General features: G+C 45.3%; 46 protein-coding genes, 2 tRNA genes, 1 other RNA gene and 4 pseudogenes (2 of these 53 running past the window's edge). 16 read left to right on the top strand and 37 right to left on the bottom strand.

Annotated elements, in window-relative coordinates:
- From GWP40_RS06760 to GWP40_RS06745, 4 genes are all read right to left on the bottom strand, one after another.
- Positions 1-565, bottom strand: the 5' portion of a protein-coding gene (locus GWP40_RS06760; protein WP_212564712.1) for a Maf family protein. 20 nt of this gene lie to the left of the window's left edge; the window shows 565 of its 585 coding nt (coding positions 1-565); the start codon lies at positions 563-565; its stop codon lies beyond the left edge, outside the window.
- A gap of 234 nt (positions 566-799) precedes the next feature.
- Positions 800-2,527, bottom strand: coding sequence for a proline--tRNA ligase (locus GWP40_RS06755; RefSeq protein ID WP_212564711.1), 1,728 nt, complete (start codon positions 2,525-2,527; stop codon positions 800-802).
- A 356-nt stretch (positions 2,528-2,883) separates the two neighbouring features.
- Positions 2,884-3,264, bottom strand: a complete 381-nt coding sequence (locus tag GWP40_RS06750; RefSeq protein ID WP_212564710.1) for a NusG domain II-containing protein — start codon at positions 3,262-3,264, stop codon at positions 2,884-2,886.
- A complete protein-coding gene (locus tag GWP40_RS06745) occupies positions 3,261-4,166 on the bottom strand; it encodes a patatin-like phospholipase family protein (RefSeq protein WP_212564709.1) in 906 nt (301 codons plus the stop codon). Before GWP40_RS06745 ends, GWP40_RS06750 begins: the two co-directional genes overlap by 4 nt.
- A 139-nt stretch (positions 4,167-4,305) precedes the next feature.
- Here GWP40_RS06745 and GWP40_RS06740 point away from each other — a divergent pair, with 139 nt between their 5' ends.
- From GWP40_RS06740 to GWP40_RS06710, 7 genes are read left to right on the top strand one after another with little or no spacing between them, the layout of a single operon-like run.
- Entirely contained in the window at positions 4,306-4,779 is a 474-nt protein-coding gene (locus tag GWP40_RS06740; RefSeq protein WP_212564708.1) for a chemotaxis protein CheW, read from the top strand.
- Position 4,780: 1 nt separating this feature from the next.
- A complete protein-coding gene (locus GWP40_RS06735; protein ID WP_212564707.1) occupies positions 4,781-5,803 on the top strand; it encodes a DegT/DnrJ/EryC1/StrS family aminotransferase in 1,023 nt (340 codons plus the stop codon).
- A 9-nt stretch (positions 5,804-5,812) separates the two neighbouring features.
- Positions 5,813-6,664, top strand: a complete 852-nt coding sequence (locus GWP40_RS06730; protein WP_212564706.1) for an NAD(+)/NADH kinase — start codon at positions 5,813-5,815, stop codon at positions 6,662-6,664.
- Positions 6,665-6,685: 21 nt separating this feature from the next.
- Positions 6,686-8,377, top strand: coding sequence for a DNA repair protein RecN (gene recN / locus GWP40_RS06725; RefSeq protein WP_212564705.1), 1,692 nt, complete (start codon positions 6,686-6,688; stop codon positions 8,375-8,377).
- A gap of 6 nt (positions 8,378-8,383) precedes the next feature.
- Entirely contained in the window at positions 8,384-9,184 is an 801-nt protein-coding gene (locus GWP40_RS06720) for a hypothetical protein (RefSeq protein ID WP_212564704.1), read from the top strand.
- A gap of 16 nt (positions 9,185-9,200) precedes the next feature.
- Entirely contained in the window at positions 9,201-10,394 is a 1,194-nt protein-coding gene (locus GWP40_RS06715) for an HD domain-containing protein (RefSeq protein WP_212564703.1), read from the top strand.
- A gap of 57 nt (positions 10,395-10,451) precedes the next feature.
- On the top strand, positions 10,452-10,778 hold the full coding sequence (locus GWP40_RS06710) for a DsrE family protein (protein ID WP_212564702.1): 327 nt from the start codon (positions 10,452-10,454) through the stop codon (positions 10,776-10,778).
- 5 nt (positions 10,779-10,783) lie between these two features.
- On the opposite strand, the gene GWP40_RS06705 is transcribed toward GWP40_RS06710, so the two are convergent.
- From GWP40_RS06705 to GWP40_RS06675, 7 genes and pseudogenes are all read right to left on the bottom strand, one after another.
- On the bottom strand, positions 10,784-11,518 hold the full coding sequence (locus GWP40_RS06705) for a pseudouridine synthase (RefSeq protein WP_212566566.1): 735 nt from the start codon (positions 11,516-11,518) through the stop codon (positions 10,784-10,786).
- 136 nt (positions 11,519-11,654) lie between these two features.
- Entirely contained in the window at positions 11,655-12,188 is a 534-nt protein-coding gene (gene scpB / locus GWP40_RS06700) for an SMC-Scp complex subunit ScpB (protein ID WP_006189743.1), read from the bottom strand.
- Between the two features lies 1 nt (position 12,189).
- Positions 12,190-12,967: pseudogene (locus tag GWP40_RS06695) on the bottom strand (segregation and condensation protein A).
- Positions 12,968-13,236: 269 nt separating this feature from the next.
- A complete protein-coding gene (locus GWP40_RS06690; RefSeq protein ID WP_212564701.1) occupies positions 13,237-14,976 on the bottom strand; it encodes a leucine-rich repeat protein in 1,740 nt (579 codons plus the stop codon).
- 288 nt (positions 14,977-15,264) lie between these two features.
- Positions 15,265-16,983, bottom strand: a complete 1,719-nt coding sequence (locus tag GWP40_RS06685) for an ABC transporter ATP-binding protein (RefSeq protein ID WP_212564700.1) — start codon at positions 16,981-16,983, stop codon at positions 15,265-15,267.
- Between the two features lie 165 nt (positions 16,984-17,148).
- Entirely contained in the window at positions 17,149-18,885 is a 1,737-nt protein-coding gene (locus GWP40_RS06680; protein WP_212564699.1) for an ABC transporter ATP-binding protein, read from the bottom strand.
- A 395-nt stretch (positions 18,886-19,280) separates the two neighbouring features.
- Positions 19,281-19,934, bottom strand: a complete 654-nt coding sequence (locus GWP40_RS06675) for a TetR/AcrR family transcriptional regulator (RefSeq protein WP_212566565.1) — start codon at positions 19,932-19,934, stop codon at positions 19,281-19,283.
- Between the two features lie 871 nt (positions 19,935-20,805).
- On the opposite strand from GWP40_RS06675, the gene GWP40_RS06670 reads away from it, so the two are divergent.
- Both GWP40_RS06670 and GWP40_RS06665 read left to right on the top strand, forming a co-directional pair.
- Positions 20,806-21,414 carry a LemA family protein gene (locus GWP40_RS06670; RefSeq protein WP_212564698.1) on the top strand — a complete coding sequence of 203 codons (609 nt, stop codon included), beginning with the start codon at positions 20,806-20,808 and terminating at the stop codon, positions 21,412-21,414.
- Positions 21,415-21,441: 27 nt separating this feature from the next.
- Entirely contained in the window at positions 21,442-22,080 is a 639-nt protein-coding gene (locus tag GWP40_RS06665; protein WP_230974301.1) for a TPM domain-containing protein, read from the top strand.
- Between the two features lie 244 nt (positions 22,081-22,324).
- Here the strand turns inward: GWP40_RS06665 and hydA are convergent, their stop codons facing one another.
- From hydA to GWP40_RS06650, 3 genes are all read right to left on the bottom strand, one after another.
- Positions 22,325-23,728 (bottom strand): dihydropyrimidinase, encoded by a 1,404-nt coding sequence (gene hydA, locus GWP40_RS06660; protein WP_212564697.1) that lies wholly within the window; start codon positions 23,726-23,728, stop codon positions 22,325-22,327.
- A gap of 98 nt (positions 23,729-23,826) precedes the next feature.
- On the bottom strand, positions 23,827-25,119 hold the full coding sequence (locus GWP40_RS06655) for an L-cysteine desulfidase family protein (protein WP_212564696.1): 1,293 nt from the start codon (positions 25,117-25,119) through the stop codon (positions 23,827-23,829).
- 3 nt (positions 25,120-25,122) lie between these two features.
- On the bottom strand, positions 25,123-26,310 hold the full coding sequence (locus GWP40_RS06650; protein ID WP_212564695.1) for a dicarboxylate/amino acid:cation symporter: 1,188 nt from the start codon (positions 26,308-26,310) through the stop codon (positions 25,123-25,125).
- A gap of 520 nt (positions 26,311-26,830) precedes the next feature.
- Here GWP40_RS06650 and GWP40_RS06645 point away from each other — a divergent pair.
- Positions 26,831-28,484 (top strand): annotated as a pseudogene (locus GWP40_RS06645) (nucleoside kinase).
- A 104-nt stretch (positions 28,485-28,588) separates the two neighbouring features.
- On the opposite strand, the gene rodA reads toward GWP40_RS06645, so the two are convergent.
- The 14 genes and pseudogenes from rodA to GWP40_RS06575 all read right to left on the bottom strand — a co-directional run bounded on the left by rodA (position 28,589) and on the right by GWP40_RS06575 (position 42,634).
- On the bottom strand, positions 28,589-29,890 hold the full coding sequence (gene rodA / locus GWP40_RS06640) for a rod shape-determining protein RodA (RefSeq protein ID WP_212564694.1): 1,302 nt from the start codon (positions 29,888-29,890) through the stop codon (positions 28,589-28,591).
- Positions 29,887-31,741, bottom strand: a pseudogene (gene mrdA / locus GWP40_RS06635) (penicillin-binding protein 2). Before mrdA ends, rodA begins: the two are co-directional and overlap by 4 nt.
- A 5-nt stretch (positions 31,742-31,746) precedes the next feature.
- Complete coding sequence (mreD, locus tag GWP40_RS06630) at positions 31,747-32,247, bottom strand: rod shape-determining protein MreD (RefSeq protein WP_212564693.1); 501 nt, start codon at positions 32,245-32,247, stop codon at positions 31,747-31,749.
- Entirely contained in the window at positions 32,244-33,107 is an 864-nt protein-coding gene (gene mreC / locus GWP40_RS06625) for a rod shape-determining protein MreC (protein ID WP_212564692.1), read from the bottom strand. Before mreC ends, mreD begins: the two co-directional genes overlap by 4 nt.
- A gap of 4 nt (positions 33,108-33,111) precedes the next feature.
- Positions 33,112-34,146, bottom strand: a complete 1,035-nt coding sequence (locus tag GWP40_RS06620) for a rod shape-determining protein (protein WP_016524105.1) — start codon at positions 34,144-34,146, stop codon at positions 33,112-33,114.
- Between the two features lie 21 nt (positions 34,147-34,167).
- Positions 34,168-35,100 carry a tetratricopeptide repeat protein gene (locus GWP40_RS06615; protein WP_212564691.1) on the bottom strand — a complete coding sequence of 311 codons (933 nt, stop codon included), beginning with the start codon at positions 35,098-35,100 and terminating at the stop codon, positions 34,168-34,170.
- 46 nt (positions 35,101-35,146) lie between these two features.
- Positions 35,147-35,492: RNase P RNA component class A (gene rnpB / locus GWP40_RS06610), an RNA gene on the bottom strand.
- A 12-nt stretch (positions 35,493-35,504) separates the two neighbouring features.
- On the bottom strand, positions 35,505-36,329 hold the full coding sequence (locus tag GWP40_RS06605) for a zinc ribbon domain-containing protein (protein ID WP_212564690.1): 825 nt from the start codon (positions 36,327-36,329) through the stop codon (positions 35,505-35,507).
- A 26-nt stretch (positions 36,330-36,355) separates the two neighbouring features.
- The gene (gene rpoD, locus GWP40_RS06600) at positions 36,356-38,179 is read right to left on the bottom strand and encodes an RNA polymerase sigma factor RpoD (protein WP_212564689.1); all 1,824 of its coding nucleotides are present in this window, start codon (positions 38,177-38,179) and stop codon (positions 36,356-36,358) included.
- Positions 38,180-39,967 (bottom strand): DNA primase, encoded by a 1,788-nt coding sequence (dnaG, locus tag GWP40_RS06595; RefSeq protein WP_212564688.1) that lies wholly within the window; start codon positions 39,965-39,967, stop codon positions 38,180-38,182.
- 5 nt (positions 39,968-39,972) lie between these two features.
- Complete coding sequence (gene mltG / locus GWP40_RS06590; RefSeq protein ID WP_230974299.1) at positions 39,973-40,992, bottom strand: endolytic transglycosylase MltG; 1,020 nt, start codon at positions 40,990-40,992, stop codon at positions 39,973-39,975.
- A gap of 14 nt (positions 40,993-41,006) precedes the next feature.
- Positions 41,007-41,186, bottom strand: coding sequence for a hypothetical protein (locus GWP40_RS06585; protein ID WP_016524111.1), 180 nt, complete (start codon positions 41,184-41,186; stop codon positions 41,007-41,009).
- A pseudogene (locus GWP40_RS06580) lies at positions 41,183-42,149 on the bottom strand (MBL fold metallo-hydrolase). Before GWP40_RS06580 ends, GWP40_RS06585 begins: the two are co-directional and overlap by 4 nt.
- A gap of 8 nt (positions 42,150-42,157) precedes the next feature.
- Positions 42,158-42,634 (bottom strand): YkgJ family cysteine cluster protein, encoded by a 477-nt coding sequence (locus tag GWP40_RS06575; RefSeq protein ID WP_212564686.1) that lies wholly within the window; start codon positions 42,632-42,634, stop codon positions 42,158-42,160.
- 155 nt (positions 42,635-42,789) lie between these two features.
- Between GWP40_RS06575 and GWP40_RS06570 the strand changes: the two genes are divergently transcribed.
- From GWP40_RS06570 to GWP40_RS06550, 5 genes are all read left to right on the top strand, one after another.
- A complete protein-coding gene (locus tag GWP40_RS06570) occupies positions 42,790-43,668 on the top strand; it encodes a hypothetical protein (RefSeq protein WP_212564685.1) in 879 nt (292 codons plus the stop codon).
- A 1-nt stretch (position 43,669) separates the two neighbouring features.
- On the top strand, positions 43,670-45,940 hold the full coding sequence (locus tag GWP40_RS06565) for a glycoside hydrolase family 2 protein (RefSeq protein ID WP_212564684.1): 2,271 nt from the start codon (positions 43,670-43,672) through the stop codon (positions 45,938-45,940).
- A 90-nt stretch (positions 45,941-46,030) separates the two neighbouring features.
- Positions 46,031-46,103: transfer RNA gene (locus GWP40_RS06560), tRNA-Met, on the top strand.
- Positions 46,104-46,391: 288 nt separating this feature from the next.
- The gene (locus tag GWP40_RS06555) at positions 46,392-47,450 is read left to right on the top strand and encodes a phospho-N-acetylmuramoyl-pentapeptide-transferase (protein WP_212564683.1); all 1,059 of its coding nucleotides are present in this window, start codon (positions 46,392-46,394) and stop codon (positions 47,448-47,450) included.
- Positions 47,451-47,509: 59 nt separating this feature from the next.
- Positions 47,510-48,226 (top strand): tRNA threonylcarbamoyladenosine dehydratase, encoded by a 717-nt coding sequence (locus GWP40_RS06550; RefSeq protein WP_212566563.1) that lies wholly within the window; start codon positions 47,510-47,512, stop codon positions 48,224-48,226.
- Positions 48,227-48,298: 72 nt separating this feature from the next.
- Here GWP40_RS06550 and GWP40_RS06545 read toward each other — a convergent pair whose 3' ends face one another.
- The 3 genes from GWP40_RS06545 to GWP40_RS12780 form a co-directional block, all read right to left on the bottom strand.
- Positions 48,299-49,606, bottom strand: coding sequence for an OmpA family protein (locus GWP40_RS06545; RefSeq protein WP_212564682.1), 1,308 nt, complete (start codon positions 49,604-49,606; stop codon positions 48,299-48,301).
- A gap of 579 nt (positions 49,607-50,185) precedes the next feature.
- On the bottom strand, positions 50,186-51,031 hold the full coding sequence (locus GWP40_RS12785) for a hypothetical protein (RefSeq protein WP_230974297.1): 846 nt from the start codon (positions 51,029-51,031) through the stop codon (positions 50,186-50,188).
- A complete protein-coding gene (locus GWP40_RS12780; protein WP_230974296.1) occupies positions 50,989-52,362 on the bottom strand; it encodes a hypothetical protein in 1,374 nt (457 codons plus the stop codon). The genes GWP40_RS12785 and GWP40_RS12780 overlap by 43 nt, the downstream gene beginning before the upstream one ends.
- 284 nt (positions 52,363-52,646) lie before the next feature.
- Between GWP40_RS12780 and GWP40_RS06535 the strand changes: the two genes are divergently transcribed.
- Positions 52,647-52,719 (top strand) — tRNA-Pro (locus tag GWP40_RS06535).
- 127 nt (positions 52,720-52,846) lie between these two features.
- On the opposite strand, the gene GWP40_RS06530 is transcribed toward GWP40_RS06535, so the two are convergent.
- The 6 genes from GWP40_RS06530 to GWP40_RS12775 form a co-directional block, all read right to left on the bottom strand.
- The gene (locus tag GWP40_RS06530; RefSeq protein WP_212564681.1) at positions 52,847-54,367 is read right to left on the bottom strand and encodes a MiaB/RimO family radical SAM methylthiotransferase; all 1,521 of its coding nucleotides are present in this window, start codon (positions 54,365-54,367) and stop codon (positions 52,847-52,849) included.
- Positions 54,360-55,478: a helix-turn-helix domain-containing protein gene (locus tag GWP40_RS06525; protein ID WP_212564680.1), complete on the bottom strand. Its 1,119-nt coding sequence runs from the start codon at positions 55,476-55,478 to the stop codon at positions 54,360-54,362. Before GWP40_RS06525 ends, GWP40_RS06530 begins: the two co-directional genes overlap by 8 nt.
- 17 nt (positions 55,479-55,495) lie before the next feature.
- Positions 55,496-56,182: a LolA family protein gene (locus GWP40_RS06520; RefSeq protein ID WP_212564679.1), complete on the bottom strand. Its 687-nt coding sequence runs from the start codon at positions 56,180-56,182 to the stop codon at positions 55,496-55,498.
- 119 nt (positions 56,183-56,301) lie between these two features.
- A complete protein-coding gene (locus GWP40_RS06515) occupies positions 56,302-56,838 on the bottom strand; it encodes a GNAT family N-acetyltransferase (protein ID WP_212564678.1) in 537 nt (178 codons plus the stop codon).
- Positions 56,839-56,840: 2 nt separating this feature from the next.
- Positions 56,841-57,635: a hypothetical protein gene (locus GWP40_RS06510; RefSeq protein ID WP_212564677.1), complete on the bottom strand. Its 795-nt coding sequence runs from the start codon at positions 57,633-57,635 to the stop codon at positions 56,841-56,843.
- A gap of 4 nt (positions 57,636-57,639) precedes the next feature.
- Positions 57,640-57,671: the 3' portion of a DMT family transporter gene (locus tag GWP40_RS12775; protein ID WP_230974295.1), read on the bottom strand. It continues 388 nt past the right edge of the window; only the last 32 of its 420 coding nucleotides appear in the window; the start codon falls outside the window, past its right edge; the stop codon is at positions 57,640-57,642.

The raw sequence follows: 57,671 nt of genomic DNA, 5'->3' as shown, positions 1-57,671 counted from the left end.
GCTCAGTCAAAATATCATATAACTCATAAATAGGCAAGCCTACGATTCCGCTGTACGAACCTTCTATTTTTGTAATAAAACACGCCGCCGTTCCCTGTATGCGGTAGCCTCCGGCAGCGCCTTGCCACTCTCCCGTACTGAGATACCAATCGATTTCGGCCTCCGACAACGCCTTAAAAAACACCTGCGAACTGCTGATTCGGGTTGAAATGTGCTGTAATTTTTCGTCGTAGCAACAAATCGCCGTGATAACCTTATGCGCAGTATTGGAATACGATTGCAGCATCTTGCGGGCATCGTCAATATTGGCGGGTTTTCCCATCGGCGTACCGTTAGAAAAAATGAGCGTGTCGGCAGAGATAATCCACGGCGTATTGATTTTGAGCGGAGAGCGAAGCAGCGCCTCTGCCTTCCGCAATGCAATCTGCTCTACCGCTTTTTCGGGAGAAAGATCAAGGGCGACAACTTCATCAGCCTCCGACGGGATACTGATAAATGGTATATTCAAATGTTTTAAAATATCCTGCCGTTGAGGCGATTTGGATGCAAGGATAATGGGTTCCATTCCTAACAGTATACGAGAGGAATCGTAAAAAAACAAGCAAGATCAGAAACAGTACCCTTAGTATAATACTGTTTATTATACATCTGTACGAACGAAATATTATCCGTAACGCCTGCAAAAAACCCTACATGAGGTAGAAAGTAAAAACTTACCCCGACGTTAAGGCCGAGTCCCAATAAACCAATGAGGCTGTCTCTTATCTCAATTCGTTTAGATATGAGAGACACCGCATGCCTACTGCATTAATTCACGCTGCACACGTTGCACAACATAATCGACAATGCCTTCAAGCGGTATGTTCATCGACTCTTTATTCGAACGGAACTTAAATTCAATATTAGGCAGTTTCTTATCGCTGATAACAAGCCGGATAGGCAAGCCGATTAAATCCATATCCTTGAACTTAACCCCCGGCCGTTCTACACGGTCATCCAGCAATACCTCAATCCCACGAGCTGTGAGTTCATCGTGCAGCCGGTCAGCAGTGGCTTTCATTGTTCCTTCATACTGTATCGGTACGATGCCGACATGATACGGGGCAACGCTCATCGGCCAGATAATTCCGTTATCGTCGTGATGCTCTTCGATAATCGATGCCAGAGCACGGTCGATGCCGATACCGTAGCAACCCATTAAAGGATATTGCTGTTGACCGCTTTCGTCAAGGTAAGTCATATTCATACTCTTGGTGTATTTTGTACCGAGTTTGAAAATGTGTCCAAGCTCATTGCCTTTTTTGCTGTAAAACGGCGTTTTGCACAAGGGGCAAAGATCGCCGGCTTTTACAATGCGGACATCACATACCAAAGCAGGAGTAAAATCCCGTTTCGGTTCAACATGAATATAGTGCATATCTTTTTCCAATGCACCTGCGACGGCATCGTGCATCATCATGACGCTTTCGTCAGCCAATACGGGAGCCTTGGTTAAACCGACAGGACCGGCAAAACCGACTACGGTACCCGTAATATCTTCCACATCCGCATTGGATGCAAGTTCAACCTCCGCCGCTTTAAGCGCAGCCGTCAATTTTGCTTCGTTCACTTCCAAATCGCCGCGGATACACACTGCGACAAACTCAGAGTCGATAACCTCGGAATCCTTTACATGATAGATCAACGTTTTGATAAAGGCCTTCGGTGAAGTATGCAAGAAAGCAACTAATTCCTCTATTGTGCGGGCATCGGGCGTCGGCAGTTTAGTACATTTTTCCGACGTTTCGGGAAGTTCGGTGTAGGGATCGGGTGCACAGGCTGCCTTTTCTTCGTTTGCCGAATAGCGGCACTGCGGACAAAGGATGAGCGTGTCATCCCCGATTGCGGATTCAACCATAAATTCCTCGGAGCCGCTGCCGCCCATAGAACCGGAATCCGCCCGCACCCGAATAATGCTTAGGCCGAAGCGGCGGAAAATCTTTTCGTATGCTTCGCCGAATGTACGGTAGGTTTTATCCAGACATTCAGCATTCGTGTGGAAGGAATACGCATCTTTCATCGTAAACTCACGGGCACGCATTAATCCGTAACGGGGACGAATTTCATCACGATACTTAGTATTGATATGATACACCGAAAGCGGATAATCCTTGTACGAACCGAGCTCGTACCGCATAAGGGCGGTAAACGATTCTTCATTTGTAGGGCTGACAACGAGGTCTTGACCGAGCCGGTTCTTCATCCGTAACAGGCCGTCCCCCATCGTGTACCAACGCTTGGATTCCTGCCAAATTTCCCCCGGAGCGACAACCGAAGCCTTACACTCCAAACATCCGGTAGCGTCGATTTCCTCCCGTACGATATTTTCAACCTTCCTAAATACCCGTAAACCGAGCGGCAGATAATTAAACAGCCCGTTGCCCAATCTGCGGATCATTCCGGCGCGTAATAATAATTGATGACTGATAACAACTGCTTCCGCAGGCGTTTCCCGTAATGTGGGAATAAAAGTTTGAGATCTTTTCACACTATGCCTCACTCAGGGTAATCGCATCAGCCTTTTTTCGGGATATTCCCGCAGAAGAATGGAGGTTTATCAACCAGAATTTCGCCGCTTTGCGTCTCAAATGGTTGTCCAACCTCCATTCTTCTGCGATATGTGCCTATGTGTCTGATGCGATTGCCCTTCTTCTAATAAAAAATAACCGGTACGAAATTTTAGAAAATTTCGTACAAAAAGGAAGTCAACCGCTTGAAATATTTCCGATCCGGTTGCCCTGATGCCTCACTATCTTAAACTAAGTTGAGAGCATATAGATTTTTTTTTTTTATGTAAAGAGAGTAGGTATACAGTAATCAACCAACCACATTCGGAAATAGTTCTTAATTCTGCGGTAGGACTATATCCTCCGGAGCACTCCCCTCAATATGCAAAAAAACCCTGTTTGGCATACAAGCATTCCAGTCGCCCACATTTTTGAGTGCTGCGGCCTTTACACAGGTTTTATTGGGACACGGAGAATCGGAAATAAAAGCAGTATTGTTTTCTATACGGACGGTCGTATTGCCGATTGCACCGGGTACAACTACCGTGCGCGTTTCGGTAAGCGGATATATCCATTTACCGCTCGGGGTTTCGATCACCAGCCGCTGTGCACGATTCTCTCCGGTATAGAGAAGAAAACCTGCCCATAAAGAAACCGTAATAATGGAAGCAAAAATAAAATAATCAAGAACACGCAAACGTCGGAAAATAGGAATCATACGCTGTACTCTTTTTTTGTTTTTCGAGTTAAAAGCGCTCGTTGTATCTTGCCGTTAATACCTTCTGCAAAAAAGGCTTGCAGCAAATCTTTGTTATCCATTGTTTTTTGATATCCGAACGCAATCTGTTTTTTGGGGTCTGAAAAATCACGGGAAGACCGAGTGCTTGTCAAATTGATAAACGCAGTAGGGTATTCATTCGGCTGCAGCGCAATATGAGCAGTAGTACAGGTAAGCGTCCTCATCAGTACTGCAACCGAAGTATCCAATTCTGAGGCGGCAACCGGTTCAAAGGAGCCGAAAGTAAGCGCAAGAATATTTTTATACCCCTGCTCACGGGCAATCCAAACGGGGGTATTGTCCATCACACAAGCATCTATCAACATTTCATTCTGCCGCTTAACAGGAGTAAAGAGTCCGGGATAAGAAGAACTCGCCCTCATTGCATCCGCTAATAGTCCTGAATTGAATACAACTTCTTTTCCGCTGCAAAGGTCAAAGGCATTGCAAAAAAAAGGAATAGTACAGTCATCAAAAGATTTACAACCGGAGAGTTCCAAAAAGAATTTATGCGCTTTTTCTCCCGAATCCGCTCCCGTGCCGGAAAGCATACGGGTAATCAACGTACCATAGTGAATAATCTGATTAAGGGCGTGTTTAAAAAGCGGAATATGCACACCGCCTCCGCCGACATATCGGTTGACATCAAAGGATTCTTCAAAAACGGCTTCCATTTCACGTACCGTTTTTCCGCTTGCATATAAGCCGCCGATAATCGAACCCATCGAACAGCCGACAATACAGTCCGGCTTAGGGAGATTCAATTCTTCAAGCGCCTTAAAAAAGCCGATATACGCAAGCCCTGCGGCTCCGCCTCCTGATAACACAAGTGCCCATTTCATAGTAACTGATAGTATACAAAAAAATACGATATACGCCTATAGCGCATTTACCACCTGCTTGAAGAAAGTTATAAATTATAGTATCTTCTATTTATTGATTATTGACGTTCGGCGTTATCAATTTTAGCGGAGGATAGATATGGCGATTACTGACGCGCAGTTTCAATTGGTTACCTTTCAGCTCGGCGAAGAGCTTTACGGTGTTGATATAATGGATGTAAAAGAGATAGTAAAGATTCAAGAAGTTCGGCAGATCCCGAATGCACCGTATTACGTCGAAGGTTTTTTCCATTTGCGGAATGAAATTATACCGATTATCAGTTTGCATAAACGGTTCCATCTTAAAAAGGCGGATTTTGACGGCGACGATGAATATTTAGGAGGATTTATCATCCTTAAAATCGGAAAATATAAGATCGGTATTGTAATTGATCGCATCGCACGTGTTATTATGGTACGGCAAGAAGATGTTCAGCCGCCGCCTCAGATGATTACCGGTATCGGTACCGAATATATCAACGGGGTTATCCGCCAAGACTCAGGGTATCTCATCCTCTTGGATATCCGCAGATTGTTTAATCCGAAAGAATTACAGAAGCTCACTTCCTTCTAGTATGTCGATACCCGTTTATAGCTCTACCATCCGCCGCTCGGAAATGGATGCCGTACTCACCTGCATGGTTGAAGAAAAAATCGGTCCGGGTGAGATGAATCAAAAACTCATTAAATTGGTACGCGAACTCTACGCGGTCGATGGTGCTATTGCTTTACGCAGTCCGGCGATGGCATTAGTCTATGCGCTGAAGATGTTCGACCTTCCTGAGAAAGCGGGCGTACTATTATCGGCGCTCGCTCCTTCGTGGCAGTATCTCGAAGTAGCGCGAAACGGATTTACACCGATTGTCTTGGATGTCGATCCCTTGACCGGCTTGGTTACGCTCGAAGCGATTGAAGAAGGGATCAAGCAAGGCGGTAGAGTGCTGGTACTGCACGAAACGCTCGGCAATGTACCCGATATGGAAGCGTTTACCGCCCTTTCAATTCCGATTATCGAAGATATCTCCCAAAGCGCCGGCGCCCTGTATGGGGAAAAACGGGCGGGAACATTCGGCTCGTTTGCAATACTGGGGCTTGAAGAACGGGATATTTTAACGGGCGGCGGCGGCGGTATCCTGATTGCCGTAGAACGGCGTAATGCCTCCGTGTTAAAGAACATGGCAGAAACCATTCCGATAACCGATTTTTTACCCGACATCAATGCATCCCTCGCCTTTGTGCAGCTTAAAAATATGGAAAAAAATCTCCTACTTCGTGACGAAATGAGGGAGTTGTATCTCCGTGCGCTTTTACAGACAAGGCATAAGCCGCTCGTATTCTCCGAAAGAGTAAAAAATCCCGTCTATTCCTTTCCGGTAATTCTGGAAAGCGGCTTTAAAGATGTAAAACAGTACGTTAACCGCAAGGACATTGACATAGAGCTCGCCTTTACCAATTCTATTGCGGACTTTTTAAAAGAAGAAAATAAAAGCATCAATGCGGCGTCGCTGTTGCTGCGAACCGTGCTCTTTCCGCTCTATCCTCGGCTCGGGCTCAATAATGCGGCAAAAATTGCAAAGGTATTGGGGACACTTCCGTAACGGACACGTATGCAAAAGAACGCCATTATCATCCTGACAACCTATAAACCGCACGCAGCGGAGATATCCAAGGAACTCTTGGGCTTTTTGCAAGAAAACGGGATTCAAGCTGATATCTACGAATATGACGGCTTACCACCGGCAAAACCGATACGGAAGCGGTATGATTTTGCCGTCAGCCTCGGAGGGGACGGTACGGTGTTGTTTGCGGCACGGTACTGTGCACCGAAAAAAATACCGGTATTTCCCATTAACCTCGGTGAATTCGGCTTTATCGCAGGCGTTGAACCGGCGCATTGGAAACAAGCGCTTGGAGAATACCTTGCAGGAAATGCGGAACACCACGAGCGGCTCATGCTTTCTACCGCCGTGTATCGTAACGGCGAATGTGTCGGCTCCTTTGATGCGCTCAACGATGTCGTTGTTTCAGGCGGCGGCATTGCAAAGCTGATCAACCTCGCGCTTTCCTTTAACGGTATCTCTTTCGGCATATATCGGGCGGACGGCGTTATCGTGTCGAGTCCGACCGGTTCTACCGCATATTCGGCAGCCTCCGGCGGACCTATTATGGATCCGACGGTTGCCGCCTTTGTTCTTACGCCCATCGCGGCATTTTCCCTGTCAAACCGGCCGGTCGTACTGCCTGCTTCCGGTACAATGCGTATTGAGGTTTTGCATAATCGTCAAAAAGATGTTATTGTATCCATAGACGGACAGGAGTTGTTTCCGCTCTGCGAAGGCGACAAAATCGAAATTCAAATGTCGCGCCACCGGTTAAAACTTATCGGATGTTCGCCGGAAGCGTTTTATACGGCGCTCCGGTCAAAATTAGCGTGGTCGGGAAGTCCGTTGCAGGAATAACACTGCGGCGCGGAGGTTGATGTGCTCGAAACCATTTCGGTAAAAAATATTGCGCTTATCGACGAGCTTTCGCTCGATTTTAACGCTCATTTGAATGTGCTATCGGGAGAAACCGGTGCGGGAAAATCCATTTTGATCGGAGCGCTCAGCTTTTTGCTCGGCGGGAAGGTTACCGCAGATATTATCCGCACGGGCGCTGCCGAAGCGGCGGTGTCCGGTACGTTCTACCTTGCAAACGCCCATCCCGAAGCCGCCGCATGGCTTGACGAACGAGGCATCGAGCCTGAAAACAACCGGATATTATTACGGCGCACACTGAAAGAAAACGGCCGCGGCGGTATTTGGATTCAAGACACGCAAGTTTCCCGCGCCGAGCTTGAAACCTTTACATCCTTTTTGGTTGATATTCACGGTCAGCACGACCATCAATCCCTTTTTAAAACAGCGGAACACCGCCGCTTCTTGGATTCCTATGCAGGTATCCTCGATGAGGTGCATACATTCAGCCTCCTTTATACCCGCCTCGCCGAAATAAAAGCAAAACTGGAAACGATAGGGCATTCCGAAAAAGAGCGTACCGAACGGGTAGACTATCTTGCATTCGTCATCGACGAAATCGACAACGCCCGGTTACAGCCGGAAGAAGACGATGCGCTTGAAGCGGAAGAAACAAAGCTCTGCCAGTATGAAAAACTGTATGAACAGGTCGAGACGCTGCAAAACCTGTGTACGCAGGAACAAGGCATTGTGCCGCAGCTTAAAAAACTACAGCATATCTCTGACAGCGTTGCCGCTATCGACCCCGCCGTTCACGAATATGCCGAACGGATAGAAAACGCCTACTACGAAATGCAGGACATCGGCGAATTTTTCAGCTCCTATCTTTCAAAACTGGTATTTGATCCCGACCGGCTGGAACAGGTGCAGGAGCGGCTGTCTCTTATCAATAAGCTCAAGAAAAAATACGGCGCAAGCATCAAGGATATCCTCGCCTATCGAGACTCCGCACAAGCTGAACTGGATTCTCTCGGCGAAAGCGAGCAAGATAAAACCGCTCTGGAGAAGGAAGTCCCCGCGCTTGAAGCAAAATTATTTGCAGCCGGTACCGCCTTGTCCCAAAAACGGAAAGCCGCCGCAGCGGAGCTTCAACAAAAAATTCAAACTACCCTCACCAACCTCGGTATGCCCAAGGTGGTATTTACCGTGCAGGTTACCGCAGCCGAACCGAACGGAAACAAGCAGACAGCAGGGCTTTACGGGTTCGATTCGGTAGAATTTTTAATCAGTACCAATCCGGGAGAGCCGGTCAAGCCGCTCAACAAAATAGCGTCGGGAGGTGAACTCTCGCGTGTCATGCTGGCGCTCAAAACCGTTCTAACCGCTGCCGACGAAGCGGACACCCTTGTGTTTGACGAAATAGATACCGGCATCGGCGGTGAGGTTGCCCGCACCGTCGCGGAGCATCTGAAAGAATTAGCCGGTAATAAGCAAATACTCTGTATTACACACCTTGCAGTTATTGCCGCCGCTGCCGATACTCATATTAAGATACTGAAGATACAATCCGAACATACAAGCCGCACATCTGCCAAAACAATAGACGGAGAAACTCGTGTTGAAGAAATTGCACGGATGCTTGCAGGCGATGAGGTCAGTACCGCTTCACGTATTCACGCAAAAGAGTTATTATCAAGGTATGGAAATATAGGATAACACGATATGGATAATCCACAGCAAGGTACAAACATATACGAAGAACAACTCCGTTACTATCAAGAGGAAATCAATCAAATACTCAAACAGGAAAAAGCGATGGCAGAGCTTACCGCAAAAGATCCTGAAGGCAGTATGTATAAAAAAATCATGCTTGCCGATGAACTGATATATATGGTAACACTCTATTTGGCAATGTATCAAATAGCGGTTTCCTTTTTGAATCGGAAAAACGAAACCCTGCTCAACGAAGCGCGGAAGGCCTTATATAAGGTCATTATCAATCTTGAAGAGATTGTTTCAAACTTTATCGATGCTCCTTTTTCCGACTATGAGGAGAAAGTACGAAAGATCGAACACGTACCTCAAAAACAACGGTTTTATTTAATCAGAAAATTGGGCTTGGCGATAGACCTCGTCATTCGAGCATACAGCGATAATACCAAATGGAAATGGTCATTTGTGGAACTCCAAGGGCGGTACGCAACGGTTGCTAAAAATATCCTCGATTTAAAGGACACTGCGGAGACGGGGTTTGATCCTCGCTCACCTGATTACGAAAGCACGATGTTCCATCTAAAATTAGTAAAAAAACTGCTCTTACAGGCAGCCGATCAATACCGCGCACGCTACGAAACAGCAACTTCCAGTATAGAGGATTTCAGGATTGCTATTCAGTATTTGGAAGCTACGCGGCGTATACACATTTTGCTCAATGAGCGAAGCGCAGCGGAAGAAGTAAAACGGCAAATCGGAATATGGTCTGAGAAGATGGAAAAAGATTTACAGCGGCGGAAAAAAGTATAGACAAAAGAGAAATAAAATGTTTAGCAAAGAAATTGTATGTAAACTTTTTGAAGCGTTTTCCATTCAGCGGTGGAACGATTTAGTCCGCCCCTTCGATATCGTCGAAATGGATAAGACAGCGGAAAAAATGTTTCTCAGCTTTATCATCGGCAAATATGAAGAAAAAAATGGGAAAGCGGTCAATTGGCTGCCCATCATTAATAATTCCTTCTTTGAGCTGCTACGCCGAATTGCGCTCTGCGATATGAAGTCGCCGGTACAGCGCATTATCCGCTCGGAATATCCCGAAGAATATAAAAAACTGAACCGCTGGGTACTCGATAAATACAAGACGATTATCACCGATCCGCAGTTTCTTGATGAATTTGCAGCCTACCTTTTTGATCCGGTTGACCCTACGGATATAAGTTTTCGGGTACTGCGCGCTGCACATAAGTATTCGGCAATGCGCGAGCTAGATATGATCCGCATGGTGAACGAACCTTTCCGGCTGACTGAAATCGATAAATGCTTGGAGACCGATATTGCCGATTTTATGGACTTAAAGGGCGTACAGCTTTTGACAACGCGGCAACAACCGTACTATTTTATTACGGAAATTGAAAAACTGCGCTTCCAAACCCGTTGGAATCAAACGCCGCGGGTTCCGGCGACGACGGTACTCGGGCATTCGTACTTTGTTGCCGCGCTGGTTTTCTTAATGAGCCGCACGCTTAAGCTACCGCAACATCGGCTTTCGATTAACTTTTTTGCAGCGCTCTTCCACGACTTGCCGGAAGCGGTTACCCGCGATATTATCTCTCCGGTAAAGCAAGCGACCGATCGCCTACCCGAAGTGGTTAAGCATATTGAAGATGAAATTGTCGCAAAGGAATTACTCCCGCTGATGGACGACTTTTACCGCGAAGAGGTACTGTATTTTATTCAAGATGAATTTGAGAACCGCATTAAACTGGACGGTGCTGTTCGCTGCGTAACAAGCGAAGAGCTGAACACAACGTACTCGGCGCCTCGGTTTCGCGGGATCGACGGTAAACTGATCCGCGCGGCGGATCACATCGCGGCCTTCGTAGAAGCCGACAGTTCCATCCACTTCGGCATCCGCTCCGAGCAGCTGGAAGAAGGCAGGGCAAACATCCTGCAGCACTACGGCAAAAACACCGTTATCAACGGCTTTTCCCTAGAAAGCTTTTTTGAATCGTACCGTTAAAGAAAGGGTATGATACAAACCGTTAGGCTTGATATTTTTAGAGGATCCCTTATAGCTATGCACTATAAAGTTTTATTCAGAATAGAAAAGATTCGGTTGATCGCTAAATTGCAAAATAAATTAGTCAATTACCGAAATTATTGCAAAGAAACCGGCGATACGGCGGAAATTGAAATCGTGTTTGCCGGAGATGTTGTGCAATATTTTAAGAATCTTGAAAATGATTTTACGGACTGCGGTTGCGACATAGCTCTGTGCCATAATGCCTTAGCGGGGCAGGGGATGGACGACATACAGTATAAAAATATCAGAACCGTACGTGCCGGAATCGGAGAAATCATCAAACGGAAAGCGGAAGGCTTTATCGAGTATACGATTGAGTAAAAAAATTATTCTGTGTACTTTCGCTCCTCGTTTTGACTCTCCGCTGCGAGGTTTAGCAGCGCCTGCCGTTCTTTTGCGGTAAGGTCGCGGAACTCTCCTGCTTTCAGGGTTCCCAGCTCGAGGTTCCCGATGCGAACCCGCACCAGCCGCTTTATCGTACAGTTAAAGGAATCCAGCACGCGGCGGATTTCTCTATTTTTCCCTTCGACAAGTACAATCCGCAGCTTACGGCGGTTCACGGCAGCGGCTGAACGGCATTTGTAAAAAATGCCGTCAACGCGGATACCGCGTTCAAAGCGGGTGAGCAGCTCCGGCGGAAAGTCCTGCGTGGTTTCGATGACATATTCCTTTTCGATCTGCGCTGACGGGTGTTCTATCTTTGCGGCAAAATCCCCGTCGTTGGTAAAGAGGATTGCCCCGCTCGAAAACATATCGAGCCTGCCGATGTTGTAGAGCCGTTCGCTGTAGGTTTCTTTTAAAAGATCTGCGGCAGTGGGGCGTCCTTTCTCGTCGGAGAGCGTGCAGACAAAGCCCGCCGGTTTGTTCAAAAGTACGTAGCATTTGCGCGCTTCGGGATGCACCGGCTTTCCGTCAAGGAGTACCGTATCACCTGTGCGAACCTTGCTGCCCATGTCGGTAACAAGCGTTCCGTTTACGGAAACGCGCCCCTCCGCGATAATCTTTTCGCAAGCCCGCCGCGACGCAACCCCCGCATGGGCAAGATAGACTTGCAGCCGCATCTCCTGCTTGTCGCTTTTTCCGTTATCTTTAGTAGTTGTACCGCTGTTGAAATATTCGGTTCGCTTGCCGCTGTTTTCGTCGTCTTTGTTAAGAGTGCCGTTATCGAAAGGTCGAGAGCTGTGAGAAAAATGATTGTTATCGCGCAAGTTCGAACCGCTCCTGTTCAGTCTCATCCATCTTTGGTAAGTCCGCAATGCTGTTTAAACCGAATACTTTTAAAAATTCCTTAGTCGTGCCGAATTGCACCGGTTTTCCGGGAATGTCTTTTTTCCCCACTTCTTTAATCAGCTCTTTTTCTACCAAAAGCCTAATCATCGTGTCGGCGGAAACCCCGCGGATTGCTTCGATTTCGGCACGGGTTATCGGCTGAGAATAGGCGATAATCGACAGCGTTTCCATCGCAGCGCGCGAAAGCCGGTTTTCGTTCTTTTTGCCGTAGCGGTCTTTCAGCGCATCCCAAAATTCTTTTTTAGGCGTGATAATCCAGCCGCCCATCATCTGTGTAATTTCGATACCGCTCGAACCTTCCGAATATGAATCTTTCAGATTTTTAATACATTCTTTTACGACATCGACCGATAAGCCGGCAATTTTACTGATTGCAGCGTCGTCAAGCGGCTCTCCTTCCAAATAGAGGATTGCCTCTACGAGGGCTGTTTCTTTTTCCATTTTATACTCCATCATCATTGCGGGCAGCTTCCCACGGGCGTATTTTTATATCGCCGAACATCCTGTTTTGCCAGATACTTGCCATCCTGAATTTGACCGCCTCAAGCAGCGCCATAAAAGCGCAAATGACATCCAGCAGATTTCCTTTCCGTACAATCAAATCGGTAAAGAGGCATTCACCCTTTTCTTCCAAAAAATTCATTCATCAGCGTCAGCTTTTCATTTACGGACACCTCTTCGTACAGGTCAAGAATTTGTTCCGAGTTATAATTAGACATCAGTTTTGAGAACGTCCGTAAAAGCTCCCACGTATCAACCCGCTCCCACAGGTTTTCTTCGGTAAAGGGAAGCGCGTGCTGTATTTTCTTGCGCTCAAAAAACCATTCGGCCTCGCTTTCTTTTTCTTCCATTAAAACCGACAGTTTTTTGAATTTCTGATACTCAATCAGCTTGTTGACCAATTCCATACGCGGGTCTTCGATATCCTCATCGTCCGGATCAACCTCGACGGGAAGGAGCATCTTGCTTTTAATGTAGACAAGGTGCGCCGCGAGTTCATAAAACTCGGTTAAGCTGTCCAGATTGAGGCTTACCGCATAATCGAGATATTCAAGGTACTGTTCGGTTATGTCCCCGATGGGGATATCGTAGATATTGATCTCATTTTTCTTAATTAAAAAGAGCAGAAGGTCGAGCGGCCCTTCAAAATCATTGACTTTAAACGCAGTTAGCGCCTCGTTGTTCTGTTCTTCGTGCTTTTCATCTTCGCCAGTTATCATGGGGGTTATTATATCGAAGAACGGGACTTTTGAAAATATGCATACCGTCTACGGCGTTGCTGCACAAAAATAAATGCTCAACGTACAACAAGTACGTCTCCGCTTTATTTTTGTTCGTGCCTTGTATCCGGTACCCCTATTTTCAAAAGGCTTACGGAAACAAAATATACGGCGCATCTACGCCAAAACTATACATCCGTGTATAGTTTTGGCGAATGCTCTGCGCCGGGGTTGTTGATTTTGTAAATCTAAGATAGCAAAGAAATAAATTAATACCGTTCAATCCGCCCTTCGGGGTAATTGACAGCTTTGACCTTTGTTACGATATTATCGAACTCAGCTCCTTGCGGTATCCTTATCTTTTTGCAACAAGTTTCGCTATGATCTTTATGACCAAAAGCATTGTTGCCTATTGTAGTAAGCTCATTACCTACAATTGTGATCACACTTGCAGTACAGCCTAGAAAAGCTTCCTCACCAATTGTTTTGAGACCACGAGGAAGCTTTACTGCTTCCAAGTTTGAATATCCTCGAAAGGCGTAATCCTCTATTTCGATAACGGAATCAAGAATATTCGCCTCTTTTAGCGCGGGGGCTGCCCACACCAGTTTTTTCTTATCCTTGCTGTAGATGATATTTTCTTCGGCATGATAGATGGTATTGTCAGCATGTACCGTGAATGTAGCCAGTTTAGGGCACTCTGTAAACGCCGTTTTATCAATCTTAGTAACTTTTGCAGGAATGTCTATGGCTTTGAGTTCTGTACAGCCGCTAAAAGCATTTTCACGGATCTCTTCCAGCTTCTCCGGTAAAATGACATTTGAGAGCTCTGCAGCTCCTGCAAAAGCATTCGAATCGATTACGGTAATATTTTCAGGAATAATAATTGAGCCTTTTGGGGCTTTTCCATGCGGATATGCATCAAGTGTTTTACCGTCAGCTGCAATGTTAAAGCTCTTATAATTGGTAACGGCATAGACTGTTGTATCTTTGGTAAAGGTATACGTTGTATCCAGTTTTTCACCGTTTCTATCGTTGAGCCGCCATTCGTAGATTTCATAGTCTGCTGCCGGCCAGTCATCTTTTAAGATAGCCTTTGCTTTTGCTTGTGCTTCCACGTCTGCCCATGTTGCATCCTTGTTTACTTCGATAGTGCCCAACGTATCTTCCTTTATGCGCTCGTCTCCCTCTACAGTAATCCTTAGCTTTCTCCACTGTGCAGTGTATGTCTTACCGTTAGCTTCTAAGGTGAAAGTTGCTGGAAGTTCCGGATCCCACCCCGCAAATATGACATCTGCTTTTGTCGGGTCAGTTATAGAAATAGGCGCCCCAAAACGTCCCGTCAAGGTATTTCCCGATGGAAGGGGCGGTACAAAACTGCCTCCATCCAAGTCGAAAGTAAGTGTGATATTCTTCCGGTCATACTTAATCTCTACAACGGTTGTATTGTCAGCCGCAATTTTCTTCTGATCAAAGGACTGTGCAGTAAAACCCTGATAGGAATTTGCAGTAGCTTTTGTATCTGTGCCGACATCTCCGTGCAGTGTTTGATCATCTTGTGTGTTGTGCGTGTAGTTATCATCGTTGACATTTTGCAGTAAATGATGCACGTAATATTTTTTTCCCGGTTTTTTTGCCGACACTGCAAAAACAACACTATCATTGTTAAATACCGTTTCGTCCGTTACGGCAGTTCCGCTCGCATTGTTGAGCTTCCAGCCGCTCAGCTCATAATCATCATGACAGCTTATTTCGATTGTGCTCTTTATTGCAGCCCATTTGCTGCCTCTTGCAACTGTTAATGATTTTGTTTCCGGTTTTTTGACGGTGATATACTGGTCTCCTTCTACTTTGATGGTAATGACGTTGCTACCACTGTGACCTCTACAGCTTAAAAACATCACTGCGCTTACAGTCAGCATAAGCACAGAGAGGAAAATATGCTTCATCTGCGGCAGCCGGTATGTACGTTTGGCTGCTGAATGAGCGGAAATGTGGTTTTGATCCATGGTGACTCCTTACTGCAGGTGGTTCCCGCGTATCTATTTTGTGTTTTGACTATACACGGTATTTTCCTTCGGTTTGTAAGCTCGGAGCGGCAACCGTGTATGTACCAAAGAATGTAGCTATTCTACAATCAAACTGCGAAAGCTAGCATAAAAGCTATACACACGTCAATACATACGGGAACCTCTAAAAAACTTACGGTTGTTAGAGGTTCCATATAGGGCTGCAACAATGTATTACGTTAGATTGCAAAAGAGATATTGCAATCTAACGTGAAAGATTAATCATTTTCAATAGGTATATTTTTCCGTTACCGAAGACTTTTCAATCATACTTCGGTACAGCGCCGATTTTTGTAACAGCTCTGCGTGCGTACCTTCCGCATCAACTTTGCCTTTATTCATTACGATGATTTTATCAGCGTTCTCGATTGACTTTAAGCGGTGCGAAATGATAATCACGGTTTTGCCTTTTATGAGTGTGTTGAGGCTTTCCTGTATTTTCATTTCGTTTTCCACATCGAGCGAGGCGCTGATTTCGTCAAGAATGATAATCGGTGCGTTTTTCAAAAGGGCGCGAGCAATGGAAAGACGCTGACGCTCTCCGCCGGAAAGCCTGCTTCCATTTTCACCGATGACCGTATTGTAGCCGTCCGGCAGCGCTTCGATAAACTCGGCGCAGTTTGCAAGACGGGCAGCTTCTTTTACGTCGTTATCGCTTGCGTTTTTATTTCCGACGCGGATATTTTCCATAATCGAGGTATTGAAAAGCCCGACATCCTGAAAGACAATCGAAATTTTATCGAAAAGGCTGTCGGTATCGATTGTTGCAATGTCTTTGCCGTCGATGAGAATTTGTCCCTTGCCGTAATCATAGAGACGGGACGCAAGCCTCAGTACGGTTGTTTTTCCGCAGCCTGATGGACCGACAAGCGCGGTAACTTTATTTTGTTCCGCGGTAAACGAAATACCGTCGATAATCTTTTGTCCGTCGTTATACGAAAACTCCACATCTTTAAATTGAATACCGTAATGCTGCAAAGAAGCAGGTTCGCCTTCCTGCGTTTTTGTTTCGCGCAGCTCGTTTATGCGCTTAACCCGTGCATCGATATACATCATCTCTGCAAGGTTCGCTTCAACACCTGCAACCGCATCCACCACACGGGCAGCTGCAATAATATAGCCGATAAGATATAAAAGCGAAGCCGTGCCTGCCAGATACATTTTTAGTCCGAAAAATACGGTAACGCCGATGGAAAACTTTAAAAACAGCAGTGCGATGTTAAGCGGGATCGCTTGATGCGCTTCCACAGTTAAGTGCAATTTCTCTGCTTCATCAACATTGCGGTTCAATTTTTCCATTGTGTCTTCCGTAAGCCCGTAGCTTTTAATTTCCTGTTGCAGTTCTATCGCTTCTTGAAAAAATTCCGTGCGCTCACGCTGTTTATGAAAGTCCCGCGTTGTCTCCCGTATTTGAATTTTTTTCGACAGGATCAATAAAATAAAGCTGATAATAATCGGGACAAATACACATAAGCCTAATCCCGGATGAGCAGTAATCATCACTGCACCGATTATAAGCAAATAGAACACAAGACCGATTGTTTGAGGAATTGCGTGGCTGAGCGCATGTTCGATTGTAGCGACATCGGTCATCACCGTTTGTGATAAGTCGGAAACATCGTGTTTGGAAAAATACGCAAGCGGCAGCGCCTTGAGCCGGTCTGCAATATTCACGCGCAGTTCTTTACATTCTTTAAATGTCGCGGTGTAGAGCGTATTGTAATTGATATGCACAAGCACATACATCACAACCGCAAGCGCAGCAATAATACCGATATAAAATCCCGCCGACTGCAGCGTTCCGTCAAAATAGTTTTGCAAAAAGAACATCATTAAAAACATCGGTAAAATAAATGCAACATCCGCAAGCATCGACCATACCGATGCCGTAACAATTCCTTTTGCCCCCGATTCGGTTACCCCGAACCATTTTTGTAATTTAGTCATATATAACTCCCTAATTAGGAAAAAATCTCTTTCCTTCCAACGCTTTTGCAAATAGGTGAGGTAAGTACGAGGAGCGAATAAAAATTAACCGGAGGCGTATCTTTGATACGTTGAGGATTAATTTTTATGCAGCGACAAAGTAATTACCCGCATATTTGCAAAAGTCTAGACCCTCCAGTCATTCGCCTTAGAATACAGTCGTTGTAGATGGCTGTATTTTCCGCCTTTTTGCATAAGCTCGGCATCGCTGCCGCGTTCGGCGATGTTTCCGTCTTCGACCACGAGAATTTCGTCGACGTTTCTAATCGAGCTCAAGCGGTGCGCAATCATAATAACCGTTTTGTTTTTCATCAAATTGGAAAACGCCTGTTGAATTTCGTATTCATTTTCCGGGTCGGCAGCGGCGGACGCCTCGTCCAAAATGATAATATCCGCATTTTTCAAAATAGCGCGGGCAATCGCAACACGCTGAATTTCTCCGCCGGATAAGTGTACACCCTTTGAACCGATAACCGTTTTTTCACGTTCGGGGAATTTGGCTAAAATATCTTCGCAGCGGGCAAGCCTAAGCGCATTCATCACCTCTTCATCGCTTGCATTTTTATTCCCCATTTTGACGTTTTCAAAAATACTTGTTTTAAAGAGCTTCGAGGTTTGGAACACAAAGGCGATACTGTGCATCAGCGCATTCCGTGAATATGACGAAATATTTTTTCCGCCGATTAAAATTTCACCTGAATTTATTTTATAAAAACCAGAGATCAATTTTGCTATTGTACTTTTTCCTCCGCCTGATGATCCGACCAGTGCATAGGTTTTATTCGGTTCCAATGTAAAACTGACATCATTTAAAATCTTTTCTTCCGTGTAACCGAACGATACGTTTTTAAATTCAATACCGAAGTTCTCAAAGGTTTCTTCCGTACCGTGTTCAAGGTTATCCTTTTCCATATCTGCAAAAAGATTTTCGAGTTTATCTACAACGCTTTTTGCCTGAAAGTTATACATACCGACATACATCACGCGCATAAATGCCGAAAAAAGCACACCGGCGATACAGACAAAAAAGACGAGCTTTGCAATGATAAGGTTAGCGTCCGCCCCCTTGTTCATAAAATAAATAGCGGCAGGAATAGTGAATACCGCGAACAGATTAAACAGCACTTGAAACATCACATACGGCGTACGGCAGCTGAGCGTGTACTTGTATGCTAAATCGGAATAGCCGGTAATTGCTTCGTAAAACGCTTTAAAAGATTCAACCGTGCTTCTAAAGATTTTGACAATCTGCATACCGCGGACATATTCAACCGCTTCGGCATTCATCCGTTCCAACGCCGCTTGATACTTCCGCATAAAATCTTTATTGCCCATCATAAACATCATCTGCGCACCGCCGATAAGCGCAACGGCAAGCAGCAACAGACCGAGTTTTACATCAACTGCAAATACAATGATAAACATAAAAATCGGCGTAAACAATGCGGAAATATTATCGGGAATTAAATGCGCAACCAGCATGTGCGTTTCCTGCGCATTGTCATCGATCAGCTTGCGGATTTTTCCCGACGGGTTCAGGTCGAAAAACGAAAACGAAGCATTCATCAAATGATTGATTGCCGTTTTGCGCAAATTCGATTCAAGCCGGAACCCAAGTACGTGCGACGCCCACAAAGCGCAGAAATATACAACCGAATAACCTGCCAACAGCGAAACAATCACCGTTGCGTACATCGACCCGTCCGTAACGTTTTTGGTAACCAAAAGCGCGTACAAAAACTTCCATAAAAACCAAAATGCACCCATCTGAGAAGCAACTCCCAGCGTAGCGCACACCACCGAAATATACGCACAGTGTATTTTCTCCGGCGTATATTTTAATAACCTTTTATATGTGTCCATTTAGAACAACCTCCTTATCTTTTACAAATATACGGGACATCTGCTGCGTTGCTTCAAAAAAATTAATCCTCACCGTACACAAAGTACGGCTCCGGTTAATTTTTGCTTGCGCCTTGCATCTGTACCGTCTATTTGCAAAAGGCTTATTCATAAAATTAATTTTGGGCGTTCCGGTTCCCGCGTATCCCAGTAGCCACGGAGGGCTGTGGAATACGCTATTGCGAGATTTATACAATAAATCTCGCAGGTCAAACATTGACACGGATGTCAATGTTTGACCGACCGTCGGGCTTTACGGGGTTCCGCTAACGCTCCATTCCTTCGGAACAGCTGCGCTGCCCCTCCAATCCCTAACGCTTATTACCAATTACCAATTATGAATTTCCCATACCCCTTTAGCCTTTTACTTGTTCCATCCAATATTGTTTCCACCCGGCACAATGGTATATGTTAAAGTCGAGTATATATTCTACCGCTTCCGATTTTTTTAAGTTATGATAAAAAACTTCTTTTAGATTTTCAAAGTGAGACGTTACCATGACATGAATAAAAAATCGTATGCGCCGCGACATTTTAACGCCGTCTTGTTCCAGCCATTGAAGTGTTTCTCTTTCAGTTACATCGATTGCTTTATCAAAAATATGCTCACAGGAGCTTCCCTTCGAACAGCAGACAATCAATTTCATCGCATCCCAATGAGCATAGAAAAAATCTATCATCCTTAAAAAGCGGCGTTGCGAAAGCTCGGTAATTGCGGAAAGCTCGCCTGTTTTCATGCCGAATTTTTCAGCATCGAATACATCGTGATGCGTTACGATGGCTAAAAATTCGTCGAATACGCCGCTTACAAGAGCTTCGAATATGCCGTCCTTATTATCAAAAAGGTTATACAGCGCCCCTGTCGTAACCCCTGCTTTTTCGGCGATGGTGCGCACATTGGTATCTGCAAAACCATTGGTAAAAAACTCCTGTTTTGCAGCGCGCAAAATCTTTGCCCGTGTGTTTAGTTCATCCTTATCGGCTAATATTTTTTCCGCATAGTTGTTCATAGTTCTAATCAACATACCCCGCTGCAGAGCATTGCCGAAAAACGGCAGGTATAAAACCCTCCGCATGAATAACTTTTCTACTAATTAGTAACAATGTTACTAAAACAAGCTAAAAATGTCAAGCGTGGGTTACTTTTATAATGCAAAATAGGGAAATCACTATGTCTATAAAAAAACTATTTTTTGTATAGACAAAAGGACGTCGATCCGTTTTTCTACTGTAAAATGTTTATTTGTACGGAAAAGGGTAATATCTCGGCCTCTGTACCATAATAACAATTACAACTACCTTACGGACTCAGGGCTTCAGCATGAAAAAAATTCTTGAGAGATAACAGTGAAACAGGAGGTTTTCTAATAGAGCAAGTGCGGATTTTTGAATGTTTTTTAGGACAAAGAAATTCAAAAATCCGCACTTTTTTAATAATGACAGGGATTCAGCTGTGAAAAAAACAACGAAAGACCGGAATATATCAGAAAAGCGTGAAAAAAGAGGGTTGTGAATGGCCTTTGAGCGAAGCGAAAGTGCCTGAACGCCCTCTTTTTTCACACGTGCTGTCACATAAAACGATGTTTTTCTTTTATTTTTCTTTCATGCTGAATCCCTGCTTACGGACTTTCGGCACATTGTTTTTTTTCGATAAATGGTCTATACTTTACAGTCAGTTCGGCATACATCAGGGCACCTCTAAAAACTCGGTTAGATTTTTAGAGGTGCCCGACGAGTTTTAATTTAAGTCTTTATATAGTAATGACTTAAATTAAAACATCGCAAATAAGCTTAAGGAAAACCTCTAAAAAACTGAAGTTTTTAGAGGTTTCCATCAGTGTGCATAAGAATACTTTACCAATTTGATAGGAGCATCCGGCTATGAGCAAAGGATTAAAAACAGGGCTTATCGTTCTCGGCATTATTGTGCTGATTATTTTTTCACTGTACGGTTGTGTAACCCGTTCGTATAATTCGATGGTAGCGGCGGATGAAAACGTTAAAGCGGCATGGAGTCAGGTAGAAAACGTATACCAGCGCCGTTTCGATTTAATCCCCAACCTCGTGAACACCGTAAAAGGCTATGCGAGCCATGAGGAAAAAGTCTTTACCGAAATTGCGGAAATGCGCTCTAAAGCAGGTGGTGTTATCAATGTTTCGGACGACGTCTTAAATAATCCCGAATCGTTTGAAAAGTTCCAAAAAGCACAGAGCGAGTTAGGCGGTGCACTACAACGACTGCTTGCCGTCGCAGAAAATTACCCCGAATTAAAAGCAAATGAAAACTTTCGAGACTTACAAAGCCAGCTTGAAGGAACCGAAAACCGTATTGCCGTAGAACGGAAGCGTTTTAATGAAGCGGTACAGACATATAATTTACAGATTAGGCGTTTTCCGCAAGCCTTTCTCGCTAATATGTTCGGCTTTAGAGAAAAGGCGTATTTTAAGGCTGATGAACAAGCTGCAACTGCGCCTAAAGTTGAATTTTAACTGATTATCGATTAAGGAAGGGATGCAATGAAAAAGAATAGGCTGTTAAAACTGATGGATATTTCTCCTACTCAAATGAGAGAAATTGCGGATACGGTTGCGGAGGCTGAGAAAAAGACAACCGGAGAAATTGCCCTTGCGGTTGTGTACCAAAGCGATTCCTATGCCTTTGTAGAGCTATTCGTTGCATTTTGCGCATCCTTTCTCTCTTTTCTCATCTTGTTTTTATGCGCTGCCCCCATCTGGAACCTGTTGGAACGCACTGTTTGGTTCCCTTCTCCTGCCCAGTTGACAGCAGTTATCGGCAGCAGTGCAGCTACCGTTGTGCTTATCGTTTATTTATTGGTAAATATTCCCGCAATCGACCGGCTGATTATCCCGAATGCCTTAAAAAACCGCCGCGTCTATGCCCGTGCACTCCAACACTTTGTGGAAAGCGGCATATATAAAACTACCGGACATTCAGGCGTTCTCATCTTTGCTTCCGTACTGGAACGGAAGTTTTTTTGTCATCGCCGATTCGGGAATTGCCGCAAAAGTAGCTCAAACCGAATGGGACAGCATTTGCAAAATTATGACTGCAGGATTAAAAGAACGCCAGGCCGCTCAAGCCTTTATCTCTGCCGTAAAAGAATGTGGCAGGATTCTGCAAGAACACTTTCCTAACAAAGCGGAAAATCTCAATGAGCTGCCCGATGGGCTTGTTATTTTAGAATACTAACCTCCTTTTTTTGCAAATATACGGCACATCTGCGTTGTCGCATCATGAAAAGTGTACATCCGTGTACACTTTTCATGACGAGTTTCAGCGATGCTGAAACATCGCTTCTGATATAACCAGCGGCATCCGTGCCGCTTCTGAAACTAGATATCGGATTCAGAATGGATATGGATGAAGAGAGTTGTTGCATTAAAACGGCGGTTTTCTAAAGATGAATTGTCCCCTACCCTTTTCGCCTAAAAATTCGTTATTCTTTACGATTAATTCCCCACGGCTGAATACGGAATCGATTGCACACTGCACCTTCATCCCTTCATACGTGCAGTAATCGCAGGCGCTTTTCAAATTTTTCTTTGTCAGCACTTCTTCGGCATTGGGATTGATCACCGTGATGTCGGCATCGGCGCCGGGCAACAGGCATCCTTTTTGAGGATACATACCGAAGATGCGGGCAGGATTTGCCGCCATCACCTGTACGAAACGCTCCAACGAAATCCGCTTTTTTTGTACGCCTTCGGAGAAAATAATCCGCACCCGCTCTTCGATCCCGGGAGCGCCGCCCGGTCCCTTGGTAAAATCGCCCTTGGTGTCCATCTTTTCTTTTAACAGGAAGGGACAATGGTCGGTTGCGACTACTTGGATATCGCCGTTTGCAAGCCCGATCCAGAGCGCTTCTATATCTTGCTTTCTGCGCAAGGGCGGCGCCATAATATATTTCAGCCCTTCGATATTTTCAGGATCATCGGGGCTGCCGTTCTCGTTTCCGTATTTTTCTTCCGAAAGCGTCAGATACTGCGTACAGGTTTCAACAAACAGCCGATTAACGTGCTGCCGCCCCTCTATGACGCTGATAAGCGCCTCTCCCGTAGAAAGATGCACAATGTACAGCGGGGCATCTTCCACCATTTCCGAAAAATGGATAAGGCGAGAAACAGCCTCGGCTTCCGTTTCGTTAGGGCGGCTGCGCGCATGGTAGATAGGCAGCATTTTATTTTCTTTTACGAATTTCGAGCGGAGATAGTTAATAAGCGAATCGTTTTCCGAATGTACGGTTAAAATTCCGCCCGCTTCCTTCACGGTTTGCAGCAAGCGGTAAAAACCCGTGTCATCAATTTTAAATCCGTAAGTCGTATAGGCCTTAAAGCTCGTAATACCTTCGTTTTTAATGATACCGGATAATTCCTGCAAGATAGCGTCGTCGACATGCTGAATAACGCCGTGAAAGCTGTAGTCGATAACCGCTTTTTTTGCAAGCTCATGGTACCGGTCAATGGAATAATGCAGGTTGCATCCGGCGGGGCCGAAAGCGATATGGTCGATAACGGAGGTCGTACCGCCGCAAGCTGCTGCAACGGTACCGGTGTAAAAGTCATCGACGGCGCGATATTGCGGGGATTGCTGTAACTCAAGATGTGTGTGCGCATCGATTAACCCCGGCATAACATAACAGCCGGAAACTTCATATACGGCATCAAAATCAGCAGGGGGAAAATGCCCAATTCCGGTTATCTTGCTGCCGGTTATCGCAATATCCGCCTTAAACGTATCGTTTTCGGTTACGAGTGTACCGCCCGTTATCAATGTCTTTTTCATATAGTAAACCTCCATTTACAAATTGACTGTAAAAACGCCGGAAACGCCGCGAAAGTCGATTGCTTTCGGAACGCTCCCGGCGCATAATCGGCGTAAGACTAGTCTTCCACCATGATTTTTAATATCACCTTATCGGTTTCCCGCATACCGTCGGCTGCAACAGAGCCTACACCGGCAATGGTCTTTTCTATATCGCCTTTTACGATACCCTCGCCCGGTTGAAATACCCTGTTTTGCATTGCAAGGTAATGAGCATTCAGCGCTGCATCGACCGATGAGGCAATCTTTGAAGCGCACGAGGGCTTGGCGCCGTCGCAGACAATTCCCGACACAACCGCAAGGGTATTGGTAATTGTCCCGCATACCTGTTCATAGCTGCCGCCTGAAAGATATGTAACGGCAGCCCCGCTTCCGCAACCTGCACTGACAGCTCCGCAATAGGCGGAAAGCCGTCCGATCCGCGTCTTTTGATGAATCGCAATCAAGTTACTAACCAGCAACCCGCGTAACAGCTTATCATGCGGGAGCTTTTTTTCTTCAGCAAACACGATAACCGGTAACGAAGCAGTCAAACCCTGATTACCGCTGCCGGAATTGGTAACAACCGGCAAGGTACAGCCGCTCATGCGGGCATCGGAACCTGCGGCGGCGGCGGCCTGTGCACGGATTTTTAGGGTAACGGCTTGCTCCGCTTCAGCAGCCTTCAAGAGATTCGCGCCTGCGTTAATACCGTAGCGATGTTCCAAGCCTTCCTGTGAGATGCGGGTATTATAGTCGATCTGCCGCTCCAGTATCGGGCGGACGCGGTCAAGGTCTATCGTATCGGCAAACTCAAGGATCTTTTTTACCGACAATCCCGCGCGGTCGGTCAACGCGGCATTTGCACTGGCCGGATCAAACGGAATAGATAATACGTCTTTTCCGTTTTTGGTTGTATGCACGATATTCGTATGCTGATGGATAATCTCAACCGATGCGCTGTCGGCGCCGGCAAAAACTTCTACAATAAAATGCAGAGAAGCGACCGTATCCAACAAGGACACCTTGCAAGGAACTTTTTCCAAAAATTCCTTGGTACGGGCGATATCGGCTTCGGTTATGTCGGCAAGGACCTCAAGCCCCTTATCGGGATTACCGCCGATAATACCGATTGCCGCCGCCGCCGGAATACCTTTCATGTTGCCCGAATTGGGGACGGTAACGCTCTTTACATTTTTAATAATGTTACCGCTGCTTTTAATGCACACGCGGTCGGGAATTTTCCCGAGCAAAGTACGGGCATGAGCGCCCGCATATGCTATGGCAATCGGTTCGGTACAGCCGAGCGCGGGAACCAGCTCTTCTTGAAGGATTGCAATGAATTGATTACAGTCAATGTCCGTGAGTTCCATACCTTACGCCTGTTTTAATGTTCCATCGGGTTTATAGAATACACCGCGCAGAATAAGTGCGAGCGCGCCGTCTCCGGTTACGTTGCATGCCGTTCCGAAGCTGTCCTGCAAGGCAAAGATGGCGATCAACAAGCCGGTACCGATTTCGTCAAAGCCGAGTACGCTGATAACGATACCGAGCGAAGCCATAACCGTTCCGCCGGGTACGCCGGGCGCTCCGACGGCGAATACACCGAACAGAAATGAGAACAAAATCATTGTTCCGACTGAGGGAACCGAGCCGTACAGCATCTGAGATATCGTCATTGCAAAGAATGTTTCGGTAAGAACGGAACCGCACAAATGGGTTGTCGCTCCCAGCGGAATCGCAAAGTCAACGATATCAGCAGGTAAAACACTGGATTTATGTGCACAGCGTAGCGCAACCGGCAAGGTCGCAGCGCTTGACATCGTACCGACAGCGGTGGCATACGCAGGGCCGTAATGCTTTACCACTTCAAGCGGATTCTGCTTGGAAACCGCACCGCCGATGAGATACAGCAGCGTCATCCAGATAAAATGACCGATCAGTACGATAATAATAACCTTTAAGAATACGGGAAGCTGGCGGGTTAAGCTGCCGCTGTACGCAAGCTCGGCAAAGGTTGTCGCAATGAAGAACGGCAGCACCGGTACGATAACGCGGTTGACGATTTCGAGCACCATTGCCTGAATCTCTTTTAAGAGCTTTTCAACCGTAGCGGCCTTTGTCCAAATAACCGAAATACCGGCTAAGATAGCCAATACCAACGCAGTCATAACCGGCATAATCGGTTGAATATTCAGCGAGAATGCCGTCGCCGGTATGTCAACCAATTCGGCAGCCTGTGACGGGATATGCAGGAACGGGATCAGAATATATCCGGCTACAGCCGAGAACAGGGATGCACCGACTGCGGATAAATACGATATCAGCAAAAAGACGCCGAGCATTTTTCCCGCATTTGCTTTTAAGTCGCAAATTGCCGGAGAAATAAAACCGAAGATAACGAGCGGAACGGCAAAAAAGATCAGCGAACCGAGTAACCTTTTAATTGTCGCGATGATCCCCATCACCGGAGCGGGTACAACTAACCCGAGTACCACACCGGCAAGAATCCCCAATGCAAGCTGCGGTAACAGTCCCAATTTTCTACCGCTTTGTTTTTCCATAATAGAAGCCTCCATAAAAATTTTTTAGGTAGTGATTGTCCGTCAATTAACATGAAGCGGATCAATTCACAACAAAGGATATTAAACCTGTTCGGAAACTTCCGTTTCTGAACAGGTTACCTTGAAATGCGATGTTCTCGCATCGTGCCATTTGTGCGATTGGGAACTCGTCGACCTATTCGAAAACGAAAGTTTCAGAATAGATCTATTATATACCCGCTTTTTTCCATTTGTCAAATTATAAATGAGGTAACAGTGCCCTGTATTAAGCGAAGAAGAAATACAAGCAAAAATGGAACAGGAAGCACGACGGCAGCGGATAAGCTATCTTTTACTCTTACAGTTAGAGGTTATTGATTCGTAATGTGGTGCTGTGATAAACTGCTAGGGTATGTACTGGAGGCTACCTAGAGAAGTGCTGATTAAAGCGAGGGCGCATTGAATTAGCACTTTCTCAGATTTATTTGTCTGATGCATTTTCTCCTAAAAATAAACTGTGCAAAATATAGCGGAGGCATTTATGAAAGGTTTTGAGATTACATTTCCGGACGGCTCAAAAAAAACAGTTTGTTGAACCGATTTCCGCGCGTGCTGCATTGGCATATTGTAAAGAGCCGGAATCGGTTGCATTCGGGATGAAAGTAAATAACGAATTAGTTCCGTTAAACAAGATGATCGATGTGCGCGCTACTATAAAGCCTGTCTTAAAAGGAACTTACGAAGGATCGAATATTTACCGGCGCACGCTGTGTTTTCTGTTAGCCGCTGCCGCACGGAAAGTATACCCCGATTTACGACTGTTGGTTGGGCACAGTTTCGGCTACTCGTACTATTATACCTTTGAAGGCGCCCATGCTTCCGATATCGATCTCAAAATAATCGAAGATAAAATGCACGAGATGGTTGATGCGGATTTACCGATACAAACGCAATCCGTCGCATACTCCGAAGCGCTGGAACTTTTTGCAAATACCAATCAGCCCGATGCGTACCGGCTGCTTTCCTATAACAGTAAGCCGAAAATCACGATCAACATACTCGATGATTATTACGACTTATACTTCCAGCCGTTGATGGATCGTGTCGGCTATTTAAAAGTATTCGAATTGATGAAGTATGAAGACGGCTTTTTGCTGCGCTTCCCTGCAACTGCCGATACCGACACACTGCCTAAATTTAAAGATATTCCGCAGCTTTTTACCGTATACAAAGAATATAAAATGTGGGGTAAGATGATCGGCGTATCTTCGGTCGGGCAATTAAATGAAATTATCGAAAGCCGTAAAACCAAAGACTTCATTGAAATTACGGAAACGTTGCAGAATAATAAGCTGGCGCATATTGCCGAGCAAATTAGAAACAGAGGAAACGTCAAAGTGATTCTGATTGCAGGGCCGTCCAGTTCAGGAAAAACGACCTCCGCAAAAAAACTTTCAATGCAGCTGCGCGTCGTAGGCTATGAACCTTATGTTATCAGCCTCGACGATTATTATGTCGGCAGGGATAAGACGCCGCGTGATAAGGACGGAAAGTTTGATTTCGAATGCCTTGAATCTTTGGATGTTCCGCTTTTAAATGAGCTGTTGCTCAAACTATTTGCGGGTGAAGAAGTTGAGCTGCCGTCTTATAATTTCAAAACAGGTGAGCGGTTTTATACCGGAAAAAAACTTCGCCTCAATAGCCGCTCTATTCTCATCTTGGAAGGAATACACGGATTAAACGACAACCTAACCCCGCAGATAGACGCTTCGCTTAAATTTAAGATATATCTTTCGGCATTAACACAGCTGACCTTAGATGATCATAACCGGATACCGACTTCCGATAACCGGCTCTTGCGGCGTATTGTGCGCGACGCTCAATTTAGAGGCAGCTCCGCATCGATTACCATCGGTATGTGGTCTGATGTGCGGGCGGGAGAGGCAAAGCATATCTTCCCGTATCAAAATACCGCCGACGTTATCTTTAACACAGCGCTCGATTATGAGCTTTCGGTACTGAAAATTTATGCGGAACCGCTGCTCCGTGCGGTAAAACCCACCGATCCGGCATACAGCGAAGCATCTCGACTGCTCATCTTCTTAAACAACTTCCTTTCGGTCTCTCCGTCCTTCGTGCACGGGCAGTCCATTTTACGGGAGTTTATCGGCGACAGCGACTTTTCGTACCGATAAGTGGGCATTCCCGACAGAAGTTCTGTAAAGAAACGGTTTATCATATCCGCTGCTAATGCGGATTGCGTAACAGTTTTTGGACTGCCCCTTTTTACTAGCTTTTTTTACAGCTGTCTTAGGCTGATTCCTATCACAAGTCCTATAGCAATCATTGCGGTCCACAAGGAAGAGCCGCCATACGACAGAAATAAAAGCGGAATACCGGTAATCGGCATAAATCCCATAACCATCCCGATATTTACAACAAAATGAAAAAAGAGCATCGCAACGACACCGGAGACAATGAGTTTGCCGAATAAATCACTTGTCTTTTGAATGATAAAAAACATCCGTAAAAAAATGATTGCATAAAGTCCAAATACCAAAAGCCCGCCGAGAAATCCCCACTCTTCGGATAAAATACTGAAAATAAAATCGGTACTTTGTTCCGGCAAAAAGCGGTAATGGCTTTGCGTTCCTTTTAGAAAACCTAAGCCCGTTTTTCCGCCTGAGCCGATTGCCGTCATCGATTGGAGAATATGCCAACCCGCACCGAGCGGATCGCTATTAGGATCCAAAAAGATAATGAGCCGTTTCATCTGGTAGTCTTTTAATACTCTGCTCCCAACCAATGCACCGGATAAAGAGATGGCGACAATACCGAGCACATAGCCAATCCAGTAATAATACCGTTTCTTTAAAAGGATGTATCCGATTGCAGCAATAACCCCCGCCCCGACAACGGAAAAAATAATCAACAGCATAATATTTTTATTGCCCAATACTTTAACCGCAAGGGAAGATTTGTGTAAAATAGTCCGCTCCCAAAGAGGCAGAAGCGTGAAAACAAGCGTACAGATCGTTGTTCCCAATAAGCCGAACACATATCGAAGCGGAAAACCGGCTATAAAACACATAATTAAAAAGATGGGAAGATAAACGGAAGCTGTTCCAAGATCGGGCTGTAATAAAATCAACCCCATCGGTACGAACATAATAACCGCAGCCTTTATAAATCGGCGAAGTTCGCTCTCATTCTGAGATCTTGATAGATACCATGCAAGAAATACAATATAAATAATTTTTGTAAATTCGGAAACTTGTATGCCGAAATCTCCGATTCCGATCCAGCTCCGTGCACCTTTAACGGTTTTTCCGAACAGTCTTGTGTACACCAATAAGAGCATCGTAATAATATAAATCAATAAGGCACGATCGGCGATTTTAGTATAATCGTATATCGCTACCGCAAACAGTAAAACCAAGCCCGACACTACCCAAATAAGCTGTTTAACATATTCATGCGAAACCGATATGCCATCGGAATTAACCCCGGAAGAATAGATAAAGAGAATACCGACAACCGATAAGCCGATTACAGCTAAAAACAGTATATAATCAAAATTAGTAACTTGTCTCAAATTCATTCTTGCCTTACCCTTACCGCCGGTAAAAAGCGCCTACCGCCGAGAGCCTCAACCGCTTCTTCATACGTTTGATCTGCAAAGATACCTTGAAAGATAATATTCGTGGCATAAGGCGCCCACCACTCCCATTTGTTTTGCGCTTCAACCAATACTACTACTATCACCGCGTTTTCTGCCGAAGCATTGTAAGGTCCGTAAGCCGCCATCCATGAATGCCAGTGATCCGCAAGACCGACTTCTGCAGTACCTGTTTTTCCTGCAAGCTGCACGATTTTATTATGCATAGGATATTGAGCTGTCCCATCCGTAATGGTATACCGCATATCCGCCCGTACCTGTGCGAATACATCCGGAGAAATATCACTTTGCTTTAATATCTCCGGCTTTTTTTCAAAAATGAGTTCGTTGGTACCGGGGGCTCGAACCTCTTTTAACAAATGCGGCTTATAGATTATACCGCCGTTAACAACCATTGCAACCATATTTGCAACCTGTAACGGAGAAGCAAGCATAAATCCTTGTCCGATGGCCATATTCATCGTATCTCCGCCAAGCCATTTTTCATGGAATTGCCGTTCCTTCCATACCGGATTGGGTACTTGACCGATCGCTTGACTCGGCAAATCAATTTCAGCAGACTTACCATACCCAAAATCGCGGACATACTCGACCATCTTATCGATACCGAGATTATCGCGGCATACCGTCCAATAATAAATGTCGCACGACTGTGCGAGTGCATTTCGCAAATCCAAATAACCATGCCCGTAACGCTGGTGGCAACGGAACAAGTGATTACCGTATTCTACTTTACCGGTACACTGTATTTTTTTTTTCAGGAGGAAACGCCTTTTCAGAAAGAATAGCGGTAGACATAGCAATTTTAAAGGTCGAAGCGGGCGGATAACTTGCATTAACGGCTCTGTTCAAGAGCGGATTACGAGGATCATGCAACAGCTGCGCATACATCTCATTGCCATTATCATTCAAAAAAAGGTTGGAATCAAAAGAAGGATACGAAACCAGCGCAAGAATTTCTCCTGTTGTAGGCTTCAGCACAACAGCAGCCCCAATACGTTGACCGAGGGCATCTTCCGCAAGCTTTTGAATTTTCCGATCGATGGTTAAGATAAGATTGTTTCCCATTTTAGGGGGAGTAAATGCAGTATTGTTTTCAATTAAACGTCCTCTTGCATCAACCGTACGATATTCGCTGCCATCCTCTCCACGTAACCACTCATCATAGTATTTTTCGATACCGGCCTTACCGATTGAAGTATTCGCGGTATAACCCTTATTATAGAAAGTCTTGAGTTCTTCTTTTGTTATATCACCGACATAGCCGAGAATATGGGAAAATGATCCCGTTTCAACATAATTACGCACCGGCTTTGAATGCCACGAAACGCCCGGAAGTTCGTCGATATTTTCTGCAAGTGAGGTAATGACTTCATAAGGAAGATTAGACCGTATCGCGATACTTTGAAAGGAACTACGCTTTGCCGGTAATTTCTTTTCAATATCTGCAACGGGAATTTGCAGAATATTTGCAAGGCGGGCGATAACCGTCGCAAATGCCTTTTTCGGAATTTCGCCCGGCGTTACCGACACGGCAAAGGTATTGGTGTTAAGCACCATAGGGATATTTGCATTACGGTCAAAGATTTCCCCGCGTTGCGCCGGTATACGCTCTGAACGCTGGGATATTGTTTGAGACTGTTTTCTAAATTGATCGCCTTGAACAATCTGCATCGAAAATAATCGAAAAAGATATATCACTAAAATACAGAAAACAAAGACACTAAAAAATTTCAGCCGTCTATCAACTTGTTGAAAATCCTGCTCATACATGGAACTCAGAGCTCCTTTATTTCAAACGCATTCGGAAATAAACCGAACAACATAAATAACAGCGGTGCACAGAGAGCGTTTTCTGCAACTTCAATCCAAAAGGAGACTGCAAATAGGTTATAAATCTGAATACTTTGTCCAAACAGTACATGCAATATCAATATGATTCCGGCTTTTAAAAATGTCGCCGAAAGACCGAGTACGAGCGGAAAAAAGAAGCGCCGCACATTATATTTTCCGTACAATATACCATAAAGAAATCCGAGTACGGTAAACGTAAATGAATGGAGTCCCATCGGCGCCATGGAAAGAAAATCAAAAATGAGTCCGGAAAAAAAACCTGCCGTAATACCGACGACTGTCCCGTTATACAGCGCAATATACACCACAAGAATTAAAATTAAATCCGGTAGCGCCGACAATAATTGAATATGGGACAGAATAGCTGTTTCAAACACACCGAGTAAAAAGGCTGCTGCAATCGTCCACAGAATAACTTTCCTCACTGTGCTGCCTCCCCATCAGAACCCGACAAGTTTAACACGAATACATAATCGAGCCGGGAGAAGTCGATAATCGGCTGTACCGCGAGCTCAAGGTAGGTTTCATAATCATGCACCTTAATACCGGTTATAATGCCGATGGGACTATCTTTAGGGAACAGATTGTTTTCTCCTGAAGAAAGAATTCTATCGCCGATAGCAATTTCGTCTTTTGCCCGTTTTTGTACATACTTCATAATAAGCGGAAGATCGGCAGTACCCTGTCCGTTAATCAAACCCCGGTGCTTTGTTGTTTGAACGGAGGCGGCAACATAACATTGATAATCATATATTGGGATAATCATACTGCTGTCGCGGCCGGTTTGTACGATTTTTCCTACCAAACCGACATTGCTGCCTTGAAATGCCAATACCGGCATATTCTTACGCACACCATGCTTTGTTCCGCGGTTAATGATAATACCGGAATAGAGGTTGTCGGGATCAAAGCCGGTAACCTGCGCCGGAATATTTTTATATGTAATCGTGTCCGCAAAACCGAGCAGCTCCTTTAACTCTCTGTTTTCACGGCGGATGTCGGCATTTGATCGCTGCAAAAGCTCATAATCTTTGAGTTTTTCGCTCAACGCCACATACTTCGAACGCAGCTCCGCAAGCTCCCGCACAGCCGACACCGCATCCGTCACAAATGATGATATCGAATGTACGGCATTTTCCGTCCCTGCAGCCACCGAAAAACCGACCGATTTAAAATCGACAATAAACCGACCGCCGGAGAATGTCAGCAACACCGAAGATATGATAAGCAGCAAGATCAATAAAAAAACATCAAGCTTTATTTTAAATGAAAATTTTTTTTTCATTGCATTAGCGGTTTAGACTCTCATACAAACTGCGGTTACCCGACATATCCTTATATACGTCATAGTATAAACCTGCACCGATCGCCACGCAGTTCATAGGGTTTTCGGCAAGGATGACCGGAACATGCGTTTCTTTGGAGATAAGCTTCGGTAACCCTTTCAACAGGGCGCCTCCGCCGGTCATAACGATCCCCCGCTCTACAATATCGGCTGCCAGTTCCGGCGGCGTCTGTGCGAGTGTTGTTTTTATCTCTTCGACAATCTGGGTAATCGGCTCCCTCAGCGCCTCGCGCACTTCTACGGAATCGATTTCGAGGCGGCGGGGAAGTCCGGTAATTGCATCAGTTCCCTTAATTTCTACTCGTTCCATATTTTTTTCGGGGAACGCATTACCGATTTCAATTTTAAGGCGCTCGGCAGTCTGCTCTCCGATGATAAGGTTATGCACGGAGCGGATATGCTTAATGATAGCCTGATCGAATTCATCGCCGCCGACACGGATGGCATTGGTAACAACCATACCGAGCAATGAAATAACCGATACCTCAGTCGTACCGCCGCCGATATCGCATACCATATTACCGGCAGGTTCCGTAATCGGAATTTGAGCGCCGATGGCTGCTGCAAGCGATTCTTCAAGCACCTCGACGCTGCCCGCACCTGCTTTTAAGGCGCTTTCGTGCACGGCGCTGCTTTCCACATCGGTGATGCAGCTCGGGATTCCGATAACCATACGAGGCTTAATAAGCCTGTGGCGCGGCAAAATCTTGGAAATGAAGTACCGGATCATTTTCTCCGTCGTATCTTTATCTGCAATAACACCGTCTTTCAGCGGTCGTATAGCGATAATATTGCCCGGCGTCCTCCACAACATCCGTTTAGCTTCGGCGCCGACCGCCACGACCGATTTTGTTCCGCGTTCTACAGCAACAACTGACGGTTCATTAACGACAATACCCTTTCCTTTTATATAGATAATAGTATTACAGGTTCCCAAATCAATGCCGATATCGGCAGAAAATCTTTTAAAAAAGCCCATATTCCGTACGTTCCTCCTAGCTTATTTTATATTCAATTTTGCACGTGTTTCCGCATGTATGGGATTAAGCCGTATCGCAGATCGCCACTCATACCGCGCCTTAATCATATCACCCTGCATCTCATGTATCAGTCCGATACCGTAATGAGCATCAGCAGAGTTGACATCTTTTTCAAGTACAAGCTTGAATTGCTCTAAAGCATCTTCCGGTTTATTTTCCTCTAAAAAGAGCAACCCGAGTTGATTTCTACACCGTACTTCCAACACGGCATTGCCGGTTTTTTTTATGGTTTCAAAAAGATAGAGCTTTGCATTTTGTAGATCACCCTTCTTTTTATAGTTCTCCGCTACGGCATATAGTATGAAATCGGAAGGGTTTACCGCAAGCGCCTGTGTAAAGGCCTCTATCGCCTTATCGGTATCTCCTAATAAAGAAGCCGCCATACCGCGGAACTCCGACAAATCGCTTGCCTCGATACCGCCGGTATATGCTTCATCCAAATACTTCACTGCAAGATCGGCATAGTAATAGCCCTGTTGATAATATGCCTTCCCGAGTACATAAGCGATCTTAGGGATGTCTTTATCTTTAGTTAGATACAGTGCGCGGCGCAAATGCACGATAGCTGCGGTAAGATAATCTGCGCCGATGGATAAATCGGTCTGCTCGGCAAAAAGGTAATATGCGGCAAAACCGTGCAGTGCAAGCGCAGTTCCATCCATCGGGCGTTTCTCTAAAATTTGAGCGGTTTTTGCATACACTCCCGCATAATCTTTATTTTCCCACTGAGTATATACCGTACGTATCGACGGCACACGGAAATAACGCGCCCGATAAACAGTAAAAAAGAAGAGAACTCCGGCAACGATAAGTGCAATACACAAAAAAAGAACGGCATATCTTCCGATATGCGGTTTCGATGAATGCTGTGTCTTACCGTGGTGCCTTTTCATACGTTCCTAACTAATGTCCTTCATAACGGAATCTATCCGTATAAATAAAAATAGAGAGCCATAAGCCGGATTCTGTCTGCGAACAGGGTAACCATCTATCTTATTGCTGCATTACTACAGCAATTTCCGCAATCAACCCGTAAATAAAGGATCGGATATCCTTTACTATTCAATTTTGCTCCTGATGAGGCTTGCACTGCCACCCCGTTACCGGAAAGCGCGGTGGGCTCTTACCCCGCCTTTTCACCCTTACCGTTTTACCGGCGGTTTATTTTCTGTTGCGCTGTCTGTCGCCTGCATTTTACAATACAAGTGCCCGGTCGTTAACCGGCATCATTTCCGAAGGAGTCCGGACTTTCCTCCGTATATCACGGCGGTTACCGGCTCTCTATCCTATTACACTATTAATCTTCGCTGCTGTCTGATTCAGCCTCGTCATAGTCAGACGAATCATCCAAATCGGCTAAGCTTCCCATATCCATATCGTCAAAAATCATATCCTCAGCAGCATCCTGCTCGCTTTCTTGATAATACAGAATTCTACTGCAATAGGGGCAGTACATGATATTTTTTCCTTCCCGCACTTCAATAGCAAATTGAGCCGATAGGATCATGTGACAGCCCATACAGACATTACCTTGAACGGGGACGATACCGATACCTTGCTTGTTTTTGATGATACGGTCGAATTTAAACAGCGTATCGCTATCCAAATCGGGAGCAATCCGCTGCTCCCCTTCAACAAGCTCAGCCAACTCGTTTTTCTTTTCGGCAATTTCTTTTTCAATCATCGCCTTGCGTTCATCGAGTTCCTGCTCCTGCTGTTTAATCAACGCCTCTTCGTTTTTAATCTCTTCGTCAAGACGTTTGTGATTGGCTTCGTTTTTAAGGATTTCCTTGCGAAGTTCGGCTTCTTTTTTAGTGGCATCCTGAATTTCACGATCAAGAGCATCATATTCCCGCTGTGTGGAAATAGTATCCATTCCTTTCTCGGCCTGTTCGCGCTTCTGTTCGGTTTCAAACAACTCTGCTTTTAATGCCCCGATGGTTTGCCGTATTGCTTCGTCATCGGTATTCTTCTTAATATAATTGGTTTTATACTGCGCCAACAGCTCTTCCTGCTTTACCAACAGTTGAGGCGCCTCTAAAATCTCACTATCAAGCTGATTCTTCCGTGCAAGAATATCCTGTAATTCACGCAGTTTATCAAAAATCTCCGCTGTAACCATCGTCACTCCCCTATATCAAATATTCCCTATGTATCCAAATAATCTTTTAATTTGCAGCTCTGTTTAGGATGCCGCAGTCTACGTAATGCCTTCGCCTCAATTTGGCGAATACGCTCACGGGTTACGTTAAAATACAAGCCGACTTCTTCCAAGGTCAGCGCATAACCTTCATCAAGACCGAACCGCATCTTAAGCACTTCTTGCTCCCGCAGCGGCAAACATGATAACACGCCGCGCAGCTGCTCTTGCAAGAGAATATACTCCGTCAGGTTGGATGGATTTTCGACATCCTTATCTTCAATAAAGTCACCGAGCGAAGAATCTTCTTCCTCTCCTATCGGCGTTTCAAGTGAAATAGGTTCGCGCGCTACGTTTTTGACCTGCTTAACCCGCTCGACATTCCAGCCAAGCTGTGCAGCGATCTCTTCATCAGTCGGCTCCCTGCCGAACTTCTGCATCAGCTGCCGCGATTCGCGGGTAACCTTGTTGATTTGTTCAATCATGTGTACCGGCACACGGATAGTCCGCGCCTGATCGGAGATGGAGCGTGTGATTGCCTGCCGTATCCACCATGTCGCATACGTCGAAAACTTATATCCTTTGCGATATTCAAATTTTTCAACCGCTTTGATTAAGCCGATATTGCCTTCCTGAACCAGATCGAAAAAGTGTAATCCTCTATTGGTATACTTCTTTGCAATCGATACAACCAAGCGCAGGTTTGCATTAATGAGCTTATCCTTTGCCTTTTTCAGCATTGCATGACCATGGCGTATCTCTTTCGCAAGTGCGATAATATCTTCCGTCGGCGCTTCAAAATCATATTCGATTTTTCGAACCTTGCGAATGAGCGTTTGAATATGCGTATAAATATCACGGATATCGCTTGCCGTCATACCCAGCTCTTCTTCCAGCTTCTGCCGTTCACGCGGAATAGCGAGCCGTTTTCCAAGCTTTCGTAAATCAGAGTACGCCCGTATACCGAGCTGACGTTGTTTCTTTTCACGTCGGCGCCGATACTCCCGTATTTTCCGTGCAGCCTCCAAAAAATGATCCGAAATTTTTTCAATTTCTTCTGTTTGAAATTCAATTTTCTGTAAATAATTCAGGATTTTTTTTCGTGTTTTTTGCAGATCTGCATCATCCAGAAAACTGGCAAGCGTCTCTTTATCGTATAGTTTCTTTTTTAATAAGATATAAGCCTTTATATCGGAATAGATGGGTTTTAATTGTTCGCCGTACGATTGGCGGAGCCGTTTTTTTTCGGCATCTTCATAGCTCAATTCTTTACGCGGCTTATTGCTCTCTGAAGAACTGATTTTGGCAAACGCTTTTTGAGCGATCATCTGAACTTCGGAAATCAGCACACCGGAGTTTTTTATCGCACTTTTGATGATATTCTCCCCGTCCTCCATCGCTTTCGACAGAATAACTTCCTGTTCGGCTGTCAGCAAATTTTCTTTGCCGATATCACGTAAATAGAGTTTAATAGGGTCGTCAACAATCGCTTCTCTATCGTTATTCAAAAGCTTTTTATGCGTTTCTTCGGGTTTTGAAAATTCAGCGTTGTTTTCAGGTTCAAGCTCGGCTTCTTCAAACAGCTGTTCCTCGCTTTCAAGCTCTACTTCATCAAGCTCATCCGCGAACATATCATCGGTTTCTTCGGCGACCTCATCAACTACTTGTATCTGCTCCTGTTCGAGCAAATCTAGAATTTCATCCATTACAGCTTCGGACGAAGTCATTTTTTCAGGCAACAAATCGGTCAATTCATCCCATGTCAATGACTTGCGTTCTTTTGCATGGGCAATCAACTTTATAACAATAGGATCTTCGGAGATATCTATCATTTACGTCGTTTCCTTTAATTCTGCAAGCACTCTGTCGATATGCAGTTTCTCACTCAGCAGGTCATTGGTATGCCGAATGTCATCAACATTACCGCTCTCATGCACTGCTTGCAATTTACGGATTATGAGCTCCTTTTGCCGCTGTAAAGCATTTTGTTTAATATAGTAGATACCGTCATACACCAGTTTATCAGGATTTTCTGCAAATTCACCTTTAATAATTGCACTGCTTACGGCATTCCTTAACGTTTCGGAAGGACAATGCGCTAATAAGCTGTCATACGTATTTGCATCGGCGCGATAACATTCTTCTAATACAATAAACAAATCCTTCGCAGCAGGATCCTCAAAATCATCGGAAGTCAACTCTGTCCGCATTTTTTTAAATAGATGAGGATTTGCAGCTGCTGCAAGCACGATCCTCAGCTCCGCGGTCATTTTAAGCGCAGTGCGCTTTTGTGTTTCACTTTTTCGTGTAGGCGGTACCCGTTCTTGTTTTTGGTCATACTGTATATAATCAGTAAATAACGCTTTTGAGCTTATACCCAAATCCGCCGAAAACTTATGTATTGTTGACTCTTTTTGAATATCGGATTCCAACACCTCAATATAGGGGAATAGAAAGGCAGCAGCTTGAGCCTTTCCTTCAGGACTCACTACATCAAACCGCCCAACGGCAATTTGAATAAGATAATCACTGTCTAAAATAGCATTTTTCACCAGTTCCGTCAAGCTTTCGGCACCCTTATGCGCCAGTATCTCAGCGGGATCCTTTCCTTCCTTTATCATCAGCACCCGCACCTGCAAATGTCCGGCACGGCAAAGCTTTATCGCCTTGTATGTTGCCTGTTGTCCTGCAAAATCGGAATCGAAAGAAAGAATGATAGTGTCGGCAAAGGATTGAATAAGCTTTACCTGATCTTCCGTCAAAGCAGTACCCAACGGAGCGACGGCATTGGTAATACCTGCTTGATGAAAGGCGATAACATCCATATAGCCTTCGCAAAAAATAACCGTTTTTTCTTTTCTAATTTGTGCGAGTGCCTGCGAAAACGCAAAAAGCGTCTCGCCTTTTTTATACTGCGGTAAATCTCCGGTGTTAAGGTACTTCGGTCCATCGCCTTCCAGAATCCGCCCGCCGAAAGCTACCGGCTGACCGTGCCGATTACAAATCGGAAACATAATTCTGTTAGAAAAAAACGAAACTTCGGGATAGTTTTTGGAAAAGAGTCCCGACTTCGCCAAGAACTCCGCGGAATATCCCTTTGTCTGTAAAAACTTAAAGAGCCACCGACGGTCAGCCGGTGCATACCCGAGGTTGAACTGCTCGATCATTTCGGGACTTACCGCCCTCCTCTCCAGATACCGGAGCGCGGAGGCGCCTTCGGGAGTGTTCAGCAGGAAATAATGAAAGGTTCCGCTCACTCTTTTGTACAATTCGAGCACTGTTTCTTTAAACGAATCTTCCGGTGCAGGACTGTAACTGCCTTCCGCATACACAACCGGAATACCGGCACGCTTTGCAAGCGCTTCCACCGCTTCGGTAAAGGACAGCTTTTCCATCTCCATAACGAATTTAATGGTAGATCCGCCCGCACCGCAGCCGAAGCAGTAATACATTTTTTTGTCGGGGATAACATGGAAGGACGGTGTTTTTTCACTGTGGAAGGGGCAGCACCCCCACCAATCATGCCCGCGCTTTTCCAAATGAGTATAGTTTTCGACGATCGACACCAAGTCGGTATGATTGTTTACTGCGTCGATTGTTTCGGTGGTAATTTTTGCCATCGCGGTCAGCGCCCCGCAGCCCGTTTTAAAATAATCGCGCCTGCTTTTGCATGTTCCGTTAAATTTCTGGTAAAAATATGCGTACCGGTCTCCGCATTTTCCAAGCGGAAGTAGAGGTACCCGCTTTTTTCGGGATTACAGGCGGCGTATAAGGCTGTCATACCCGGATTGGAAATCGGCCCCGGAGGAAGCCCCCGCCATTTATAGGTATTATAGGGATGATCTATTTCCAAATCCCTGTTCAACAGGCGGTCAGGGTGAGGTTTATGCTGAATCTCCGTCAAGATATATTCAACGGTTGCACACGATTGCAAGCCCATACCGATTTGCAACCGGTTTGAAAAAACACCGGCAATTTTTACGGCTTCTTCAGGTACGCGGTATTCCCGCTCGATAATGCTTGCTAAAATAACCGCCTCGTACCGCTGAGCAGGATCATCGGGAAAATGAGGAATATCGGCTGTTTTATGGAAGAAATTATCCAGCATCACCGTGATAACTCGTTCCGCCGTTTCGTCGTACGAAAAAAAGTAGGTGTCGGGAAATAAAAACCCTTCGGCGGAAGCACCGATAATGCTGTATGATTGCAGCAAAGCCTCGTTTTTTGCTGCGGCAAGGAAATCATCGGCGGCGACAACCTGCCGATCTTCAAGAATCGCTGCCGTTTTTGAAAGGGTCAGACCCTCCGGCACGGTAACCTTGATCAGCTCTTGTTTTCCCGCTTGTAAATAGGCGCAGAGTGTATGTACTGACCAAGCGGGAGAAAGTTTATATGTTCCGGCTTTAATCGGTTTATTAACAAGCCGGAAATACAGGTATGCCGGATACTCAAACCGGATGAGCCCCGCCGCTTTTAAATCGGCAGCAATTGCCCGCACGGAAGCGCCGCGTTTAATGGTAAAAAGCTGTTCAGCTGGATTTGTATCAAAAGAAGCAGGAGTATAAAAACCGGCAACCGTACCCACTGCGATAAGAAGGATACACGCCAACACAAACATTATTAAGCGAAAGCGTTTTTGTTTCATAGATATTGCTTGCATTACCGCCCGCCGTAGAGCTGTTCCGCTTCACCGATGGTAAGATTTCGATAAATATACTTTTCAGCAAAAGCATTCAATGAATACAGCTCATCGGGCAGCGGGAGATTTTTCCTAAAAAAAGAAATAAGCGCTTTGAGTTCTGAATCTGAGAATTGATAAATCGGCAGCTCATCACTCATAAGTACAGATCCGTTCCTTCAACAGCGCTGAATATTTCAAGCGTACCGGCGCCTATATAGTTGCAGTAATGCTGTGCACTTGATTCTATCGCTAGAATCTTTTTATCGTTATAGGTCGGTTCGTGATGGAAAAGCGCTAATTTTTTAATTCCCCACGAAGTTGCAAAATCAATAGCGAGGGAAAAGGTAGAATGCCCCCACCCTATTTTTTTCGATGGAATCGGTCATCGTATACTGAGCGTCGATAATCAACAGTTCTACATCACTGTAAAATGCGATATTGGCATCGTTTTTTTCAAAGTCTTGAGGACGAAGTTCCGTATCGGTTGAAAAGATGATCTTTTTTTGATTATCGAAAATTGAATATGCCACACACCCGCCCGGATGACGCACACGATGCCAACCTATCCGGGTATTACCGATGTGGATGTACGGTTCGTCAGGGGCAATACAGCGGAACTCAAACTTTGCAGTAAAGCCGCCCTTCCCGAACATAGTTATCGGGAAATACGGCCACTTCATCTGCTCTTCTAAAAATTCCCGCATTTTAGGGCGAGTGCTATATATGATAATGGTATTGCGTGAATCATACGCGGGGCCAAAAAAGGGAAGGCCTTGGACATGATCCCAATGAAAATGAGAGAAAAAGAGATGATAGGTTTGCGGACGATCAAAATAATCAAAGCGATTTTGCAAATTGATTCCCAATTCACGGATACCGGTACCCGCATCAAAAATGATATGATTACACTCTTCGGTTTCCACCTCTACGCAGGTAGTATTCCCACCGATAGTTCCAAAGAGCCATGGCGGTAATGAAGCAAGAAAACGTTCCCGTGCATCTTGATCGGTAATGTCTTTTTCGGTTATCCGTTGAACGACGGCAGAAATTTTCGCTTGAATTTGCGCTGCACTCAACGGAGTTGCAATCGAACCGCGAACGCCCCAAAAATGTACCCGCATACACTCCTCTATTTTTCGGTGAAATCCGCGCTTTCACCGGTTCTTTTTCGTCGAATGACAGGAAATTGTTTTGCAGTATCAAGCAAGCCTTGAATTTCTTCCGCCGAATACCGTTTACCGCGATTTATTCCCGAACAGCTGCGGGCATTTACATTCCAACGCTGCTCATTTTCGAGTAAATAATCCCAAAACGGATATGACGAACATTGAAAAGGCCGATAGTTATATGCAATACAGCCGTTATTCCATAAAATACAATCGTAATTAGGCAGCTCTTTTAAACAAAGATACTCGTATCCATCCCCTTGGAGTACCCACCGGCAATATTTTTGAATAAAAGCGGATCGTTCCAACGACGCCCATGTCTGCAAATTCTGAAGATCGCGAGGAGATAAATACACAAACCCCGGATCATATCGACAACATGCCGAACATCGGTCGCACGAAAAGCATAAGCCGTCTTTCCAAAATAATCCTTGCTGCAAAAACTACTCCGTTACAATTATTCTATTATTATATATGAAAAATCCTGCTATTTCAAGCATTTTTTTGTTTTGCTGCGTTTTTACTATGTGTTTTGGTATGAATTTCCGACGTATGTACTTGCGAAGATGCAATAACCGGCTTATACTAAAACGATATGCGGTTTTTTGATAGGTTTTTTCGCTGGCTAAAGAGACCTCAAATATATGCGCTGGTTGGCGGCAACGGTACCGGAAAAAGTTTTAGGGCACGGATGGTCGCGCAAAGATATGGAATTGATTTGATTATCGATGACGGATTGGTTATTAAAGGCGATAAAATACTTGCAGGGCATTCTGCAAAACGGGAAAAGACCTTTTTGGCAGCAGTAAAAACAGCTGTCTTTGACGATAAACAGCATCGTGATGAAGCGGCAAAAGTGCTTCATCAATTAAGCCGTAAAAAGGTGCTGATTTTGGGAACGTCGGATAAGATGGTTAATAAAATTGCAACACGATTGCAAATTCCGCCGCCGCAAAAAATTATCCGTATTGAAGATATTGCAACGAGGGAAGAGATTGAAACCGCTATCAGGAGTCGCCGTGTTGAAGGAAAGCACGTTATTCCCGTTCCCTCTGTTGAAGTTAAACGGAACTATCCGCAAATATTTTACGATAAAATCAGGCTGTTGTTCCGTAATGCACATATTGGGCGCTTAAAAGAAGAAGAAACGTTATTTGAAAAATCGGTTGTGCGTCCCGAGTTCTCAAAGGTCTATGCGGCACAGGTTTCCGATACCGCATTAAAAGAAATGGTGATACAATATGCGGCGCAGTACGATAGTGCGGTACATATTAAGAAAATAACCGTTCAAGCGGAAAGCAACGGTTACAGAGTTATTATGATGGTCGATATGCCTGCCGGCCCCGATTTGGCGGGCAGGATATTGGCGTTAAAAGACTTTATCATAAAAAACATCGAGCGGTATTCCGGAATTTTTATCGAAGATTTTAATATCGTATTGAATAAGATGATTGATGTACAAACGGAGAACTAAGATGGCACGAACATTAATTCCATTATGGCAAAATTGGCAATTTGCAGAAAACTTTACGGAGCAGTATATACAACCCGATTGCGACGAAACTCATTTTACCGAAGTGCAGCTTCCTCATACGGTGAAGGAATTACCGTACCATTATTTTGATGAAAAAATATATCAATTCGAATCATGTTATCGAAAAAAATTTGCTGCCCCTTCTCAGTTGCAAGGGATGCGTCTTTTTATCGACTTTGACGGCGTAATGTGCTATGCGAAGGTCTTTATTAACGGACAGTTTGCCGGTGAGCATAAAGGCGGATATGTTCCTTTTTCCGTAGAGATTACTCAATACGTTGAGTATGGAGAAGCTGAAAGCAACGTACTCGTCGTATATGTCGATTCGACGGAGCGGGCTGATATTCCTCCGTTCGGCGGTATGGTAGATTATCTGTGTTACGGGGGCATTTACCGCGATGTTACCCTACGTGCAGTACCCCATTGCCATATTGAATCGATGTATGCCCATCCTGTTTCCGTTTTAACGGCGGAAAAAAGTTTGCAGGTTGATATTGCGATTGAACACAGCGAGCGAACAAATCAATCGATTGATATTTCGGTAGCGCTTTTCGATTCCAGAAACCGGAAACGGGCAGAGCTGAGCAGAAGTCTTGTCGTATCCGTTCCGTTGCTTTCTCTATCGATGATAATGGATGAATTAACCGGCTTAAAACTATGGACACTTGAAAAACCTGAGCTGTACCGCGTCGAAGTATCGTTACTGGAAGACGGCATGGTATGTGATGCCGTATCGACCCGTATCGGATTCCGCACGGTTGAGTTTACGCCGGAAGGTTTTTTCTTAAACGGCAAACTGCTCAAGCTGCGCGGTTTAAACCGGCACCAGTCTTTTCCGTATGTCGGTTATGCAATGCCGAAGCGAGTGCAGCAAAAAGATGCGGATATCTTAAAATATGGACTTGGCGTTAATATCGTCCGTACCTCGCATTATCCGCAGTCACCGTATTTTTTGGATCGATGTGATGAGATGGGCTTATTGGTTTTTGAGGAAATCCCCGGTTGGCAGCATATCGGCGATTCGGCGTGGCAAGATATCAGCTGTGAAAGTGTCCGGAAGATGATCATTAGAGATCGAAATCATCCTTCTATTATATTGTGGGGAGTACGCATTAATGAATCGCCTGATTGTGCGGCGTTTTATCAGCGCACAAATACGATCGCCCATGAGCTTGACCCGTACCGGCAGACCGGCGGTGTCCGCTGTATTGAGAACAGTGAATTTTTTGAAGATGTCTATACGATGAACGATTTTATATATGGTTCTCAAGGATTGCCTGTTGGCAATGGAGCGGGAATTGCGCGAGCGCTTCGTTCTCAGCGTGAGGTTACGGGACAGTCCGATGTGGTGCCGTATCTGGTAACCGAGTTCGGCGGACACATCTATCCGACAAAGCGGTTCGATCAGGAAGAGCGCTTGGTTGAGCATGCAAAACTCCACCTTTCGGTGCAAAATGCCGCCGCGCTCGACCCGCAAAAATGCGGTGCAATCGGCTGGTGCGCTTTTGACTATAATACCCATGCGAATTTCGGTTCGGGCGACCGTATTTGCTACCACGGTGTGATGGATATGTTCCGCCTTCCTAAGTTTGCTGCAAGCGTTTATGCGAGCCAGCTGTCTGCGGAAGTACGGCCGGTGTTGGAACCGTTAACCCGTTATACCGTCGGCGACCGTGCAGTCGGCGGAATTGCGCCGCTTATCATCTGTACGAACTGTACCGCAGTCCGGCTGAGCATCGGCGAAAAAGATTTAGGTCTGTTTTATCCCGCTTTTGACCGATATCCCGGGCTTGCGCATCCGCCGGTTGTTATCGAGAACCTTCCAAGCGTGTGGGGCGGCGGATGGGAAGATGCCGTATTCATCGGCTACCATAACGGTAAAGAGTGTATTACCCGCCGCTTTACTGCAAATCCCGTTGCGACGCAGCTTGTGCTTACCGCCGATGAGACAAAACTTCGGGCGGACATACCCGATGCCGTCCGCTTTGTTGTGCGGCTCCTTGATCAGGCGGGGAACGAACTCCCTTATAGTTCGGAGGTTGTGCAGATTAAGCTGAAAGGCCCCGCCGAGGTTATCGGCCCTAAGGAGTTCGCCCTCATCGGCGGCGCCCGCGGCTTTTGGATTAAAACGCTCGGAAAAGTCGGCACGGTAAAGGTGTCCGCACAAACCGGTGAATTTAAAAGCGAAACCGTTTCAATCCGCATCCGGTGAGGTTGTAGGTATCAATCTTTAGGTAAAGTAAAATTTTAAGGGTAATTGACAAAGATTTTATTTTGCGCTATAGTCTTCAAGTATTTTTACGGCGGTATAGCTCAGTTGGTAGAGCAAACGGCTCATATCCGTTAGGTCATAGGTTCAAGCCCTATTGCCGCTAACTCCTTTTACATTTACACCGAAGTATCGCCGAAAGGCAAGATAAATCTTTCTGTTACAGTATTGGTGTTCATATTTCCGCTTTATTTCTCACAGTACGCTAAACGCAAGCAAAAATAATAGGTGTATTTTCATCGTACTAATCCCTGCACCGTTCCGTGCTGTATCGTCTGCTCTGACCGTGATAATTCCTGTTCATTTTTTCTGTATGTTACTTAACGCCATGACACATTACCCATGAATAATATGAAGGGTTGTTTTTTTTATACGGGCTGTATATACTGTTTCAATGCTTTTTTATTTGTCGGGGCTCCTTTCTTCATTTTACGGCCCCATGCGGCTTTTACAGTCATATCTTGTACTTATTTCGATTGCATTTTACGTAGGCTTTTTTTTAACGGTATTTATTTTACCGCGCTTTTATGCGCGTTTACCGAAAGACAGGGGAAAGGAATTCGGTATTGCTCCTGAGGCTGCAAAGGGTAAACCGACCGGCGGCGGCGTTGTGTTTATTACGATTTTTGTCGTGATGATTTTTCTGCTGATTATTCCTTCGGGTACGCAAATCGCCGTACTGGTTTTAACATGGTTGGTAATGCTTACCGGTTACCTTGACGATCGGTCGGTTAATCCGTGGGGAGAATACCGGAAAGGTGCGTTGGATTTAGTGTTGTCGCTGATTACCACAGCGGTGCTCTTTCATTGGTATTTCGATGATTCCATTTTTTACTGGATTCCGTTTATGAGTCAAAGTATCGCCGTGCATCCCGCCGTGTTTTTTACCGTTTCGGTTTTAATTTTATGGTTTTCCATCAATACGACGAACTGTACCGACGGGGTGGATGGTCTTTCCGGCACGCTCATTTTGATGGCGCTTATTTCGCTCGGTATGGTTTTCTATTTTATTATCGGGAACGTAAAAGTTTCGGAATACCTGCTCATTCCGCATCGGATAGACGGCGCACAGTGGGCGCTTATCTGCTTTAGCCTTTCCGGCGTGCTGATGGGATACCTGTGGCATAACGCATATCCGAGTAAGGTGATGATGGGAGATGCCGGTTCCCGCGCCCTCGGCTTTTTTATCGGCGTGTTGGTCATTATTTCGGGCAATCCTTTCTTGCTGTTAATGACCAGCGGGATGATTCTACTGAACGGCGGCACAGGTCTCGTTAAAGTAGCGTTATTGCGCTTTTTCCATATCCGTATTTTTAGGAATATCCGATTCCCGCTCCATGACCACATGCGGAAAAATCTTCAATGGTCATCGACGCAGGTATTGATAAAATTCCTCATTTTACAGCTGCTCATTACGCTTGCCGTATTTGCAGTCCTCTTTAAAATTCGCTAATCTCTGTGTCTGAACCTGATAGCAAGAGCGCTGTGTGCAGCTCATACGATGTACACAATATCAGCACAGCTGTGCAGGATGAGCATGGGCCACTGTTTATCCGGAGTAAAGCGCTTATCGGAACGGAAGGCGTTGAGCTGCTCCGTAAGCTGCGGATTGCGGTATTCGGTATCGGCGGCGTTGGCGGGTACACGGTCGAAGCCCTTGCCCGCGCAGGTGTCGGGACGCTGTACTTAATCGACGGCGATACGGTAACTCCTTCAAACCTTAACCGGCAACTCTATGCACTCCATTCCACCATCGGACAGTACAAAACTGCCGCAGCTGCCGCACGTATCACCGACATAAACCCAGCGTGTACGGTTCATCAGATTGTGCAGCATATTCTCCCCGATGCGGACGGATTCCTTTCTTTCTTACCTTTTTTATCTGACATCGATTGTGTTGTCGATGCGGTTGATACGATTTCGCTTAAAGTCGCACTGGCGGCAGAGGCAGAAAATCGCAGCATCCCAATCGTAGCGGCGATGGGTTGCGGGAATAAGCTCCGCGCGGATTTATTTCAATTTGCTGATATTTACGATACCGCCGTTTGCCCCCTCTGTAAAACCATGCGCGGTCTTTTAAAAAAGCGGGGCGTAAAAAAGCTGCGGGTACTGTATTCCAAGGAAGTTCCCGCTGTCCGCAGCCGTCCGCCAAGCTCGGTTTCATGGGTACCCGCTGCTGTCGGTATTTTGCTTGCAGGCGATTTACTCAATCAGATACTCCGATACTAAATCCCATGCGGTGCGGGAAATATCGGTACATTCGGCCTGTTCGATAACTGCGTTTCCGAATAGGTTTATCAGTTACTTTTCCAGCACGGTGATTTCAACACGCCGATTCCGCGCCATGTTCGCTTCCGTGGTGTTAGGCGCAATCGGCTTTTCCGCACCGAAGCCGCGGGTAAAAATATGGTGCTGCTCCCTTACACCGAGTTCTACCAGATAATTTGCAACCGCTGCTGCACGCTGCTCGGATAAGATTTGCCGGTCTTCGGCTTTGCCTGCCAACGCGGTATGCCCCGAAATCAACAGTTCATAGTCGGGATACTTGCTTAAAAGTTTCCCTATTTTTTTAATCTTTTCTTTTTCGGCCGGAAGGAGACGCGCTGAATCGGCTTCAAATTGAATATTTTCAAGACTGATGGTAATGCCCTCATCGGTTTTTTCTACGGTCGTATTCGCAATGCCCATGTCACGGATATTTTTATCTAGTATTCCTGCTATTTCTTCTTTATCCATACGTTGTAACGCGGTTATTTCCGCCTTTGCACTACCGCGGTATTCTATCACTGCTCCGGTGTTTAGCTCCATCATTATGGTAAATACTTCATCATAATAGGGAAGGATTCCTGCATCATTATCCCAATACAGCCGCTGTTTTGAATACCCCATCGTACGGACGGGATAGAGCATCGGCAGCGTTGTATTTCCGTTTCTTTTATTTTGGATATTTTTTATCGGAATATCATAATAAAGGTCATAATTTACTTCTATTAATTGATAGGTTTTTCCTTCACGCTGGGTAGGCCCTTGGTATGTATACGTAACATCGATGGGAACGACAAACGGTTTTTGAATGTTAAAGTTATCCCGCAGGTCGTGCGCTTCGCTTGCAGAATGCCGCCAGCTTTCACCTTTTTTTACATCATACTGAGGAAAAACCGGAACATCTCGAACCACCGGCATAAAATACTGCTCGCCAATAGCATAAATACCAAACTCGTCTCTGCGGAATACGCTCGGATATTCGCGTCCCCACGAGAACGTCCGGTTGCTGTTTTGCTCGCTCGTCATAAAAGTACAGGTATGAAGCGCAGAAGAAGGCTTGCCGTTTGATGCCGGTTGAACATCCGAAACTTCCACAGTAACGCGATTGATAATATAAGCCTGATGTGCAAACCGTCCATTCAAGTATACGTCTTCGGTAACCGTAGAATTAATCCGGTAAGTATCACCATCCCTGAAGTTGAAACGGAAGATTTCGGCATGCAGCGGAGAGAATGCACTGAACGTAAAAGAAATTCCTAAAAATAGAAAGCGCTGAAATTGCATCTTTGAGAGATTCTTTAACATATTCATCATAGTATTGGAAAAAGAAAAAAGTAATAGCATACCGTACCCTAATATTTTCATAATTTTTTGTAAATATGTAACCTTTCTTTTTTCGTCTGTTTAAGTGGTGTATATTGCGATACGTACTATCAAGAGAGTATTCAATGTACCTCCTTTACAGTTGCCCTGTAGGATTTTTTCCTCCTTTTGCCTACAGGGTTTTTTCTTTTTTTTCCTTCCCTCTCCAGATAATGAATAAACCTGTAAGGAAATGGTTTATCATATCCGCTAACGCGGATTGCGAATCAAGCCTAACGGCTTGTTCTGTAAGGAAATGGTTTATCATATCCGCTAACGCGGATTGCGAATCAAGCCTAACGGCTTGTTCTGTAAGGAAATGGTTTATCATATCCGCTAACGCGGATTGCGAATCAAGCCTAACGGCTTGTTCTGTAAGGAAATGATTTATCATATCCGCTAACGCGGATTGCGAATCAAGCCTAATGGCTTGTTCTGTAAGGAAATGATTTATCATATCCGCTAACGCGGATTGCGAATCAAGCCTAATGGCTTGTTCTGTAAGGAAATGATTTATCATATCCGCTAACGCGGATTGCGAATCAGCTTTTAGAGGTTTACCTAGTGAAGATTTTTCAAATAAGTCGGTATGTCCGAAAAATTAAGGTGTAGACCGAATTTTATAAAGCAGAAAGCTGCGCCTCCTACGATCAGAATACCGAGTATGATAAACAAAGCTTTCCGTCCGTTTTTCTTATCGGCAAAGGGATCGACGGGAACAACGATGCTGCCGAACGGAATAGTAGCGAGTTTGGTAAGTTGAGTTCCGAACGGAATGTTGATTCGCGTGCGGATATTTACCGCCCATCCGTTTGCTTCAAGAATCGGCGCGATACTGCGTTTTCGCAATTTCATCGAGGCTAAAATCATCGACGGGCCGGAAATACAGAGCAAAATTCCGATAAGACCGAGCGGAACCCAAAAACCTAAGCCGAATAAGGCTTGCAGAATGCTGCCGATTAAGGCTGATATACCGCCTAACGCAGTACCGATCAAGGCAATGGTTCCTAAGTCGAGTTTTTTTACACCTATCGGTGCGACAGGTGCTGGAGAGGTACTTGCGGCAGCTTGCTTGTCGGCGGTCGTAACGGTGGCTGCTGCCTTGGAAAGTAAATCGGCAGATTTTGCTTCGCCCGCTGCAGCCCGCGCTGCAATTTGGGTCTCAATCATTGCAGCGAGTTGCTTGTACGGCATAAAAAATGCTTGCCTGACACTAATCGGGTTAGCAATAACCTTTGTAACAACCGCATTCCAGTCTTTTCCGGCGCGATCGTAGAAGATACCGTTTCTTCCGACTACAATATTTTCGCTATCTCCGTTTGTAAACAAGGCAACAATCTTTTTGCCTGATTCTCCTTTTCGACTTATGTCGCAGTATACCAAATAGGCGCCGGAAAGCGTATCCAACGTTGCATGACGAGCATCGCTGTTAAGCTCAAAGCATAAATCTGCTGCGCGTGCATCAAAATACAATGCACCGGCTTGAAAGACGGAGCCTTTGCCCTCATAAAAAAATCGCTGAAGCTGATATAGTTTTTCAGCACTGTAACAAAATCACGGCGGAGAAGTATCAGCTTTTCCAAATTGGATAAGTTTCCTCGTTCTTTTTCGATGGTTAGTGCATACCGAATAAATGAAGAAACCTCTCCTTGCTTTTCACCGTTTACGAGCGCTTGCAAGAATGAACGATCGAGCAATGCTACCGAAGATGTCGGTTTGCTGTTTAAGCGTTCTTGATACGGTGTCAGTTTCTGTACGATAAGGGCGAATTCATCCTGCGTAATACATTCCTTTTGGCCGAGCAGCGGGATGACAGCATTGTCTGCAAAAGATTGAAGCTGTTTCTTCCATGCGGGATTTACACCTTTCAACAGCGGCAGCGGCTTATCGGCAACAGCGGAAGCAAGCGGCAGGGAATTGAGCGTTTCATTAGTGCAACGGATAACCTCCGCTGCAAGTTGTTGGAATGCCTGTTCATCGGCGGATAAGGCCGCTGCTTTATCGGGATCATATTCGGTTAATTTACAGCGAAGAAAATAATCCTCTGCCTTTTCTTTTATAGCGGTAAGCGCTGCCGCTGCTTTTTGCGTACGCTCCAAATCGAGGGGCAAGATACCTTCTTCTTCTAAAGACGTTTGCCATGCTAAAAAGAGTTGCGCATCGGTTATCAGATCTTGTTGGATGCGTTGCTGCAACCCGTCCTCAAGCGCACCGTTTGCAATAGAGGAGGCCACCGCACTATTGATGATCTGTTTTAGTTTGTCATCATCGGAAGCATCGACCGGTATCGGTGCATTGCAATCCGGTGTATGGGCATCAAAAAATTTTTTTTGCGTTTCTATATCTGCTATCGAAATTTCCTGCGCATCATTCTTTTTGATGTGATCCAGTAACCAACGGGCACTGGAGCGAAGCATATCATCTTTAATTGAAACAAGCGGTACCGTATCTCCTTCTTCCAGCAATAAAGAAAGATCGGAAAGTTGCGCGGCGATCCAATCGGCAGCTGCCAGAATTTCAGGCGGACGGATAAAGCCGTCCGTATCACTGTCAAGTAATGCAACCGTCTTAGAATCGAGAAATATCCCGTGTGTCGGCATCGCCAGCACCGTCCATAATTTCAAGTCGAGTTCACGCAGATGCGTAATATCGTCTGCATCCTTCAAGAGAACCTGTGTAACACCGCCGAATCGTGAAAAATTCCACCGGTGTTGGTCAGCATTTTTTTGTAGTAACATAGTACCTCGTGAAGATATTTTCGATGATTCCGTTTGAAATGTCAATGTAGAAGGAAACTGTCCAAAAACTGTTACGCAATCCGCGTTAGCGGATATGATAAATCATTTCTCTACAGAAAAAGCCGATAGGCTTTTAGTTTTTGGACAGCCACATGATAAATCATTGCCTTACCTGATGCGTGTATCCTGCGACATTCCGCTTGACAGGATACTTTATTTTAAGTAAAGTTACAATTCTTACTAGCAACTGCGTGACGTATTTCAGTTACCGGCAATGCGCATAACGGGATGTAGCCTAGGGGCTAAGGCGTCTGGTTTGGGACCAGAAGATCGGGGGTTCAAATCCCTCCATCCCGATAGTTTATTCCTTGCTATATATAGACTTATAAAACTGATAATTTTGCTTGATTTTTAATGGGTCAAGTAAAGGTCAAGTCGGAGGTTTATATATGGATTATCATGTCTTTAAAAAGCCGGTCAAAACTTAGAGTGCGTCCGCTTCGAGGTCAATCCCGCGCAGGGCGGTAATCCGTACCCGAACCAGACTGCCGGCAGTTATCGGCTGCCCTTCGCTGTCTTTTTGCGTTTCGGAAAAATTGACGACCACTGCGCCGTCTACTTCCGGCGCTTGGAACCATGCCCGTCCGAGCGCAATACAGCCCTGTGTGTTCTCTTCTTCGCTGTTTTGTTCCTGCGGGATAATCTCTTCGATAAGGACGTCCGTTTCCAGCCCGCAAAAAGCAGAGAGTTTTTGTTCGGTAATCTTTAATTGCAGTTCGTTAAGGGCAGTCTTGCGCTGTTCGGCAATTTTTGCCGGTACCTGTTTTTTCATATCGGCAGCCTTGGTTCCTTCTTCCTGTGAATAGGCGAATGCTCCCGACCATAGGCTCTGGGCTGCCTGCAAAAAGGCTGCCGTCCGCTCAAAATCGGCTTGCGTTTCTCCCGGAAAGCCGGTTAAAAAAGTAGTACGGATAACCGCCTCCCCGTAGGGGCTTTCCGCGGTGCGGAAAGCTGCGCGGATATTTTCTATCAACTTGAGATAGATTTCGGCAGAACCGCAACGGTTCATCGCGCGGATAATCGGCTCGGAGCCGGACTGAAAGGGTATGTCAAAGTAGGGGAGAAAGCGAGTATCGGCAGTCATAATCGGCAGTATATCCGGCGGGAAATGATCGGGGTGGATGTAAAGCAGCCGGATGCTGAATTTTCCTTCAATACCGGAAATGGCCTGTAAAAGCTGCGCCAATCCCGAAAGCCCCTGCTTTGGTTGAGTCGGCAATGTGGGTAATCCGCTATTAAGCCGGTTGCTGAGCTTATCTAGAGGCGGTGCGGCGTCATACACTGCAAGGTCTTGCCCGATGAGGTTGAATTCTTTATATCCTTGCTGCACAAACCCCTGTATTTCATTGATGATACTGTCAAGCGGGCGACTTCTCACTGAACCGCGTATCAGCGGTATCGCGCAAAATGAGCAGCAATTATTACAGCCTTCGGTAATTTTGATAAAGGCAGAGCGGGGAAAGTTGAGTAGTTCGGGGCGCGAACCGCAGCATACGCCTTCTTGCGCCGGTTTAAGAAATGGGCGGCTGTGTTCGGTAGACTGTGCCGGTTGATCTTTGGCCGGTAATGGCTGTTCACACTGGAGTTCGGGTTGAACCGGAAAAAGCCGGTCGATAAGTATGGGAAGCTGCGATAGGTCGCCGTTGCCAAAAAAGGCATCAGCTTCTTCAAAGTCGGTTTTAAAGATGTCGCCATACCGTTCCGCCAAGCAGCCTGCCAGTAGAATTTTTGCCTGAGGGTAGGCCGTGCGGGCAGTGATAACAGCTTCAATCGATTCCCGCTTTGCAGGCTCGATAAAGCCGCACGAATTGACAATGATGAGATCGGCGTTTTCCGGTTCGGTAGTTTTTTGCCAACCTTTATCGGTTAAGATACCGATAAGCAGCTCTCCGTCTACTTGATTTTTAGCGCATCCATGCTGATCAAGAAAGAACCACTTAGTCAACTTCCATTACCACAAATTTATAGCGTCCCGCTTCATCATCCTTGATCCATTTTAAATCCTTAACGATGACTTCGCCCGGACGGCTGACTTCTATATCGATGGTTTTTCCACCTGCAATAATTTGCATTTTAACGGCGTTTCCATTTGATGCCCAGATACGGATACCGTTATTTGCCTGAACGGTCAGCTGTTCCGATTTTTGATAGTACCGTTCGTCTCGATTGGTTTTATCCTGTTCGTAGCGGAAGAGGCAATAGCTTCGGAATGTTGCATTCAGAGTTACCGGATATGCTGAGCCGGCGTCGAACAGTACCTTGTACTTTGCAGATTCGGGCGGAGCTGCCTGATCGGAGATTTTTATTGTGGATGCTTCTGCAGAAACCGGTTCGGAAAAACCTGTGGTAAGTATCTCCACCAATGCGCCCTTCGATTCATCAGACGTATCAATATCTTCAACTGAAATTTTCACATCGGCGGTAACATCGCCGTTCAGATCCAACACAAGGCTCTGACCTAATGCAATGATTTGTGTTCCGATATCCGTTGCAAGATACAGTTCAGGCGCTGTTTTCTCAACTTGTATTTGATAATCTTTTCCATTGATAGGGACTGTAATGGTATCGCCTTGAAAGACTCGTTTTTCAAAGACTTCTTGAGAAAGGGTGTATGAAGCCTTCTCTTTTTTTTCTATAATCTCCGTTTGTTTAGCCGGTTGTACCGGTTTGTTTTTTATCGTGGTATCGATTTTCGTAATCAATATTCTACCGACAAAAAATACTGCTATTAAAAGAAGGACTACTCCTATCCCGATAAATACGCTGCGTGGAACGGTGAATGACTTTTGAGGGATCAGCGTTTCAGGCGGAACCGCTGTTTCTTGTATTCGTGCCTGTTTATACAGTGTAACACATTCATTTGGATTTAAGCCTAAGTATTCTGCATAGTTCCGTAAAAACCCGACAACATAAGGCTCCCCGGGAAAGACTTCATACATACCGGTTTCAAGCGCCTCTAAATAGCGGCGGGCAATATTCGTTTCCCGCGAAGCCTGTTCAAGGCTTATCTGTTTTTCATTGCGTGCTTTTTCTAATACATTGCCTATATCCTGCATCTATTTCTTTCCTTATGTTATTCTTCAAATAAAAAATTATTCATCATATCCGCATTCGGCGGTATATCATATAAAAAGCGGGAATCCGGAATGCCCGTATTCAATCGATAGTATGAAAAATCAAATGTGATCTTGCTGCCCGAAATAGGCCATGCTTCAATTCGCCTAATCAGCTTTGTTTCAGGCGAAACAAGGAGCCGGATATTCCTAAAAGTTTCCGAAGCAGAACGGCGATTAAGTGCAAGTACCACGACTTGCTGAGAGGAGCCTTCTTCCAACGGCTGAGGTTCTGCTCCTGTTTCATAAGCAATTGTGTATGAGCGTTTCAGCAGCGATAGGCCTTGGGGAGTTGCAAGGTTGGCTGTACCCGCAGAAGAATCTTTTTCTATCGTCTGGTTTAAAACCATCCGATAGGAGGGAACATAGATGGTCAATGTGTCGCCGGTGAATAGAATGACCTGCTCGTTCGGTTTGGTGAAATCAATGCGCAGCCGATTCGGCCGTTTGAAGTAGACGGTGGCTTCCATTGTCTGAACTTTTGAACCGGAGCCGGTTGAAACGGTGAGATTTGCTGTGTAATCGGAGAGCGCAGCGTATTGTTCAGACATTCCGGCAAAAAATACGCTCGCGGTCGTAATGGATTGACAAAATGCTGTTATATAAAAGCCGAATATAACGACAGTAAAAACGATTGTTTTTTTCATCCGATTAGTAAAGCAGAAATGAACGATAAAGTCAATATTTGCGAATTTTCTCTCGAACCTCGGCTTGGAGTATCCGATAAATACAAAAGCGACAAAACGCTACAAAAGGACATATCCGCTTATATCGTTTTTTCGTAGATAAAAGCCAGCTTGTTTCCGAACCATGCAAACCGGTCTAAAACCTGTGTACGGATAAAGCCTTGTTTTTCGTAAATCCTAATAGCCTTATGCCAATCTTCATGCACAAGCAGGATAATCCGTTCCAACTGCGGAAAAACGGCAGCAATACGTTCTATAGAAGCTGCGAAAAAACTTTCGGCAATGCTTTGTCCGCGCACCTCCGGCAATAACGCAAAGGAAGAGATATACAGCGCAGTCCCTGCAGGCTGATGGCGCTCGCGTACCGAATGACCTAAGGCAAATGCGTCCGTTCCAATCTTTTCCGAATCCCATAGTTCAGCCGTAAAGTACCCGCATACCGACTGTGTAGCGGTTTTAACAAGGACATAATTGCAATCTACAGCATACACGATGCGGTCGGCAAATACACTTTCGTCCTCAACGATATTTTCTTCAAAGCTCTGCCGTTCAACCTGCATCACCGCCGCCAAATCCCCCGACTCCGCTTTTCTTACACTATACCCTTTCGCTACCATTATCACCAACCTAGTATCTCTTTACGGTGCAGCAGACCTATTGCCCTAAGATTTTCTTCTGTAGAGCGATGCACATCACTCAATTTTTTAAAATCGATAGCAAAGCAATTCATTGAAAAATGCTGAAACACATAGACCGGCGCATCGGGCTTGCCGCCGTATTGCTGCCGCAGTTCTTCCGCATAAGCGGTAAAAAGAGATTTTTTTCGTAATTCACCGTATCCCACTAGCCAGAGCGGACACCCCAGTACACGTTGCAGGGCAGCAGTATGAGCGGCAAGCCATATTTGCGTTTCTTCAAAAAGGCTGCGGAATTGTTCGCCGCCGTGCTTGAGGAGGTAATTAAGCTCCTTTGTCTTTGCCGTATGAACGGGGGTTTTATTGAGGATGATAACATCTCGCCTAAAATCGATGTTGAGTTCGGGATTGCGGCGAAAAAAGCCTTCCGCAACCTTCCCTGCCTGCCCCACCAGATAGCGTTGATTTTTATGCAGCTGCTCATTCTTTCCCGGATTATCGCTGATAATAATCAGTTTTATCCTATCTGACGCTTGTACTTCGTCCAAGCTATGATTATACACGATGGGCGTTTCTTGCGGGTAGGCAGGGGTTTTATTTTCTGCCGCAGCTGCCTGCTGTAACAGGTGAAGTCTCCCCTGTCCCGCCGATTTTTGCACAGATGACACAGCTTCATCCGGTGCAGCATATTCATAGCCGCAACGATTCAGCCATTGCCGACATGACGCTTTAAAGTCGGTTCTAAAGGCGGCAAAAGCCTGCCATTCTCTATCGGTCATCGGATTACTTAGCTTTTATCTGAGAGAAAATTTTCC

Origin of the sequence: Treponema vincentii, from assembly GCF_018336815.1 — a bacterium.
Classification (GTDB): domain Bacteria; phylum Spirochaetota; class Spirochaetia; order Treponematales; family Treponemataceae; genus Treponema.
Note: the sequence above shows the minus strand (reverse complement) of the source record. Positions and strands in the feature narration are given on the sequence as shown.

Bases quoted from the DNA above. Each gene is read 5' to 3' on its own strand.
- GWP40_RS06545 (WP_212564682.1), bottom strand. From the start codon at position 49,606: ATGCTATTACTTTTTTCTTTTTCCAATACTATGATGAATATGTTAAAG.
- GWP40_RS06520 (WP_212564679.1), bottom strand. From the start codon at position 56,182: ATGAAAAAAACAATCGTTTTTACTGTCGTTATATTCGGCTTTTATATA.
- GWP40_RS06735 (WP_212564707.1), top strand. From the start codon at position 4,781: ATGTCGATACCCGTTTATAGCTCTACCATCCGCCGCTCGGAAATGGAT.
- GWP40_RS06620 (WP_016524105.1), bottom strand. From the start codon at position 34,146: ATGGGCTTTTTTAAAAGATTTTCTGCCGATATCGGCATTGATTTGGGA.
- GWP40_RS06730 (WP_212564706.1), top strand. From the start codon at position 5,813: ATGCAAAAGAACGCCATTATCATCCTGACAACCTATAAACCGCACGCA.
- GWP40_RS06585 (WP_016524111.1), bottom strand. From the start codon at position 41,186: ATGAGTGATGAGCTGCCGATTTATCAATTCTCAGATTCAGAACTCAAA.
- mreC (WP_212564692.1), bottom strand. From the start codon at position 33,107: ATGAAAAAAAAATTTTCATTTAAAATAAAGCTTGATGTTTTTTTATTG.
- GWP40_RS06720 (WP_212564704.1), top strand. From the start codon at position 8,384: ATGGATAATCCACAGCAAGGTACAAACATATACGAAGAACAACTCCGT.
- GWP40_RS06665 (WP_230974301.1), top strand. From the start codon at position 21,442: ATGAAAAAGAATAGGCTGTTAAAACTGATGGATATTTCTCCTACTCAA.
- GWP40_RS06655 (WP_212564696.1), bottom strand. From the start codon at position 25,119: ATGGAACTCACGGACATTGACTGTAATCAATTCATTGCAATCCTTCAA.
- rodA (WP_212564694.1), bottom strand. From the start codon at position 29,890: ATGAATTTGAGACAAGTTACTAATTTTGATTATATACTGTTTTTAGCT.
- GWP40_RS06605 (WP_212564690.1), bottom strand. From the start codon at position 36,329: ATGGTTACAGCGGAGATTTTTGATAAACTGCGTGAATTACAGGATATT.
- GWP40_RS06510 (WP_212564677.1), bottom strand. From the start codon at position 57,635: ATGACCGATAGAGAATGGCAGGCTTTTGCCGCCTTTAGAACCGACTTT.
- GWP40_RS06515 (WP_212564678.1), bottom strand. From the start codon at position 56,838: ATGGTAGCGAAAGGGTATAGTGTAAGAAAAGCGGAGTCGGGGGATTTG.
- GWP40_RS12780 (WP_230974296.1), bottom strand. From the start codon at position 52,362: ATGTTACTACAAAAAAATGCTGACCAACACCGGTGGAATTTTTCACGA.
- GWP40_RS06615 (WP_212564691.1), bottom strand. From the start codon at position 35,100: ATGAAAAGGCACCACGGTAAGACACAGCATTCATCGAAACCGCATATC.
- GWP40_RS06570 (WP_212564685.1), top strand. From the start codon at position 42,790: ATGCGGTTTTTTGATAGGTTTTTTCGCTGGCTAAAGAGACCTCAAATA.
- GWP40_RS06745 (WP_212564709.1), bottom strand. From the start codon at position 4,166: ATGAAATGGGCACTTGTGTTATCAGGAGGCGGAGCCGCAGGGCTTGCG.
- rpoD (WP_212564689.1), bottom strand. From the start codon at position 38,179: ATGATAGATATCTCCGAAGATCCTATTGTTATAAAGTTGATTGCCCAT.
- GWP40_RS06750 (WP_212564710.1), bottom strand. From the start codon at position 3,264: ATGATTCCTATTTTCCGACGTTTGCGTGTTCTTGATTATTTTATTTTT.
- dnaG (WP_212564688.1), bottom strand. From the start codon at position 39,967: ATGGCAAAAATTACCACCGAAACAATCGACGCAGTAAACAATCATACC.
- GWP40_RS06680 (WP_212564699.1), bottom strand. From the start codon at position 18,885: ATGGACACATATAAAAGGTTATTAAAATATACGCCGGAGAAAATACAC.
- hydA (WP_212564697.1), bottom strand. From the start codon at position 23,728: ATGAAAAAGACATTGATAACGGGCGGTACACTCGTAACCGAAAACGAT.
- scpB (WP_006189743.1), bottom strand. From the start codon at position 12,188: ATGGAAAAAGAAACAGCCCTCGTAGAGGCAATCCTCTATTTGGAAGGA.
- GWP40_RS06555 (WP_212564683.1), top strand. From the start codon at position 46,392: ATGCTTTTTTATTTGTCGGGGCTCCTTTCTTCATTTTACGGCCCCATG.
- GWP40_RS06705 (WP_212566566.1), bottom strand. From the start codon at position 11,518: ATGCGGCTGCAAGTCTATCTTGCCCATGCGGGGGTTGCGTCGCGGCGG.
- GWP40_RS06525 (WP_212564680.1), bottom strand. From the start codon at position 55,478: ATGCAGGATATAGGCAATGTATTAGAAAAAGCACGCAATGAAAAACAG.
- GWP40_RS06710 (WP_212564702.1), top strand. From the start codon at position 10,452: ATGCACTATAAAGTTTTATTCAGAATAGAAAAGATTCGGTTGATCGCT.
- GWP40_RS06670 (WP_212564698.1), top strand. From the start codon at position 20,806: ATGAGCAAAGGATTAAAAACAGGGCTTATCGTTCTCGGCATTATTGTG.
- GWP40_RS06565 (WP_212564684.1), top strand. From the start codon at position 43,670: ATGGCACGAACATTAATTCCATTATGGCAAAATTGGCAATTTGCAGAA.
- GWP40_RS06650 (WP_212564695.1), bottom strand. From the start codon at position 26,310: ATGGAAAAACAAAGCGGTAGAAAATTGGGACTGTTACCGCAGCTTGCA.
- GWP40_RS06715 (WP_212564703.1), top strand. From the start codon at position 9,201: ATGTTTAGCAAAGAAATTGTATGTAAACTTTTTGAAGCGTTTTCCATT.
- GWP40_RS06740 (WP_212564708.1), top strand. From the start codon at position 4,306: ATGGCGATTACTGACGCGCAGTTTCAATTGGTTACCTTTCAGCTCGGC.
- GWP40_RS06675 (WP_212566565.1), bottom strand. From the start codon at position 19,934: ATGAACAACTATGCGGAAAAAATATTAGCCGATAAGGATGAACTAAAC.
- GWP40_RS06685 (WP_212564700.1), bottom strand. From the start codon at position 16,983: ATGACTAAATTACAAAAATGGTTCGGGGTAACCGAATCGGGGGCAAAA.
- GWP40_RS06690 (WP_212564701.1), bottom strand. From the start codon at position 14,976: ATGGATCAAAACCACATTTCCGCTCATTCAGCAGCCAAACGTACATAC.
- mltG (WP_230974299.1), bottom strand. From the start codon at position 40,992: ATGAAACAAAAACGCTTTCGCTTAATAATGTTTGTGTTGGCGTGTATC.